Consider the following 56,566-nt stretch of genomic DNA (forward strand, 5'->3'; position numbering starts at 1 on the left):
TAATAAAACGTTCTGCATATGGCTTTAGGAATTTTGAAAACTACAAAAATAGATGTTTACTTACTTGGCATTTTAATGGTTAGTTTGGCATACCAAGTAAGGAAGAACCCAAAAAAAGATGGGTAGATTTTATTCCATCTGGTAATTATGCTAATTTTTATGCTGTGCTGAAAACTTTTTATGAAGATTTAAAAGCCGAGTGGATATTGCAAGGAAATTTAGCAGAAGACTTTAAAGATAAGGGCTGTAAGTTTGTGATAATTTTGGACAACGCTAGTTTTCATAAAAAAGCAGAGACTTTGCAGAAAATAGCGTCAGAGATGCCGAATCTAATCTACCGAGTTTTTGCCCAAGTATAGCCCTGACTATAACCTAGTTGAATTAGTATGGCATTCCGCTAAGGAATATGTTGCTAATAGATTATTTGAATCCATTGAAAAACTAGAATCACTGTTACATAAAATTTTAAATTAAGGAGAATTAATTATGAAATGGAACCGAAAGATCAAAAACAAAGGTAACGCGAGTTAATGCAGTTTAGATGTCGAACAGCTTAGCAGCAATTAGTAAACCAGTTTTTGAGATGTTTCGGATTAATTAAGTCAAGAGCCACAGCAATTATCGTATCAACCATTTTAGTGGTGGTTGGCGAAAACTGTCGCAATAAAGATTTAAGGTCAATGGCACTGAAAAAGTGAGCCAAAAAAAATCTGTAAGGCAAGATATACATAGATAATTGCCTTACAAACCAAAATATCTCTCTCCCGGCAATGCCAAATCGTGCGTGCATTCTCAAACAACAATTTTTGCAGAGCGTTGCCTCACCGGGCGGAAAAGCTGCTGCCAGATTCCTTAGTAGGTGAGCTTCTAGCGAATGAGAAGATCAGGTACTACCAAAGCATATACACACCCATAGTCACCCTGTGGGCGATGATATCCCAGGTACTCGATCCGACAAAAGTTTGAGTCAAGCCGTGAAGCGGATGAGTACGTGGCCCAGGGCGGCCGGAGTCAAGTCTCATTCTTCAGACACAGGGGCATACAGTAAAGCTCGTAAGCGACTACCCGAAAGACTTGTCCAACAGTTAGTACCCATAGTGGCAGAGGCACTAGAAAAGCAAGTTCCCATAGAACAACAATGGTGTGGACGACGGGTGCGGGTATTAGACGGCACAACTGTGTTGATGAGTGATACTGCTGCCAATCAAGCTGAGTATCCGCAACACAGCAATCAAAAAACTGGGTGTGGATTTCCCATCGCTAAAATAGTGGTACTCTTTTCATTACTAACTGGGGCTGTGGTAGCCGCTGGCATAGCTTCTTTGGCGACGAGTGAGATTGTGATGAGCCGTTTGATTTATGCAAATTTAGTCTCCGACGATGTGATATTGGCAGATCAAGCTTATGGTAATTATGTCGATTTAGTTTTAGTGAAACAGCAAGGAGCAGATGCTGTTTTGCGTAAAAATCATCTCCGTAAAAGTGACTTTAGACGGGGGAAAAAGTTGGGAATTGGCGACCGCAAAGTCGTCTGGAATAAGCCCCAACAGTGTCCCAACCACATGACTTATGAGGAATTCGAGGCCTTGCCGTCTAGTTTCATCGTTCGGGAAGTATGCTTACGAATTAAGCGCCGAGGCTTCCGAGCTGAGCGTATCATTATAGTGACAACATTAGTGGATGCCAAACGCTACACTGTTGAAAATTTTACTTCTTTATATGGGTTTCGTTGGTCGGCAGCCGAAGTCAATTTACCCTATCTCAAAACAACGTTAAAAATGGAGATGTTAACAGCTAAAACTCCGGTGATGGTGAGAAAATAAATCTGGACACACTTATTAGCTTACACTTTATTACGTACCATTATGTGGCAGGCTGTATCTTCGTCATAAAATACAGTTTTTCAACTCTCATTCCAATCAACCAGGCAGCAGTTTAATCTGTTATTGACGCTGTTGGCAACTACAGGAAAACGCCAACAGCGACAATGGCGTCAATTACTTTTGGAACAGGTGGCAACTAATTTACTCACGATTCGACCTGAGCGTTCTGAACCTAGAGTTTTGAAACGCAGGCCGAAACCATATCCTCGAATGCAGGAACCTCGTTCTGTCTTGAAAGCTAAACGGAGGGTGTGATTAAGCCTTTTTCAGTGCCATTGGATTTAAGGTAATTGCTCAACCCCCTTGACAAGAAGACGAGATAGACATTAGATAAAGGAATGGAAAAACTCCCCGACTTAAAGCAACTATCGAACGAGGCAAAAGAAGCCTTGATAGTAGAGCTATGGCAAGAAATCCAAAAACTTAGCGCAGCATTAGCCACATACGAACCAAAACCAGGCTCATCTCCCACCAAAACTAGCAAAAATTCCAGCACTCCACCGTCCTCATGATTCAAGCCGAACATTAAGCCGTCGAAAATTCAAGGAATAAAAAGACAAAGAAGCCTAGGAAGAGTCGGAGGGGGAAGAGAACTACATCCTCATCCCGACCAAACAATCATCGCCCAACTCAAAAATTGCCCCCAGTGTGGAGAGAAAGTCACCCCCGCCACCCAAAAATTGCAATCCGTCTACGAAAAAATCGAACTACCCCCAATTCGCCCCATCATCACCCGAATAGAACGTTATGGTGGTCAGTGTGCCTGCTGTCAAACCGAGTATGTTGCCCCTGTACCATTGGGAATGGAACCAGGTTCACCGTTTGGCAGTTCTATTCAAAGCTTAGTCACATATCTTCGTTACACTCATGCCATTAGCTACGAACGGCTATCGTCGATATTTGCATCCGTTTTTGGACTCAAGATTTCCGAAGGAGCAATCGCAAACCTGTTGGCAAAAGTCACGCACCAGTTTAGACGACCAAGTAAGTCAAATACTACAACGGTTGCGGCGGGCAAAATTAATTTGTTCAGATGAAACGAGTGCGAGAGTTAACGGACAGTGGGAGTGGGAGTGGGTGTTTCAGAACCAGGATGTTTGTTTACACGTCATCCGCCCGAGTCGAGGAACTGGAGTAATTAACGAAGTTCTAGGAGAAAATCGTCCTGATATCTGGGTGTCAGACTTATTTAGCGCTCAAAAAAATCACCCAGCACCACAATGGCAAGTGTGTTTGGCCCATCAACTGCGGGATTGCCAATATGCGATTGATGCTCTTGACAGAATTTTTGCCCCAGCGATGAAGAGGTTATTATTAAGGGCTTTTATCATCCATCGGCAACGGGAGAATATGGATGATACTAGACTCTTGAGATATCGAATAAATTTACAGGAAAGATTAACCAAAATTTTGGATTTAGCACCACAGCAGAAGGATGGTATACGGTTACGAAAACGTTACTGTGGGCTGATTGACAATTTATTTCTATTTCTGGAAGATGCGACAATTCCACCGACGAATAATAGTAGTGAACAGGCGATTCGGATGAGCGTGATATTTCGCCGTGTGACCAATGGCTTCCGTTCGGAATGGGGGCGCGATTTGTTTGCTGCCGTTCGTTCAGTTGTTAATACTGGCAAGCGTCAGGGTTTAACTGCTTATCAATCTATTCAACAAGCTCTCTCTACTGATGGCTCCCTTTTTTCCCCTAGTTGAGCAATTACGATTTAAGTTGCGACCACCATAATTCAATCGGATTAAAATCAGGAGAGTATGGGGACAAACATAAAATAGAAGCACCCACAGATTCAATCATCGATGTAATTGAATCTACTTTATCCGCGGGTAAATTATCCATCACTACTACTGCTCTCGACCACAATTGTGGCACTAAACATTGCTCAATAAATACCTCAAATGCTTTGCCCTCCATTGAGTTATCCATTGTCATGAGTGCCACTACTCGCTTCAAACTAATTGTACCAATTACTGTGACTTTTTTCCCGGGCGTAAAAAGGTTTAACCGCATAGGCTCTCGTTCCTCGTTGGAAGCATGAGTTCTGGTTAAACAAGCGTAATACTCCAGTCTCATCTAAAAAAACTAGATATTTTTGGTCGATATGCTTGACTTTTTCCCAATACTCTAACCTTAACTTCATGACTCTTTCTGTTCCGGCTTGGCTACTTCTCACTGTTTTTTTTACGATTTAATCCCAACTTTTGTAAGGCGTTACACATGGCTGTTCTACCCACCCAATTTCCGGTCTTCTGGGCAAATAACTCACACAATTCTAGTAAGGTTGCATCGGGATGTGCTGCCACTATTTCTCTCAAAGAAGCTGTGGAATTATTCAAATGACTGTATCTCGGTTTCCCACTCTCGTTTCGGCTGTAAATTCCCCTCTATTTTTTGTTGCTTGACCAGTTTTTGAACTAAGCTTTTACTGACGGAAAATATCGCTGCTGTTTTTCTGATCGACAGCTTCTGCTCGCTTATGGCTGCTACTATTTTTGGAAAGCAAATCTACTGAATATGCTTTCATTGGTGTATTTTTTTGATCTATTCTTATTGTACCTCATAACACCCGGAAGTGCTGTAGATGATTTTCCCTATCTCACCCAACAGGATATTTGGCCTGGTTTGAGTTTCGCAGCTAAACGGTAATTGGATCGAGAGCGTTATAGTTAAGTGAATAAGATACATAGGGTAAAAACCTGACAGTTTACGATCTAACTATTGCTAAAATTAGCCAACTGCCAGAGCCGCTTGTTCAAGAGGTGAATGATTTTATAGACTTTTTGCTCCTCAAATACAACAGTGAATTACCACAGCTTACTGCATCCGACTTTTCTGATTATTTAAAGAATTTAGAAGCCTACGAAGAAAAGTTAGCCCGTGGAGAGATTCAATGGTAGGATCTTCATCAGTAAATCCAACATATACAAGAGGAGATGTCGTGTTATGCGATTTGAATCCGGTAGTTGGTACGGAGCAAGCTGGTATAAGACCTGTTGTTATCTTACAGATCGATCGTGCTAATGCAGTAAGTCCTCATACTATTATGGCACCGTTTACTACAAAGATTCGTCGCGCTCTTTTACATTAAGAAAGGGGGCTCTATGTGATTTTTATTTATTAAAATGTTGGGCTTGCTGGATCAATGGGTAATAAAAAAGTCTCTTCGAGGTGCGCTCTTGTTGTGGGACTAAGATTACGACTGCTATTCAGACAATCAACTAATAACTTATTAGCATCATAATACTGCCGTAATTGAATTTTATATTCTTCGGTGAACTGCCAATTATGGCCGATATTGCGATATTTAATTGTTACCATTTTTAATTGCTCATACCACTTATAAAAATCATTTTCAAACCAATTATTGAATTTTTCCAATTTTTCTTTTTCTTCGTTGGCTTTCTTCTTCTCTTCTTTGCTTTTTTGATTATCAGGTATTTCATCATCAGATATTTCATCACTAGGTATTTCAGGTATCTCATCTTTGAGCTGTTCGAGCTTTTGCTGGAGATCCGGCTTAAGTTTAAGGACATCATCAAGGCTATAAAAACGGATATCTTTAGGTTTACCAGCATAAACCACAAAAAAATAAACTACACTATCTATATCCAGAGCATTATTACTTCCAAAATGAACAGTTTGCTCCAGAGCATAAGCGCACTTAAAAAGATGGGGCATACGCTCTCGCATAGTGTTAGAAAAGCGGTCTACTTCATGAGCAAAATACAAACTCCGAACGGTAGCTAGTTTGAAGGAAACTTGGTCTTGATTCTTGACTGACAAAGATTTTTCATTTAACCATGTGAAAAATTGTTGCATTTTTTCATCTTTAGTTATAATTCGATCAACTTGTTCTTTCATTAACCGCATTAATTCATCAGCAGACGGTAATATTTCCGCCGTTAATAAAAACACTTCTCGCCAGCGCTCTTCATTAATGTGTACCACTAATTTTTCTAAACACTGTGGTTCTAAACTATTAGCAAATCTCCAAGCGGTAAAATACTCCTGAAATGTGAGATGAGAAAAAGAGTAAATTCCTCTTGCGCGTTCTACAAGTAGCCCATCTTGCTCTGCAATAGACTTCAGCACTGCTTCACTATCTAACTGTACTTGCACCGGAGCGTTTTTTTCATCAGTTAATTTAGTAAGACCGTCGGCGATGATTTGCTTTATTATATCTCGCTCAAAAACTTTAATTTCATCGCCTCGCTCAAATGTAATGGCTGCTACGTGACTCAGCATTTGTTTTTTGTTCCGCACAGGCAACTTTCGATAAATTTCATCCCGTTTAATGTTCTTGGCTTCATCCCATCGGAAAAGCAGAATGTCTAATCCTTCTTCATAAAGCTTAGCTGAGGTAGAAGGAAAATTAGTTTTCTCTTGGAAAACTAAGCAGGCTAGATTGAGCAAGATAGGTGTGCCTGCTAGTTCTAGAATTGATTGATGTTCGGAAAGGTACAATTTTTTAATAAACTCAGCAGCTTGGCTTAAACCCTGCTCTATAGAGTTCCTGGCAACTGCTACAAACCATTTTTTAGCGAAGGCTTTTATTTGCTCACTCTTAAAATCGGCAACTTCGACCTCAGTAAATTTTAAACTAAATCGCCGATTGGCAAGCTGAGTAGCAATCCTACAACTTATAACAAATTTATTTCTAAAATAGTGTTTGGAAAAATAAGAGATTTCTGTCAAAACTGCATCAGCATTTTCTGGCTCTACCTCATCTAAACCATCTAGCAAAATAAAAAGTCTGCCGTTAAAAAGCAAGGTATTAATCTGCTCTTCCCAAACATCACAATTTAACAATTCGTCGAGGATGTAGTTGAAAAGGCTAAAATTACATTTATCCCGGGCAATCATAGCAAAATATTTCAGTTCTATAAAAATCGGTATAAGTTGAGATTGGAACCTACCTTGGTTGCACTGAATTGCTAAATGATTCAAAAAAGTGGTTTTACCTGACCCTTGTTTTCCCAGTACCATTAACTTCAAGTTATTTTCTGCTACCTCTATGCCCGGTACTTGTTCTTGTTGTGATTTATCTACATCAAGACGGTCAGACTTATCTATCGCTGAATTTAAAGCTCGAAAATCAGAAATAGTTTTCCGACTATTGCTAGGAAGCTTTTCTAGAACGTTGATATCAATGTAAATATTATCTATTTCAACTGCGCGTTCAACATCCAAAATGGGTAATTGTCCGCACTGATCTTGAATCTTAGCATTGTGATAGGGATGCGATCGCACCCTTTGCACCAAGACATCCGGGTGATCCTCTGAAGCATCTTCAAGCGAACCAAGTTTCCATTCTCGATCGACACTGGTGCTTGGGTTTGCGCTCTTCGGTTCCTCACCACCTACCCAAGTCTCATCATCATAGACTGATGGCTGCGATTCGTTAATCCTTTGAGAATTACCAGCACCTATCAACTCAGGCATTGACTTGGCAAACAGAGAAATTAACCCTGGTAGTTTGCGTTCTCTTTCATCTTGAATCTCAAAGCACCTATAAAGCTGTCTCAAATTCTGCTGTACAGCATCTGTGCTCCCATCACAAATATCACAGGCAATTTTTGCCTTACTCTCACCCGCTAACACTCTCAGGAGTACCTGCTGGCGCTTGGAAGGTAGTGTATCGAAAATCTTTCTGACAGTTTTGGCATCCATATTAGGCGTTTCTCATAAAAATGAGATTTTTCTCACTACCAATATATGAGATTCCTAGCTGTCATGCTTAAAAAGTCAAGCCACAGAGGAAATTTTGATTATGGCAAGCCTCAATAATCGACAATCACCCAACTTCCCCATTCAACTAGAACTATTTGTAATGCCTCAGAAAATAGATCCACTCAAACAAATGGAAGAAGCAATTCAAAGTATACTAGACCTAACATGGAAAACTGTGCTACTTCAGATATCACCACGCAGCACTAAAGAACTGATGCGACAGCACGGAAAACTGATGGCTCTCAATGATAGAGAAGCAAGAATTAAAGTTTCCTCAACACCACTTTTGCTAATGGCAATTCAAAAACTTCCCGATGTTGAATCAGCCTTCAGAAAAGCTTTTGGAACAACAATTAAAATCCATCTCGAAGTGTAAGTGATATCGTTTCCGGTGATAGCGTATTATTCAATGCTTTGCCCGCGTGCGGTGCGTGACAGTCAATAGTCCCACCGCCGCGAGTTAAAGTTTTCCCGCTGTCACACACCCTACGACTGATACCTTGCACAGAGTACGATCGCCCTCAATCAATCAATTCCGCTTCTTCAAAAATCTGCCGAGTCGTTAACTCCAAACCAGGCAGCAACTCATCCACAATCGGTGTATTATCCGTATAAACCTGACTCAAACCATCGGGGAAAAAACTTCTAATTAAAATAGCCTCTGGATCAATTACCCAAACTCGCGGAACGCCCGCCGCCAAATAATCTTTCGCCTTCTCTTCAAATTCCTGCCTCGTTTGACCAGGAGAGATAATCTCAATCACCAGTTCAGGAATTGCGGGACAAGCTTCATTTCGCCGCCAACTTTTCGGCAGACGTTCATAAGAAATGTACGTTAAATCGGGAACAGGTACCCAATCTTTATCCTGACGTTTTAACAAAATTGCCCATTCTGGAAGCACTCGCCCGCGTCCTTTACACCATACACGAATCAGGCGACACAAAGCTCCCTGTAAACTGGAATGAAAAAATTTTGGAGACAGTTTAGGAACTGCTTCACCATCTACAAACTCACAATATATATCTCCGTCGGGCAAAGCTAGAAATTCTGCTAAAGTGAGTTTGGTTCCGATGCCTACCATGACTCCGAGCCCTCTCGCTAATTAACTCAAATATCAATTATACAAAATTTCCCAACTTTCCTAGAAGTACGATCGCCCTTCTCCCTCTAGGCCAAAAGTGGAACAGCCGTCCCGCCTGTGAATTTCTGTGAATTTTTGCGCCTCAAAAATCAAAATCCCAATTCCCCAAAAAAAATAGCGGGGCCGAACATCCAGCCCGCCCCACCTTCTCCAAAAGCCCCAAAACCATTCACTTCAACCAGGCAGGATGAGCCATCAAAGCTGCAAAAGGCTGCACTCCTCGCAACTGATTTGACAGCGGCAAATGCCCTCTCGGCGCGCTCAAATCCCAGATAAACTCTTGCGGATACCGCGTCCAATTATTCCCCTTTTTCCAGCCAATTAGCGGCCACAACTTATCCCAATTCTTGCCCGAACTCAGCCAAATTTCCCGCTGCACCGAAAAGCCAAATTTGCCTTCGGAATGAACTTTCCACAGCGTATTAATTGTTTGCAAATCCGTTACGGGCAAACTCTCAACTTGGGTAAAATACAGCCACTTTCTCACAGAAGCTGTATCACCAGCCAATTCACAAAGCTTGTCTAAAGTCAAGCGATCGGCTTCTTGAAATTCCTGTAACGCCAATAATTGTTGCAGCGGAGTGTAATCAATGTTAGAGTCCGATCGCAGCGGCACAAGCCCAGTCGGAAAATTCGCTTGCAAAAACTCCCTCGCTCTCGGAGAATTAGCACTGTAAAGAATTTGGTAAGCCTTACCCATTACCGCAGTCGGTGCCTCTGACTTGCGCTCTAATAAAAATTCCATCAATACATCCCAACCGGAATCTGCTATTTGTTGTTGTAGCAGTTGCAGTTGAGCTTTTTCCGAACCCGACCTCAACTGAGAGCGGAGTTCGGCTGTATCTGCCGCCGAGTCTAGAGGAGAAGTAGAAATCGAGTCAGTCATGAGAAACTATCAGCTATCAGCTATCAGCTATCAGCGATTAGCTGAAGCCCTGGTTTTCCCCCATTGTACAATGGTACTGACTCCGATTCACTTCTCTGTCCTCGGATGCCTGCGCGCAACGCCGCCTGGTTTAGCCGATCGCTCCCACCCTCTTCGCCAATGGCAGCAATAGCAAATAAGTCTACCATCTGAATTTTACGATCGATGCCATGTCAAAGAGTTTTTCTTGAACCTAGTCGTCCACGATCGAAACCCATGCAGGGAAGGAAGGCGGAAAAAAGTTTATGTCATATTCCGAGTCTTCCCACTCTTTGACCCAAAGCGGCACGGCGCCGGGGCTAGGAGTTGCAGAAAAGGTGCGTTCTTTGACTTCGATCGAGTGAAATAGCTGTTTTAAAGTATCTCCCCGATCCAAAGCTTCGCTGAGGATGTCGTCCAACTCAGGATCGACCCGTTTGACACGGTTTTTCTCCTCCTCCAGCCACAGAAGTTTCAAAGACTTCAGATCCCTCGGACTGAGGATGCTCTTGTAGTACACGCGCTTAAGGGTAGCTACGGGTTCCAATGAACGTTCTATCCGGCGAATTTGCTGAACTCGCAGGTAGTGCCATTCCGCTAAACGCTTGCTTTCCGAAGGCGGGAGAGTACCCTTGCCCGCTGCGTGTTTGTAGTCGTATTTAATCAAACTGCAAGCCATATTGGCTAGCAGGTGAATCAACTGCTTTTCTTTGGGTGTCGCCTGACGCCGTTCCTGGGTTCTTGTCAATACGCGCTGTCTGCGGGTAGTTTCGAGAGTATTTTCCATTGGGTTTTTACGATATGAAATACGATTGTGCCAGATCCGAATCCCGAACATCCGAAGGTAAGGAAGTTGATAGGCGGGGAAACTCCACCGACAGACTCGCCTTACCTGTTTATTTTCCCATTCACCGTTCTCTGAAACTGACCCCCACCCCCGGGATTAGGTAGACTGATATTGGGATCGAGTTTTAACCGCCTCGATCTGAGGCGGTTGCGACAACAAACACCACCACAACCAAAACCCCAACCACAACCGCACAAGAGCTAACCACACAAGAGCGCCAATTATTTCCTGGCTTTACTTACCAGTTTTTACCTCTTCTTGGTCGCCATCCTCATCCGTTCCAGTGTAGTTAAAGTCAGGACGACTCTCCCAAGCCGTCAAACTGCTGGCTGATGTAGGTTGTGGGGCGAGCGCCGAAGCGCTGGCGCTGCCTGCCTGGAAAAAGCCGAAGCCAGCCGAGGCAATTACCCCTAATACTAAGATGCTGTTTTTCATGTTCGATGACCCTGATTTGCGTAGATTGGCACTTTCTGGCTAACCCGATCTATCAGAAATGGGTTGATGCAATAACCCACTTGTCTTCTGATAAATCTGCCTGCCATAATCAATTCAGACAGGCACACCCGCTTGCGATCGGAAACGCCGGAAGTGACGTGTTACTAACGTCCACGATCATCCACCAACCAGATTTTTTTGGGTAGTGGAGCGAAAGCCATCAGGGCGTCGATCCATCAGGGAGTTATGCCATCAGGGTGCTAATCCATCGGGTAGTTAAGCCATCAGGGCGCATCTTCTACAATTAGCCACCGACTTAACTTTTATAGTTGAGTGAGTGGTTAGCCTGGTACTGACAAAGCCTTTAAGAATTAAACTTTTTGTGGATGCATCCTGAAAAGTTTGTTCTTAGGAATCCCCGAACGCGAAAGATCGGGGAAAGTCAGCAGCATGGAATTCCATGCAATCTAAGTCAACTAAAAAAACGCAGATTAACGATATCTCCCACTCAAGCAGTCCTCAGCCAAACGCTGGGGTTTTTTATTGGCAGCCATTGCTCAGCCTTTTTCTCCGGCCTTCGGCAGGCGGATCTGAAGGCAGAAGGTTGACGGCGCTGTGGTTATGAGTTTCCCTGCCAACATCATACCATCGGGTGAAATTTAAAGTATTATTGTAAAAAAATGTGAAAAAAAGGGCGTTTTAGCGTTTTCTCACTCGATCGAGTGAAAATTATTTAATTATGTGAACGAGTGTAAAAAATCAAGTGGCGGGGTACGATTGGGCCGATCGTAGGATTTGGGGGGAACGCTTGCAAAGATACGGTAAAGATTGATAAGGAGAAAGCTGAGCTAGTAGACAATAGAGTAAAGAGGAACAAAAATTTTCCACGATAGCAAGCTGGCAATAATTCCACTTTGTAACCTTTCGATCGCACAGCAGAGGGGCGTAAAATCTTGATGAATTCCCAGATGACAGCAGAAGTCCACTCAACGTACCAATATCAAGTCGGAGGATATTTGCCTGCCGGTGCGCCCACCTATGTCCGGCGATCGGCCGACAGCGAACTCTACGCAGGACTCAAAGCCGGAGACTTCTGTTACGTGCTGAGTGCGCCGCAAATGGGAAAATCCAGCCTGCTAGTGCAAACGGCCAAAAGGTTGCAAGCCGAAGGTACAGTTTTTGCAGCCATCAACTTGAGAAGCATCAGCAGCCCAGATATCTCCCCCCAAAAGTGGTATGGCGGAATCATGTACCGCATGGCAAGCAGTTTACACATCACAAACAGGTTTGATGCCATCAAGTGGTGGAACGATCGCGAACTGCTGCCGCCGGTGCAGCGATTGGAGATATTTATCGAAAAAGTTTTGCTCAAGTCACTTCAGCAAAATCTGGTAATTTTCCTAGATGACATTGAAAGCATCAGCAGCCTAAATTTCAGTACCAGCGATTTTTTTGCTTTGATCCGGGCTTGTTACTCCAAGCGGGCAGAGCAACCGGAATACGATCGCCTGACTTTTGCTGTTATGGGAGTAGCAGCCCCCTCAGAATTGATCCGAGATCCAAGATGCAACCCTTTTAATATTGGACGGCAGATTCATTTAAGTCGATTCCAACTGCACGAAAGTTTGCCGCTAGCAAAAGGATTAGCCCTGAAAGCTTTTCGCCCCCAAAAAGTGCTCCAAGAAATATTAGCTTGGACGGGTGGCCAACCGTTTCTAACTCAAAAACTTTGCCAATTGGTACTTGAATACGGGCCTTTTATTGGCAGAAATTCCGAAGCTAAGCAGGTTGAAAAACTGGTCAAACACAGAATTATTAAAAATTGGGAAGAAGAAGACGAACCCCAACATTTGACCGCAATACGCGATCGCATTTTCCATAACCACTGCGACCTCACGCGGCTGTTAACGCTGTACCAGCAAGCTTTGCAACCGCCCCAGGCAACAAAATCCGGGGAATCGCAGGGAGTACCAGCAGATTACTCTCCCGAAAAAATCGAATTGCAACTGTCAGGACTGGTTGTGAAATCTCACGGTAAATTAATAGTTGCCAACCTAATTTATCAGTCAGTTTTTAATCAATTTTGGGTGGAAAAAGAGCTGGGAAAATTGGCTCCGTACCGCTTGGCGCTAGCAGCATGGCTGGCTTCAGACCGCGAAGATGAATCGCTGTTATTGACCGGGGAAAGTTTGCAGTCAGCTTTGGATTGGGCTGCGGACAAACAATTAAGCCAAGAACACTATTGGTTCTTGAATCCCGATCGAACTGTTCGGGAAAAACCGACAGTTGTTGTGGCACAAGTTGCAGACAGCAGCGTAGACACAGAAGCAGACAGCAGCATCCTCACCCCGCCCTCAGACAGTGTTCCAATTGGCAGCAACGAACAGAGATTGTACGATCACATCGTCTCCTGCGTGGAAACAGAATCCCCCGCACAGGTGATCGAGCGGTTCCGAAAGCTATTTATCGACGGCATGGGCTATCCCGATCGAGAGATTGAAGCAAGTTTGTACAGTATAGTCTCCGTCAAGCGATCGGATCAGGACTTTAAATATCTCCTCCACCGCTGCTGCTATATCCCGATCAACCGCTGGCAATTGCATTCCCAAAACCAATTCGCGATCGCCAAGTTGGTCGCTTTATTTAAGCAGAGTTCTCCCCGATTCGGGATGGAATTTTACATAGTCAAGCGCTTGCAAGAACAAATAAAATTATTTACTAAAAGTGACGAATTCCAGACCATAGAGCGCTTAGTAAAAGCCTTAGATAAAGAGGCGGAACAGCAGCAACAAGATACAGATTCTCCTTTGGGCGAATTGATCTGTCGGTATCCTTATTTGTACGGCTATTCTCTACTGAGCAAGGACAGCATTGAGGAAGACCAACAAACCATCCAAAAACTGGCATTTCAAAGACAGCGACAATTTGAAACACATTTGTCTAAATATTTGAATTATATGGTTGAGCCGAGAAATACAGAAATAGGAATTGTGCAGCGGGCGGCTAATCCCACACTTTTGAACGATGCAGAACTGCACTTAGCGGTGAGGGAATTTGCCGGAAAAGTAGCAGGCGATCGCAGCTACAAAGAAGCGGCTCAATTTTTCCTGAGAGATTCCAGACAAACTCCATCTTACGCTTCATTTAAAGTGGATTTATATGAATATTTAATATCGTCGATCGAACCAGAATACGGGGGGCGTCAATTTAATGACCGTTTGTACAAACAAATCAAAAATACATTGCGAGAAAATGACTCGGTGAAATTCAATAATCCATTGTTAGTTCGTACTTGCCACCAGTTGTTCAACTTCTTAGTAGTGGAAAATTCTCAACATCCCAGCCACTACGTTTTTTACGACTTGGTGTACAACCTCGGCGCCAGCAGGACAATGGGTTTACTGCTGAAACTTGTACTGCTTTCGGGCAAAGTCAAACCAGAGTTGGAAAAGCGATTTTCTATTTTGTTTAATCACTATGAAGGTAAAGCTTCTAATGAAATTATGTGGTTTGTCAAATCCTTGGAAAATTTTAATGTGGCTTTGGTTATGAATTTTGGTAAGACGGATTTGTCTTTGGTTAAACAGCAGCTTATTTTGACTTGAGAATAACAAAATCGCTCGAACTCGAACAGGGTTATATAATAGTATTAATTTAAAAAAATTCAGGATAAACAAATGAAAGCCTTTGAAGTCACAGGAACGATCGACGAAAAAGGTCAATTAATTCTCGATCGACCTTTAACGCTAGACACTCCGGGCCCCGTGCGAATTATCGTCATTCTTCCCGAACCTACAGATGAAGATGAAGACGACCCCAACGATACTCCAGTGGCCGAAGTGAAAGCTAGTCTCAAAAGGGCATTCCAGGAAGCTAAAACCCGACAGCGAATACCTCTTTCTCAAATGTGGGAGGGCATCGATCGATTTTAGATTTTAGATTTTAGATTTTAGATTTTAGAGGATCGCATGATTTATCAAGTAGAATCACCGTCGATCGTACTTTTGTTAACCATTTACTCAAAATCCGATCAAACTCACATCTTGCACTATTCTCAAGGACGGGCAAGATGCCCGTTCCACAAAGAGTAGATTTTCTTGTGGAACAGGCCGGAAAGCCTGTTCCTAAAAGGCTAATTGAGAATGGTGCAAGATGTCAGATCGAACAGATATCAGCCTCAACTCCATCTGTCGCATCATCGCCGAGTTTGACGAAAACGAATAGCGGTGTATTATAAACTCTATGATTAGCTATCTCAAAGGCACAGTAGCCGATATCGCCAAAGGCAGCAACCGCGTCATATTGACTCTGGAAGTCAATCAAATCGGCTATGAAATCCAAATTTTGCCCCGCGTGACCGGTCAATTGCCAGCATCCGGCGAAGTCGCCCAAATTTTTACCCACCAGCAAGTTAAGGAAGACCAAATCGTATTGTACGGTTTTGGCAGCGCGGCAGAACGCGATTTGTTTCGGCAGTTGACGAGTGTCAGTGGTGTCGGTGCTCAACTGGCGATCGCACTTCTCGATACTTTAGGATTGCAAGATTTAGTCCAGGCGATCGTCGGCGGTAACACCCGCATCCTCGCCAAAACTCCGGGCGTGGGTACAAAAACCGCAGAACGTCTCGCCCTGGAACTCAAAAGCAAACTCTCGGAATGGAGACAGCAAGCAGGTTTGACAACTTCAGTCGCCGCCGGAGTCCCCCCAGCTATTCAAGAAGAAGTCGAGATGATCCTGCTGGCGATGGGATACACTGCGGCTGAAGTCTTGCAAGCGCTGCAAACCCTCAGTCAAGACAGCACTTTGTCCGCCAAAGGTGATGCGGATGATTGGATACGTGAGGCGATCGCCTATTTGAGCCGATAGCAACTCTGGACACAGCAATGCCGTTTCCCTACTTGAAACAAGCTTCTGTTGATGTATACGAGACTTTGAGTCGATCGCAAGTCGCAATCCACTTTTCCCCGCAAGGGGATTGAAACTCTTTATAAATTATTGAATTTTAAAAACGGACTAACAATGTCGCAATGCACTTTTCCCCGCAAGGGGATTGCAACATGAAAATACAAGTAGTCTCTGACTTACATCAGTCGCAATTCACTTTTCCCCGCAAGGGGATTGAAACTCTTTAATTGAAGTGAAGGAAGGGGGCGTGGCTGATTATTGCGCGGGGCGCTTAAAGCTCACCACAAAGCTTCTCCCTCCGCTTTTGTCTTTGCCTCTTGGCAGCACGCAGTGTTGCCAACTCCAGCGGATTGGACCAGCGATTAAATAGGCGTCTCCTGCATGTTGTTCGAGTTCAAAGACGGGGCTATTGGCATCTTTGCGAAAGCCAATGACGCGGTTGTTGGAGAGGCTGATGGCGAGGATTCTCTCTCCATGTCGGTGGTTGTCGATGTGCCATTTGAACTGAGCGGAAAGGCTGCCGAACCAATCCGTGACGCGGTATTGATTGGGCATTTCATCGAAGAACCCACGGTCTTGTAAGGTCTTCCCCCAAGCGAGCATCCAGGGGCTTGGTGGCGGGGTCTCTTTGCCGGGGGCTCCGCGACGGATGGGCGCGTCGGCCTTTGGGGGTGTGGTTGGCTCGGGGGTGTTGTATCCGAAGTCTCCGTAGTAGCGAAAGAGTACATCGCCTGGGTTCTTGGTGTACTCGTCATTTGCCACAATGAGGTCTACCTCTTTTTGAGACAGTAAGTTGGGGAAGGTCTTTAGACCGGGTGGCTTTGCCATTTTGTTCCGGGGTTTTTCTTGTTGTGCGTTTGCTGTGTCGAGCGCGCAAGCGACCACCCACCACAGCGGCCAGAATTTTATTACGTTTGGTGGGTGCCATAAAAAGCATTTATGCAGGGTACTGGGCCTTTATCCACCAACCATTATAGAAATATCTTTCGACATTATTATAGGGGTCATCGCAACTCTCGGTGTTTGCCGGGGCCAGACAGAGAGAGTGCGCGCCGTTGCTGGCGCTAAAGAATGTGGTACTGTTGGCGATCGCTGGTTTCAAAGTCGCCATTCTCTTTTCCCCGCAAGGGGATTAAAACTCGCCATGCGAACTCTTGCAGCAAAAATTTCATCTCCCACCCTGCACCCTTGTTCATTGGCTGTGGTACAATTGCAGATTGTGACAATCGTACAAAAAAAACTAAAATCAATTCATGGCTCTTACACAACAGCGCAAACAAGAAATCATGGGCGACTTCCAAACCCATGAAACCGATACCGGTTCGGCAGATGTCCAAGTCGCGATGCTGACCGATCGCATCACAAAACTCAGCGCCCACCTGAAAATCAACCAAAAAGACTTCGCCTCCCGGCGCGGTTTGATGATGATGATCAGCCGCCGCAAGCGCCTGCTGGCATACATCCAAAGGGAAAATGTCGATCGCTACAAAGCATTGATTGCCCGTCTAGGCATTCGCGGCTAAACACTAAAGCCAAAATTTGCGACAATATTCTTTAATCTTGGGCAAACACCAAGACTTATTGAAAAATGTTCGAGATTTCAGGTTAGAGATAAAATATGTCCTCCGAACCACCCCGCAAGCGCTTGCCCTTTGAACCGGCAACAAATCGTAAAAAAACGCCTAAAAAGCCCCCAGAACCCCAAGCAAGCTTAGCCTTAGAGTCGGATTCTGCCGACAAGCAGCCGAAAGCTAACAAAACCGGAAAAGAGTCGCAATCCATCCCAGAAGTAGTCAGCCAACGCATGATATCCCGCATAGCGGTATTCTGTGGCATACCTACCCTATTGGGAATTTGCACATTTTTTGTGAGTTATTTCGTAGTCAGCAAGGGCTTGTTTGATTTGCCCAACACAGCAGTATTGCTGGTAAGCATGGGCTGTTTTGGTCTAGGCGTTCTGGGATTAAGCTACGGAGTCCTCTCAGCTTCCTGGGATGAAGAAATTTCAGGAAGCACTCTGGGGTGGGAAGAATTTAATACCAATTTTGGACGGATGCGAGAAGCGTGGCGCGCCGCGAAGCCAAAAAGTTAGTCATTAGTCATTAGTCATTAGTCATTAGCTAAAAACTAAGCTGTTAATCATTAGCGAGTTTGTATTTGGGGAGGGAACAAGAACCCGCCCCACAACAATGCTAAAAATACTGATATAAATAGATTCTCGATCGCCATTGCATCTATTTTTCTCAGTGCATCAGAGTCATCATCCGTTTCTAGCCCAACTAAAAAGGCAAAAAAAATATGATTATTGTAATGAAAGCCGGCACTCCAGAAGCCGAGATCGATCGACTAGACGAAGACCTCCGCACTAACTGGGGTTTGATACCAGAAAAAATAGTCGGCCGTTACAAAGTTGTTATGGGTTTGGTAGGAGACACCGCCGAGCTCGAACCGATGCAACTGCGCGAAATGAGCACCTGGATTGAGGAAGTGCTGCGCGTGGAAAAACCCTACAAACGCGCTTCTCTGGAGTACCGCCAAGGAGAAGCCAGTTCCGTAGCGGTTGCTACTCCTTTAGGAACTGTAATGATCGGCTTGCATCACCCGATCGCGATCGTAGCAGGTCCTTGCTCGGTCGAAAACGAAGAAATGATTGTCGAAACAGCAATGCGCGTCAAAGCTGCTGGAGCTCATTTTCTCCGTGGTGGCGCGTACAAACCGAGAACTTCCCCCTACGCTTTCCAAGGCCACGGCGAGAGTGCTTTGGGATTGCTAGCTGCGGCGCGGGAAGCTAGCGGTTTGGGAATTATCACAGAAGTTATGGATGCGGCGGACTTAAGTGCGATCGCAGAAGTAGCGGACGTGATCCAAGTCGGCGCGAGAAATATGCAGAATTTCTCACTGTTGAAGAAAGTCGGAGCTCAAGACAAACCAATTTTGCTGAAGCGCGGCATCTCGGCCACCATTGAAGAATGGTTGATGGCTGCTGAGTATATCATGGCTTCTGGCAATCCGAACGTGATTTTGTGCGAGCGCGGAATTCGCGGGTATGACAGGCAATATACGCGCAATACCCTCGATTTGTCGGCGGTTCCAGTGTTGCGGACTCTGACTCACTTACCGATTATGGTTGACCCCAGTCACGGCACCGGTTGGGCGCAGTTTGTACCCTCGATGGCGTTTGCTTCGATCGCCTCTGGTACTGATTCGCTGATGATTGAAGTGCACCCGAATCCGAAAAAAGCTTTGTCTGACGGGCCGCAATCTTTAACACCGGATCAGTTCGACAAGTTGATGGAAGAATTGGCGGTGATTGGTAAAGTCATGAACCGTTGGCCACAACCGGTGCCAGTTTTGGCATAGAAATCGCAGTCATAAGTAGGTTATTGCAAAAAAAACCATAGTATTCACAAGGTACTATGGTTTTTTTGCGCTTACCCGTTACTCATTGAATTAGCCAGCACTTTGATTTAAAATAGCCTCAATTTGATTTTGTACCTGTTCGAGTTCTCGACGTTTGTCAGCCAGCCAAACTTTTTGGGCTTCGCATTCTGCTCGCTCTCGATCGCGCTTTTCCTGCTGTTCTAATAAATTCTCCCACAGCGACATTGCTTGCACGATCGCACCGCTAGCTGCTTCATTTCGCTCGTCAAATACTGCTTTAATTCTTTCTTTTATCTTCTCAAGAATCGACTCCTTAGATTCCTTAAATTTCTGCAACCCTAACTTACAAACTTTTTGCTTGATCTGAGAGTGAATTCCATCTACATCTAGCATCCCCAGCCCAAACGATCCACCTGATGCAGCAGCTAACCCTGCTAAAATAACTGGAATGATACCAACTCCTGCAAACGCCAGCAATGCAGCCGCGACGGCTCCACCAATACCTAAACCACCCAAAAAACCTCCAGGACCTCCAATATCTGAGTTGATTGATGAAGCGATATCTAGTCCATCGATACCAATTCCACCCAGATTTCTTGCGGCGAAGTTATTGAATTGAGTAACAAGGCTAGTGCTAAGTTGCAGATCCAACTGTTGAAAATCTTGTCGAATTGCAGAAATCTCTTCATTAATTTTGCTGTCTAAAATTGCTATTTTTTGTGTCAATATAAACTGCAATTTTTTGGCGCTCCAGTCATCAATCTCTTGTGTTAGTTCCTTCACAAATTGATTGGCATAATCTTGGATCAAGTGGTTTTGGCTCAAAATCTGATTGTGCTCTGAAGTCCATTCCTTACTTTTGGTAGCCATGCGATCGTCCAATCCTTCTTGCCACTCATGAAAAGACCGATCGACTTCCTTAGAAGATTGTTTTCTCAGTTCTCCTGCTAATAGTCTAATCTTAACATCGCGGCCGCTTGCTTCCGCCATCTGTTCAAATATTTTCTGTTTATCTCCTTGAGAAACTGTCAAATTTCCTTCTAACATTTCCCTATATTGACTCAATTTATCGCAGCCAGTATTAATAATTTGCTTAATTCCGGCTGCGGATTGGTTAAGTGCGATCGCGCCCCGTTTTTCTATCAAAAACTGTTCGAGAGATTTGGTGAAATCCTGAAAAGATTTCACATACTCATTTTCCGTCCCATCCAAAATAGCATTAAGTGCTGATTTAGCCGAAATAAAATGAATCCGGTTTTTACCAGCAATAATTGGTTTTTCCCCATAAACAATTGTTTCTACCGTTTCTTTTACATCCTGGCGATCCTCTTCACTCTCCAGCCAATCGAAAAAACTCACTGCAATAAAAATGTTTCTTGCACCTTCATTCTCTTCACCATAATTCAATTCTTTTTTTAAGTACAAAAGCAGTTCTTGTTCTGTCTTTGTTAAAACAGTGTTAGCCTGAGTCAAAAAAATAACTGCATCAGCCGTTTTCAGAACTTGCTGAGTCGCCACTGTGCGTTCCGCTTGTTCGTTCAATCCGGGAGTATCAATAATTTCTACGCCATTGCTGCACAACTCTAATTCGGGATGCTCAAAAACGATTTCTGCGATTTCTGATGTGGCTTTTTCATCTGCAATAGAACCAGAAGCTGCCTTTCTAGAAATAGAAGCTTTCTTTTGATATTCTTCCGGCGAAATCTCTTCCTTATCTCCATTTTTGTAATAACAAACAACCCTGCGCTTCGATCCATATTTCAAAATAGTCACCGTACCGCTACAAGGAGTAGCCCGCACTGGTTGAATCTTCTCGCCCACCAAAGCATTTAGTAAGGTTGATTTGCCTTTACTAAACTCGCCGACGACAACCACGCGAAACCGCTGAGATTGCAATTTGCGAGATATTTTTGTTACTTCTGCTGTTAAAGTAGGAGATAGCACGTTGCGATCGCTTCCATCTTGCAGAGTTAAATATAGTTTTCCACAAACAGCATCCAGTTGTTGTCGGTACAGTTGAAATTTTTTCAACTCCTGATAGGACGAAACTGACTGATTTTGATTTATTTTGTGTTTCGGTTTTGCTGGTAAATGTCCGATAATGTGACTGGCAGCACGGACAAACATAGAATCGAGAGATTGAAATTGTGCTGGAGCGAGTAACCTGTGCACTTCTGCTAAAGCTGCTGTATCTGCGATCGCTTGATTGCTAAAACTCGCTTCTAAAACTGCCAAGTATCGAGAGTCAATTTCCAGTGTGTTACCGATAAGTATTAAATACTCTTTTTCGCTATCGTCCATTGTCCCATCTGCTGCCGACATCTGATAGCCAAAACTAATTAGCAGCAGTTTGTCCTCCTCAGAAAAACACGCTGTCAGCGCCAACAACTCCTGCATTTTTTTGTAAACTTGCTGTTCCCGCACGCCCTTAACCATCGGCACTACCAATGGGCCAAAACTGCTGTTAGGGGGAATAAGTTCCGTCAAAGTTGCCCGCAATCGCTGCGTTTCCTCAGCACTTACCGTACCGTCAGCATGAATGACTCCCAGCAACACCGTCACCAGCCCCCCCAGAAAAAGCACAGGCGGAGTAATATCTTCTTTTCGGAGTTTTTGCCCTGTCAGCAGCGAAACAAGCTCAATTGTTTGGGGACTAATTAACGAATTATTCATTGGCAGCGCCTAATAATATTTCTTTTATTAAATGGATCATAATAGATCAGTTGTTGTGTTGGTTTCTACCAGGGTAAAAATTTATGATGAACTTTGTATTTCCCGCAGCGGTACAGGCTGCGATCGAGGCTGGCAAGTATGTACAAGTTTTTACATCTGCCGGAGTGCCGATCGGCATGGCGAGGGATGCAGCGACGGGACAGTTTGTGGCTCATGCGGTTGGCGCGATCGTCAACAATAGCCCGCTAGCGCCCTTAGTGTTGCCCGTGCAGCTTGTCATGAGTGGCTTGCAGATGTACCAAAACTATAAGGGCGTTGAAGCCGTCAAAGCTGATTTGGAGGTGCAGAGGCAGCAAATTCACATGGGCTTTCAAGCCGTCCAAGCCAGTATGGGAGTGCTGCAAGCGACAACAGCCGTCATTGGTGTGGGAACTTTCGCCGGGGTAGCCTTATCAGCGGTCAATTTGCACCAGACATTGAAACTAAAAAAAGCGGTAGAGAGGCTGGAAGTTAAAGTAGAAAATGGTTTCATCAATTTAGAACAACTGTTGAAAGGCCAAGGCGCGGAAATTAAGCAATTAATTTCCGAAGTGGCTGCAGATATAAAATTTGAGAACCATCGCCTAGTCTTAGTGCGGGCTTACGGGTTATTTAATCAAGCAATTCAACGAATGCGATCGGCTTTGCAAATTCAAGACATTAACCGTCGCAATGCTGAAATTGACGCAGCGCGGGGGATGTTGTTTGAAGCTTTAGCAGACTACAGAAATCCGCATTTATTAGAAGAAACTTGTGCGGCGGGACAGTTGCGGCGGTTAGAGTGCAGTTGGGCGATCGAGCAAAGTATTATCGGCACGTATCAGGTGCAAAATGAATTTGGTGCTGCGGGCGATCGGCTCGCTCAACTGCAAGAAGAAATCCGTCAAGATGGCTTAAGAATAATTGATGCTTGTGACTCTGATGACGAGCTTGATTTCCTCTTCCCTGAAATCACCCGGATTCACAATCACGATTTAGTTTTATTGGACACTTGGCAAAATCAGATTGAATGGATAAAATATTTACCAGAAAGTGAATTAAAACAGTTACAAAGTGCTGATTTGAGTAAGTCCAAGTTAGCTGTTAGTGGAGAACCAAATTTATCCACAACAGCTTTAGCTATACCGGATGAACAGTTATTTTATGAAAATTTGAGACCTAAGTCTCATTTTTATTCTCTTCGCACTCAACTCGAATTAATGCTCGATCCGCAGCAGCGTCAAGAGTACGAAGATTATATTATTGAGCAAGGGAATATAGCGGGTCATAAAAGTTTAGTATCGTCGAACTTGGAAAAAGCCTCGGATTTGGCTGTTGCTAATCTTTTTTACTATTTCAGAGTCCGAGATGAATCGGAAGAATCGGAATAATCAGACCTAATTTGTAATTTGCTTTAAGTTTATCCCTGTTTTGATTATCCATCAATTACTATCGAGAACTCAAAGACATCCATTTAGTTGCTTCATATCCCCTTGCGGCTGCACTTGCTTGTGCAAACTAATTTTATCGCCCACTTCATACCCCGAATAAAAACCCGCCGCGCTGCTGACTTGAGAACCACTTCTGGTTTTAACTTTAGCCCCTCGGCCGTCTAGATAATCCGCGATCGCCTGTTGATTTTTCTCAAACATCGATCGCACTACAATCCCTGGAGTCGCCGCCACATCCCCGGAACCCGGAATCCCCGACTCTTCCATCTCCTGTTTTTGTTCCAACAATCTTTGTCTCAACCTTGTCGCGCATCCAACCCGAAAAGCATTCAGATACGCCAACCCCCTGCCGTTTCCTTTGCGGTATTTAGCTCTTTTTTCAATCGCCGAACTCAAATACTCGTACAGATGTTTGCAAACAATCAGGTTTGTAGAAGTTCCCACCAAAAACATACTGCCATTATAAGTGTTTCGCATGGCAGTGCAACCGTTAGCGTCGGCAATTCCCGAAAGCAGCATCATTTTCCAAGTGACAAATTTCGATGTTGTTTCAACAGAGTTTTCGTCAATCTCTTCTTGGTGATTTGGCCCTAAATCCGCGAGGCTGAGATTGTACTGTGCCAGTAAAAGGGAAGCTTTTTCGGCCGCAGCAGTCGATTCGTTTTCATTGGATGAGGTGGCGAGGGCTAAAAGCTTTTTGATTCTTTCGACAATACTTGTGTCTGCCATTTTTCAATTGGTTTTAGGTTGAGAGTAAGCGGTGGCAAGGATTTGGGTGAATTCCCATTTTAGTATAGCTGGGAATGTGCGATATTTTTTGAGGAGGATTTTTTTGAACCGCAGAGGGCGCAGAGGGCGCAGAGAGAGAGAAATAAAGAGGTTCGCAACTGGGGCGCGGATTGGTTACTATTCGAGGACTTCGAGGACTGATTTGGGCAGCAATTTATCTTTAAACCAGACTACTTTTGCTGGCACATCATTTACGTTTACCCCGGCTTTTTCTAAATTCAGCCGTTCGGAAATAGCTAAAATCAAGTTATCGCATTCTGACTTCTGTACTTGGGCAAATTTCTTTTGCAAATACTCCGGCCGCCAATAGCCAACTATTTCTAATAAAAATACTCGCCCGTCGGGATGCACTAACCGAAAGTCGGGAATCATCACGCTACCTGGAATCGGAATTAAATCAACTTCTCGCTCTAGTTGCCACTCGGTTTTTGTGGAATTCCATCTTTCAGCAAATGCGGCTTCTAACATACTATCATAAGGCTTGCCAGGGGGATAGTGGCTGACTAAACCGCAGTCGGAATTTAGGGTGAATTTACCTGTTTTCAAAACGCCGCTAAAAGGGTCTTTTGTGTGCAGTGTCGAGTGCATACTCCATTTGGTGACGTGCAGCAGTGCGGGCAGCATTTTCGCCAGGGCTAAGCCGTAGCGGGTGCTGGGTTTGAATAAGCTTGTAGGGCCGTCTATTGTCAGTGTAAAACCGTGGTCTGCATCGCCTTCGATGTAAGTCATTAATTGAAATAGTTTCAGATAGCGAAATAAGAGTTTGTATTCTCCTGGATCGTTGCGGTGGGCGGTTAATTGGACTTGACTTGCTCGGTAAAATATGCCTTGAACTTGAGAAAGATTGTATTTGTGAAGCAAGTTTTCGGGTGTTGGTGGATTAAACTCAGTGAGGATTTTGTTTTCGTTTAAATCGGCGTATAAACCTGTAGTGATTTCGCTGGGTAAAACTTCTCTGTTTAACTCTTGGCTGAGTTCACTTGCTACTTTTTCCAGGGTTAATTGGGTGGATTGAGGGCTGGGAGTCTCACGCGCGGACAAAGCAAAAACCCGCTGTCTCAACTCTGAGGGTTCTAGGGGACTGATGACTTCCAAGGTGCAGAAACCGCTTTTCAGCAGGTGCGCTAATCCCCGTTTCAGCCGATAATCCGGGCTGTCGCCTTCTAATTCTAGCAAGCGTCCGTCGAGTTCGCCTTGGGTTTTGCCGATCGACTCTTGGAAGCAGTTGATCATTTCCGTAGCTGCTTCTAAGTTTTTAGCATCTATCTTGAGGCGTAGCGGGACGATTGATTCCCCATTTTGGCGGTGACTTAATAAATCAGTGGGTAGCATTTGTTAATAGTTTTTTATTTTTAACGAACCGCGAAGGCGCGAAGAACGCGAAGGGAAGAGAGAGAAAGAAAGAGAGTGTTTAGAAATAGTTTAGGCTTGCTACCAGGGAATTTCATCATTGTCTTCTCCCCATTTTGCGGGTGATTCTGCTGCTTTTTTGGTTGTCTCCCGGTTGACTCCGTAAATGGGTGTCGGTTTGACAATTTCTAATTTCTGATATTCTGGCTGTGGCGGTTCAATTGGTGTTTTTGCTTGCGGTTTGTAAGGCTGCATTCCTCCTCGGCGGCGCTGGGAAGTTCTTTCTTCGCTGGTGTCTTCGGTGACGACTTCGTAGAGAATTGCTAGTTTATTTGCATCGCTGCTTTTGCGGAGAACTCGGCCCAATCGCTGGATGTATTCGCGTTCGCTGCCCGTACCTGAAAGTATAATAGCAATTCTGGCGTCGGGTACGTCCACTCCTTCGTTGAGGACGTGGGAGGCGACAAGGGTTTTGTATTCGCCACTGCGAAATTTATCGAGGATTTCGTGGCGTTCTTTGACTGGGGTTTGGTGGGTAATTGTGGGAATAAGAAATTCTTGGGAAATTCGGTAAACTGTGGCGTTGTCACCGGTGAAAATTAGGGTACGCTGGGGAGAGTGTTCTGCTAGTATTTGAGCTAAAACTCGCAGTTTTCCTTCGGTACAAAGGGCGATTTCTTTGGCTTGGCGGTGGGCAATCATGGCGCGCCTTCCCAAGGGCGATCGCGCGCTTGCCATGATAAACTGTTTCCAACCTTCGAGGCTGGATATTCTGATGTTAGACTGTTTTAAGAAGTCGTTGCGAATGTTGATTAATTCGGCGTAGCGGTTGGTTTCTTCTGTTGACAGTTTTACCATAATTTGAACTATTTTATGGTCGGCTAAAGCATCGCCTGCCAAATCTTCGGGTCTTTTACTAAAGACTGTCGGGCCGATGAGAAAATGCAAATCGCTGTGGCGGCCATCTGTGCGATCCGGTGTAGCTGTCAGTCCGAGTTTAAAAGGCGCGATCGCATATTCGGAAATTACTCGATAAAAGTCCGTTGGCAAATGGTGGCATTCGTCAAAAACCAGCAAACCGTATTTATTGCCCAAGGTTTCTGCATGAATACTTGCACTGTCGTAGGTTGCCACTAAAATTGGCGTTTTGTCCCGCGAACCTCCGCCCAACAATCCGATTTCGATGTCGGGAAAAGCTGCTTTTAAATTAGCGTACCACTGGTGCATTAAATCGAGAGTTGGTACTACAATTAATGTACTGCGACCAGTGACTTGCATGGCTAATTGTGCCAGATAAGTTTTGCCGGAAGCAGTGGGGAGGACGACTACTCCTTGGCTTCCTGCTTCCTGCCAAGCTACGAGGGCCTGTTCTTGATGTGGGTAAGGCTGCATTTCCACGCTGGGTACGAGTTCGAGTAGTTCGTATGCCCTAGCTTCGTCGGTGAAGTGAATGCACTCGGCTTGGAGGCATTCTACCAGGGGGCGGTAGTGAATGGCTCGAATGCGGTATTTTTCCACGCGATCGTCCCATGTCGCAAAGTCCACCCAGTCTCTGCCTTTGGGCGGCGGGTGCAGCAATAGAGTTCCGCGATCGAATGTTAAGGTAGGTATCCGTGGCATTTGTTTAAAGACCCGCTGAGTGCAAGCCTGTTAAATTATAAGCGATCGATAAAATATATTGACAGCAGACTCTCTATCAGCTATTATTTAATCACATCTATTAAACCCTAATGTATTTTAATCTAAAATAGGGTTAACTTAAAATTAAATAGTAATCGTTTCACGATTTGTAAAAGTCAATATTTCTTTATTTCCTCGTTCTATACACCATCAGGGTTTCCTATACAAAAAATCTCGTACACAAATCAAATAGGATTACCCTAGCATTTTTTGTAGCCGACCAAATTGCCCCAATGTCAAAAAGGTCAAAAAAAGGTAGTAGGTACTTTAGTCATTGCTTCTGAATTGGCAAAAAAACGTAGGTACTGACTACACAATGCTTGGTATTGACTAGATATTTTCCCCACGGCTTCGAGTTCAATTATGAGCGGAATAATATGTTTGATTTTGTAGAATACAAAAAAAAATTTTTACAAGCGACTAAAAACTGGAATAACGAGAAGTGGAATAATTTTGATGACAATCCATTCCTGCTTTCGGCCCCAATGCTTCAAGATTGTCACGTTAAGAATTGTCGCTTTGTTGAAAGTCGATTAAAGATATTGGAATATCTGCCGAAAGATAGTGTGGTGGCTGAGGTGGGAACTCAATACGGGCGCTTTGCGGAAAAAATTATTGCTATTGCCAAGCCCAAAAAGCTGCATTTGATCGATTATAATTTTGAGTTATTCAAAGCAGAAATCAGCACCAAACAAAAAAGTCTAGTTCAAGAAGGGATAGAAAATGGAACGGTAGAGCTTCATGAAGGGGATTCTTCGACAATTTTAAGGAGCTTTCCTGACGAGTATTTTGACTGGATATATATCGATGCCGACCACGAATATCAAGGTGTATGCAAAGATATTCAGCAAGGTAACACAAAAGTTAAAGCCAAAGGAATGATGGTTTTTAACGATTACACGAATTGGTCGGTATGCGAGGTGATGCCTTACGGTGTGGCGAAAGCAGTCAATGAGTTTTGTATTGCGAATAACTGGGAAATCGTATTTTTTGCCTTTCAGTCCCTAGGCTATCACGATGTTGCAATTAGGAAAAATACTGGGGAAACGGCACTGCAAATTACGTTGGACGAAGCCAATTCCGAATTGCAGAATTACCAATATCAAATTCAACAGCTACAGTTACAGTTGGAACAAGCTAAAAAAACGATCGACTTGATGGAAAACGATCGATTTGGGAAATTGCGATCGATCTGGCGGAAAATCCAACAAAAATTATAGCCCCGCCGGATTGCCAAATCTAAAATCTACAAGAGTATTGTCCCGCTGGGGATGGTTTTTAGGTTAGATTCGATTTACGTATGCCTGAGATTAGAGGTTATAGATGGAAATAGGCGTCCCCAAGGAAATCAAGGATTTAGAGTTTCGAGTCGGGCTTAGCCCCACAAGTGTCCGGGCTTGTTCCGACAGAGGCCACACAGTTTTTGTAGAAACGAATGCTGGTGCTGGGGCCGGTTTCGCGGACGAGGACTACGTTCAAGCAGGGGCTAAGATTGTCTTAAAGGCTTCAGATGTCTGGAATCGCGAACTAATTGTTAAAGTTAAAGAACCCTTATCTGCTGAGTACCCGCTGATTCAAAAAGAGCAGTTGCTGTTTACATATTTGCACTTGGCAGCCGATCGCACATTAACTGAGCATTTAATCAATAGCGGAGTCCAGGCCATCGCCTACGAAACCGTCGAACTCCCGGACAGAAAATTGCCACTGCTGACGCCGATGAGTATTATTGCAGGGCGTTTGGCCGTGCAGTTCGGAGCTCGATTTCTGGAACGACAGCAAGGTGGTCGGGGCGTACTTTTGGGCGGCGTACCAGGGGTAAGACCGGGTAAAGTTGTGATTTTGGGCGGCGGCATCGTCGGCACAGAAGCAGCCAGAATTGCTTTAGGAATGGGCGCGAGAGTGCAGATTTTAGACGTAAATGTCGATCGCTTAGCCTACTTGGAAACTCTGTTCGGTTCCCGAGTAGAATACCTCTACAGCAGTCCTTTGCAAATTGAAGCAGTTGTTCCCGATGCTGATTTGTTAATCGGTGCGGTTTTGGTCTTAGGTAAAAAAGCTCCGGTGCTGGTTTCTCGCGAATTTGTTGCGAAGATGCACCCCGGTTCTGTAATAGTTGACGTAGCCGTTGACCAAGGTGGCTGCGTGGAAACTTTGCGGGTAACTTCTCACACAAATCCTACTTATGTTGAGGAAGGAGTTGTGCATTATGGCGTGCCCAATATGCCCGGTGCCGTTCCTTGGACAGCGACTCAAGCTTTGAATAACAGCACTTTGCCTTATGTTTTGCAGTTGGCAAATCACGGGATTAAAGCTTTGGAAATGAATCCGAGTTTGGCTAAGGGATTGAACGTGCAGAATCACCGATTGGTGCATCCGGCCGTGTGCGAGGTTTTCCCCGATTTGGCCGATTAGATTCCCACTTTTTTTAAAGTAAGCTATCCCGCATCTAAATTGTATTTGAGCGCGGGCGGGACGCCCACTCCACAAGCAACTTGATGTGTTGTGGAATGGGCATCTTGCCCGTTCCTAAAAAGGGCGCAAGATGTGAGTTACTACGAACCTTGTTGTAAAATTAGGGTTGATAGATTTGCCGGATTTCATCGAGATTGTTGGCTGCTGGCATATAAGATGCGATCGCCTGCAAAATACCAACATCAGAAATTCCCGCAATCTCCTCAAGCAACAGCAATCCTTCGTCTGGGAATTTCAGTCTTAAACCGAGTTCGATCATCTGGATAAATGCTTGTTTAGTGCGGGCCTGTTCCTCCAGTAACTGAGCATCTTTTTGAGATAACTGAGCATCTTTTTGAGATAACTGAGCATCTTTTTGAGATAACTGAGCATCTTTTTGTGCCGCCAGTTCGTCGCCCGTAGGAATGGGTTCGCCACTAGCATAGCACCAGCGCAACCAAGTACCACCGACATTTTCAAATTCACCTTGCCACAGAGTTAGTCCCAAACCGACGTCGGGAAACCAAGCATCACTTTTCGGCACGTAAGATTGATTCTGCAATTCAAAGACTCGCAGCGTACTCCCTTTCAACTCGCGTAGCGGATCGTACACTACATAATACGGGATTCGCATTCGAGCGTAATCTATTAACTTGCTGCCCAATTCGTTCCCCGGAGTTGGGGAAACAATTTCGATCGCAATTTCGGGAGGTTTGCCAAATTCCCAAAATAAATACGATCGCACTTGTTTTTCCCACCAATCCTCAGCACCAGTAATATTGATACTGAGAAACACATCCGGGGCGATTCCAGGTAGACGCACGCTGCTGAACAAACCGACATTTGCAGCCGCAATGAAGGGAACCGTAATACCTGTCTCGCCACCGCTATATAAAACCGTTGTCAGCAGCCGCTGCTGTTTTTCGTTGATGAAGCTGTCCAAAGGAGTATCGTCTTCTAAAACTAAGTTGCTAATATCTGGCAACTGACTCGGATGGAGGCTTAATGGCTCAGACATAGGTAGCCGAGGTGAGAAATATCTGCCAAATCAATGGTAACAGAATGTGCATCGGGCATCGGGCATCGGGCATCGGGCATCGGGCAATTTTTGATTTTTGATTTTAAATTGATTAGTAATTTTCCTCTCAAATCCTAATTGGGCATTAAGAATTGGTAAACCCCTATTTCACGAGTCTTGAGAACCGCTATTTTACTCGCAGCCCAGAAAAAAAATAAATTCCCCAAAACACTTGACAAACTGGCTAACTTATGGCAAAGTATTAATTCGTGACCGATGCGGAACTGGCGGAATTGGTAGACGCGCATGATTCAGGTTCATGTGGTGCAAGCCTTCCGGGTTCAAGTCCCGGGTTCCGCATTCCCAAGGCAGAAGGAAGTTTGGGGTTAACCCGATACAGGCAATAACCCCATTCGCTCTGCTGAATTAAACAATGCTGACCTAAAAAATGTGATACAAGCCTCTCCCTTCTAGGGGGAATTTCGGTTGGGAATCTCTCAAGCAATGTTTGTGAATAAACAGCACCGCATTTATTCACGTTGCCTCTACAATGGTTTTATGTTAAATCTAACCTACGAGTACAAGCTCATTCCTACCGATACGCAACGCCAGACTTTCGACCAGTGGCTCAATATTTGTCGCAAGGTCTACAACTTTGGATTGCGAGAACGAAAAGATTGGGTTAATTCTCGTAAGTGTGATATCAACTCGTGCAGCATTAAGCAGGAATACATTATCCCGGATGATGCACCGCGTCCAACCTTTGCCCGTCAATGCAAATCATTGGCCCAAGCAAAGAAGTTAATTCCTGAGTTGAAACTGCCTCACACCCATGTCTTGCAGCAGGCGTTGCGCCAATTAGAGGCAGCGTTTGTGGGGATGTGGGAACGAGGACACGGTTTTCCTAGATTTAAAAAGCGGATGCGCTCATTTGTGTTCCCTCAATTGAATCTAGAATCCGTTAAACAGTTTGATGGTGCCGATTGGGTCAACCTGCCCAAGATTGGCCCCGTAAAAATGCACCTGTCACGTCCAATCCCTCAAGGGTTTGATGTCAAGCAAATTCGCGTTGTTAAGAGGGCTTCTGGTTACTATGCCATGCTCAGTTTGCAATGTGATGTCGCAGTGCCTCAAGCCTCACCTTCAGGGCATGGATTAGGGATTGATTTAGGGTTAAAACATTTTTTGGCAACTTCTGATGGTGAATTGATTGATAGACCTCGATTCTTTGTGGATGGACAACGCAAGCTGAAATTGCTGCAACGTCAACTCAAGCGCAAGAAAAAAGGCTCTAGAAAGTTTCGTCAAATTCAACACCAAATAGCTAAACACCACGAATACATCTCGAACAGTCGCTCTTACTTTCATTTCAAGACCGCACATCATTTATGTAACTGGGCCCAAACAATATTTGCTGAGGACTTGAACCTCAAAGCAATGTCAGCCGGAATGATGAGTAAGCACACGCTTGATGCAGGGTTTGGTCAGTTCCTGAATATCTTGGGTCATGTTTGCTTTAAGCGAGGTGCATACTTTGCAAAAGTAGACCCCAACGGAACAAGTCAAACCTGCCCCTTATGTCAAACTCATACAGGCAAAAAAGAACTATCCGAACGGGTACATAGATGTCCAACCTGTGGCTATGAAACGAATCGAGATGTGGCAGCCGCGCAAGTGGTGTTGCAGCGTGGATATACAGCGGTTGGGCAAATCGCAGTGAATTTTGGGGAGGGCAAGCTACATGAGTAGTCCCAATGAACCAACAATCCTCGTGCCTTCGGGCCGAGGAGTTGTCAAAAGTATTCAAAACCCCCTAGTTAAAGAAATTCGCAAGCTGCACAGCTCGAAGGGACGCAGGGAACAACAATTATTTTTACTCGAAGGGACGCACTTACTCGAAGAAGCTTGCGCTGCCAAATACCCGCTAGCAACGGTTTGCTGCACTCCCGAATGGCTGGATCAGCACGGGGAACTTTGGCAGCAAGTTGGTAATTTAGCCGATCGCACAGAATTAGTAAGTGCAAAAGTGTTAGAGTCGATCGCCACTACAGTCCAACCCGACGGCATTGTTGCCACCGCACCCCGCACCGCAACAGAGCCCGCAAAATTGTCAACTTTAGGAATAGCCTTAGAAACAATCCAAGATCCCGGCAACTTGGGGGCGATCATCCGCACGGCTGCGGCTGCTAATGCCGACGGTTTGCTGCTGAGCGCAGACAGCGCCGATTTAGACCATCCCAAAGTGCTGCGCGCCTCGGCTGGAGCTTGGTTTAAGCTGCCAATGGCAGTCAGTCCAGATTTAACCGCCGAAGTCTCCGGGTATAAAAATCGAGGAATGCAAATTTTAGCAACCGTCGCCGGGGCCAGTTTAAGTTATTGGGAAGTAGATTTGCGAGTGCCGACTCTGATAGTTTTGGGGAACGAAGGCTCTGGTTTGTCGGAAGAATTGAGGAGTTTGGCCGATCGACAAATCCACATTCCCCTGAGTCGCGGCGTAGAATCTTTAAATGTGTCGATCGCCGCAGCCCTCATCTTGTACGAAGCTCAACGGCAAAGAAGTCATTAGTCATTAGTCATTAGTCATTAGTCATTATCTGTTGGGGCGGGTTCATCAATATCTGTAACTTCATATTCAGGGTATTGAAAAGCTGTTGGGCATTTAAATTGTATTTTTTGTATTTTTTACTTGCACTGTGCCAAAAGGATCAAATCCCCTCCCATCTCCCCCTCTCCCCCTCTCCCCATCTCCCCATCTCCCCCCTCTCCCCCTCTCCCCCTCTGAGATTTGGCCGATTTTGTTTAATATGATGCAACTGTAAAGCCAGGAAAGCGGGTACTCTCGTACCAACAGTTCAGGCTGGCATGAAATAAATATGAAGAAGTGTAGCCAACTGCTCTCACAAATGTTAAGATTCTTAACATAACGTAGTATTGTGCACCCCCCAATCAAAACCTAACCTGAGATGGTGCTGACTGGGAGTAGTAGCTAGCTACCATAAAATTAAGCCTCTTTAAATGGAAGGAAAGCGCAAGTCCCCGCCCGCTTTCCTTCCCAGCTAAAGCTAGGGGTTTGCGGCTACCGCAAACCTTTAGAGGCACAGATCCTCAGCGGGAAAAGCTCATGAAAACTCTTAAGTCCTCAGATACAGATTCTGTTCGCGCTTACTTGCGGGAAATCGGCCGCGTTCCCTTGTTGACCCATGAGCAAGAAATACTCTACGGGAAACAGGTACAGCGCTCAACCGCACTGCATCAGGAGAAAGATATTTTAGCCGAAGAGTTAGGCCGCGACCCGACGGCGGCTGAATGGGCACAGGCAGTAGGGCTGTCTGAGGCACAGTTGCAGCGGACGATCGAGCAGGGGGAAAGGGCAAAGCGCCAAATGGTGGAAGCGAATCTCCGCCTGGTAGTCTCTGTTGCCAAGAAATATATCAAGCGCAACGTAGATTTACTGGATCTAATTCAGGAAGGCACGATCGGGATGCAGCGGGGAGTAGAAAAATTTGACCCGACTAAGGGCTATAGATTTTCTACTTATGCTTATTGGTGGATTCGTCAGGCAATTACTCGGGCCATCGCCGAAAAAGGCCGCACCATCCGCTTACCGATCCATATCACCGAAAAGCTCAACAAAATTAAAAAAGCTCAGCGCCAACTTGCTCAACAGCTCGGTCGCGCGGCCACGGCTGCTGAATTGGCATCAGAGCTAGAATTGACTCCCAAACAGATTCGCGAATATCTCGATCGCGCGCGCCTGCCACTTTCCCTGGACTTGCGCGTGGGAGACAATCAAGATACAGAGTTGGGCGATTTGTTGGAAGATACGGGTACTACGCCAGAAGATTTTGCCCTGCAATCTTCCCTGCGGACTGACTTAGACCACCTGATGGCGGAACTGACTCAGCAACAGCGAGAAGTGCTCGCCTTGCGGTTCGGTTTAGAAGACGGGCAAACCCTAACTTTGGCAAAAATAGGCGATCGTCTCAACATCAGTCGGGAACGAGTGCGGCAAATAGAACGGGAAGCTTTGACCAAACTCCGCAAGCGCAAGCAAGATATCAACGATTATCTAGCCAGCTAGGTAGATTGGGGATTGGCGATCGGGTCTCCCCCACTTGCAATCCCCAATCTAAAATCGTAAAAACCGCCGCTTTTAATTCGGTTGTGCCCACTTGGTTGCTATGACTGTCCTGCTACATTAGTAATTACTTAGTAATAAAGATCAGCAGCCATCAGATAAGGGTTATTTAATTTAACCGCCCGCGTCTAACATAACAAGCTGTCTCTGAAACGGAGGTACTCGTGAGCAACTCATCTAATAAATCCCCAGAATTCTTTGAAGAAGACGGAGAAAATGCCAACTTATTATGGCAATACGTGCAGTCAATGGCTCCCGACACAGTTTCTCAGTTGTCTAAGCCGACTTCTCACGAAGTGTTTCAAGTAATGGAGCGAAATATTGTTGGACTATTGGGGAATTTGCCTTCGGAACACTTCGGGGTGACAGTCACTACCAGTCGCGAACATTTGGGTAGATTGCTCGCCTCAGCTATGATTAGCGGTTATTTTCTCAAAAATGCCGAACAGCGAATGACTTTTGAAAAGTCCATACAAGCCAGTGAGAGACATGGCTCGGACGATTAGTAGATTCTTAACATTTAAGTGATCCAAGTGTCAAGCCCCCCCTCGCAAGATGGGGGCTTAATATTTTAGATTTTAGATTTTAGATTTTAGATTTTAGAGGGTTGATTTTAGATTAAATAATTGAATAATTATTGATATTATTCTTACATTCCCAATTCCAAATTCCCAATTCCAAATTCCCCATTCCTAATTAATATGTCTGTTTCTCCTGTTGCCCACAAAGTTATCGGCGTTGCTGCAATCTGGAACGATCGCCAACAAATTCTGATTGACAAGCGCCGACAACATGGACTGCACGGGGGTTTCTGGGAGTTTCCGGGCGGAAAAATAGAGCCTGGGGAAACAATCGAAGCTTGCATAAAACGGGAAATTATGGAGGAGTTGGGGATTGTCGTAGAAGTTGGCGATCGCTTGATTACAATTGACCACGACTACACTAAATTTACAGTTAGACTATACGTGCACCACTGCCGCCACGTCAGCGGGGAACCGCAAACGATCGAATGCGAGGAAATTCGCTGGGTGACACTAGAGGAAATTGACCAATTTACTTTTCCCAAGGCAAACGCACAGATTATTGATGCACTGCGGAAAAGTTGAGCTGTAATATCAAACTCGGTTGCAACTGTCAACTGTCAACTGTCAACTATTTTTGGACGGGCAGAGTAAAGTGAAAACAACTGCCTCTACCGGGTACGGAGTCTACCCAAATTTGACCATAGTGGGCGCGGATGATGCCTTGACACAGAGACAGTCCAATGCCGTAACCGTCTGTTGATTTATCTCGCTGCAAGCGAAAGCTGTCTTCAAAAATGCTCGCGCAATCTTCTTCAGGAATTCCCGGCCCGCTGTTGCAAATGCTGACTTGAACTTTGTAAGCGGTGCGGTGGAGAATTGAAAGATTAACAGTTCCTTGGTCTGGCGTGTACTTGCTGGCGTTGTCAAGCAGGTTGACTATGACTTGTTTGATGCGATCGGGATCGGCATAAACCAAGGGCAAATCTGCGGGAATGTCTGTTTCTAAGTTCAGACTTTTCGCCTGAAATTTGTCTTGAAATTGCCCTATTACATCTTGACAAATCGCCCCCAGTTCGATTTTTTTTGGTTCAATGTGGAGTTGAGCATTTGTACCCCGGGCTGCTTGCAGGATATCTGTAATCATCCGATCGACAATTCGGATTTGGTGGCGGGCTTGTTTCATCAAATGAGCCGCCAGACTCGGTGTCAAACGCGACTTTTCCCCCTCTTTCACCTTCTGACTTGACTCCAAAGTCTCCAAAGCCAAAGATGCAGCCGTCAAGGGATTTCGCAAGTCGTGAGCTAGCATCGCAATAATCCGGTCTTTCAACTGCAACTGCTCTTGCAGGTGTTCTTTTTCCTGTTTGAGGCGAAAAACTTCATCAGAAAGCTGCACAAGTTCGGCCGCGCAAGCAACGGAATAGATGGGTTTTGGGTTAGTCAGGCTTTCAGCAAGTGCTGGGGCTGACTGCTGCTGAGCTGCGTATTCTTCTACAGAACGCTTCCAGCGGGGCCACCAGTGTTCGAGTTGGGCGATTAAATTGCTGCCGGCGAGAGTTTGTCGTGGCTCGGGATGAATTTTGAGCAGCGAGGGAGTGGCTACAAGTTTAAAGTGTTCGGCTAAATCGGGCTGTTCTCCTACATCGATGATTTGAAGCTCAAAGTCGCACTCTGCCTTCAAATCCTTTAGGGACTTGCGGATGTGTCTGGTCTGTTCCCTGGAAGAGGAACGCTTGTCTACAAACAGCAAAAGCTGTAAAAGCGGTGCAGAATTGGCCGGCTGTTCGGGAGAACAGTCAGTGCCGCTGGTGGCTGGTGTTGGATGGACGCTGTTGAGCTTTTCGATCGGGTGAAAATAATTGAGCATTGCCGAGCCGAGTTATTTCACTTCTACTTTAATTTAATACTTACTTTAGATTTATGCTATTGTCCGATAATTTAATTACAAGCGGGCAGATGATATTTTTGAGATGGAAGAAAAATGAGTCGCTGCGGGTGGTGGTTCAAGTGGCGGCCGCCTTTTTTGTGCTGTGCCTGTTGCTGACGCTGCACCGCTACTACAGCTTTTACGCTACTTACGACCAAGGCATTTTCAATCAACTTTTTTGGAACGGCACTCGGGGTCACTTGTTTGAGAGTTCCCTCTCTTCGGCTTTGTCCACTAATGTGGTTCACCAAAATCAGCTCCCGGAAGTATCTTATTATCGGTTGGGGCAGCATTTCACCCCGGCCCTAATGCTGTGGCTGCCAATTTACTCGCTGTTTCCCTCGCCCGTCACTTTGACTGTGTTGCAGGTGGCTTTAATTACGGTGGCGGGAGGAGTGCTCTATGCTCTCGCCAGACACTATCTGGAACCGAGGTTGTCGGCGACAATTGTTGTGAGCTATTACTGCGCTAACGCGGTCATCGGCCCGACTATGGGCAATTTTCACGATATTTGTCAAATGCCACTGTATGTCTTTAGCTTGCTGCTGGCTATGGAGAAGCGCTGGTGGCCCTTGTTTGGGATTCTGGCCACTTTAATTTTGGCTGTGCGAGAAGATGGGGGAGTTGTTTTATTTGGCGTTGGAGTTTACCTGATTTTGAGTCGGCGCTACCCTCGGACTGGTTTAGCCGTCTGCATACTCAGTTTTGGTTATATGATCGTCCTGACCAATCTGATTATGCCTTTGTTTTCTGCTGACATATCCCAGCGGTTTATGATGGAGCGCTTCGGCCAATATGCCGATGGAGATGAAGCTTCGACTCTAGAAATTATTTGGGGAATGGTGAGCAATCCCGGACGGTTGGTGGCTCAATTATTTACGCCGTTTTTTGGTAAGATTAGATACCTCCTGGGCCAGTGGTTGCCATTAGCTTTGGTTCCTGCTTTCGCACCTGCGTCTTGGATGATAGCTGGATTTCCGCTGCTGAAGCTATTTTTAGCGAAAGGAGAGTCGGTGCTGGCGATTAATATTCGCTATGCGATGACTGTGGTTCCAGGGCTTTTTTATGGGGCAATTCTGTGGTGGGCCCAGCGTCAAAAGGAAGAAGATAGAATGGTGAGAGAGGAAAGAATGTTTTTGCGTTTTCCTTCTGCTTTATTTCCTCTGCCTTCTTCTTCAAAGTTTCGCCGCTTTTGGGCGTTTTGCATCTGTTTGTCGCTATTTTTTACCTTCACTTCTAACCCAAATCGGACTTTTTCTTGGATTTTGCCCGATGCGATCGAGCCTTGGGTGCAGGTTCCTCTCGTCAGACAATGGCAGCACGTTTTGCAAGTGCGGCCGCTATTGGCTCAAATTCCTGCTGATGCTAGCGTGGCAGCAACGAATACTATTGTGCCGATTTTGTCAAGCAGGCGGGAAATTCTCAGGTTTCCGATGTTGGAACTCCGCAATGATGCGGGGCAGGCAGTGAAGATGCAATATGTAATTGCCGATCTCTGGCAGTTGCAGCAGTATCAGGCTGCGTTTCGCACGGAACGGGGACAGTTGCGGGAGATCGTACCGGCGATCGATCGAATGTCCAAATCTGGAGAGTACGGAATTGTTGGCTTTGAAGACGGCGCGATTTTGATGCGTCAGGGTGCTGTTTCTAATTCTGCATCGGCTGCTGCTTGGACCCGTTTTCGCGGCGAATTGGAGCCGATTTTGAACAAACGGTAAGCCGGTAGCCACGATCGCCATTGCTGCCCTCAGTGGCTCAAATCTTGAGGAAACCTGTTTTTTTCAGGTAATGGCGATCGAGCAATTTCCTGCAAAAACCCGGTTTCTGCATGATTTTCCGTCCTTGTGGCTGCCAAAAGTCAGGCATTAGCCATAAACTTGCAATCTACTAACATTTGAGGCTGATAATCATACAATCAATCTGTTAATCATAAACATTAAGTTATATAAATTATTTGGAGGGAGAAAGATGAAAATTTTGGTATTGGCATGGGAGTTTCCTCCCAGAATCGTAGGGGGTATCGCCCGCCACGTATCAGAACTATATCCAGAATTGGTGAAGCTGGGGCACGAAATTCACTTAATTACAGTAGAGTTCGGCCACGCGCCGATGTACGAAGTGGTGGAAGGAATACGTGTGCATCGGGTGGTGGTGGGGCACGCCAGGGACTTTTTTCACTGGGTGGCGAACCTCAACCAAAGCATGGGCCACCAAGGCGGGAAACTGATGCTTGAGGAAGGCCCCTTTGATATCATCCACGCTCATGATTGGTTAGTGGGAGATGCGGCGATCGCCCTCAAGCATACCTTTAAAGTACCGCTAATTGCCACCATCCACGCCACCGAATACGGGCGCTTCAACGGCATCCACAATGAAGGGCAGCGCTACATTAACGCCAAGGAAAACGACCTCGCTTACAACGCTTGGCGAGTAATTGTTTGCAGTGATTATATGCGGCGGGAAGCCGAACGGGTACTATCGACTCCGTGGAACAAAATAGAGGTAATTTACAACGGAATCAGGTCGGAGAAAAAGCCCCGCTGGCACGAATTTGACGCGATGGATTTCCGCCGCAGGTTTGCTGCTGATGATGAGAAAATTGTCTATTATGTAGGAAGAATTAGCTATGAAAAAGGTATTGGTGTATTTTTGAATGCTGCACCTAAAGTAATTTGGGAAATGGGGGGTAAAGCGAAAATTGTAATTGTTGGCGGCGGCAATACAGACCATCTAAAACATTTAGCTTGGCATTTAGGAATTTGGAATAAGTGTTATTTTACTGGGTTCATGTTTGAGGAACATCTCGACAAATTCCAGACGGTGGCTGACTGCGCGGTTTTTCCCAGTCTTTACGAACCTTTTGGGATTGTAGCGTTAGAAAGCTTTGCTGCAAGAGTGCCTGTGGTCGTTTCGGATGCGGGCGGACTTCCAGAGGTGGTGCTGCACACTAAAACTGGCGTTGTTACTGAGGCAAACAATCGGGATTCTTTGGCCTGGGGAATTTTGGAGGTTCTCAAAAATCCGGGTTACGCGCAGTGGTTGGTTGACAATGCTTATCAAGATTTGGAACGCAGGTTTAGTTGGCCGAAGTTGGCGATAGAAACCCAGTGGGTTTATGAACGGGTGGTGGAGGAAAGGGCTGAGGTTGATTGGTAAGAATGTTGACTGTTGACTGTTGACTGTTGACTGTTGACTGTTGACTGTTCACGGTTGACTGTGAGTAGAATATCAAGTTTTTTTGGTGCAAATCTTAAGGATTTGTAACACAATGATAGAGACACTCGAACTTACTTTGAGTGTACTCGGAAGATTTAAAGGGAATTAGCATCTTGAATATTTTTAGGGAAATAGATCCCCAACCCAGACGCAGCTTACTGATTTTATTCACCGCAGGCCTGCTATTCTGGTCGAGTTTGGCTTCGCTACTGCCAACTTTGCCGTTGTACGTTCAATTTGTGGGTGGCACAAAACAGCAAATTGGCTTTGTGATGGGTGCATTTGCGATCGGACTTTTGCTATCGAGGCCGCAATTGGGCAAAATAGCCGACAGCAGGGGGCGAAAACAAGTTTTGCTTCTAGGCGCGTCAGTCGCTGCGATCGCCCCTTGGGGCTACCTGTTAGCTCAATCTATCCCCTTACTGTTACTTATTCGCGTTTTTCACGGCATTAGTATCGCCGCTTTTACTACAGCTTACAGCGCTTTGGTAACAGATTTGTCGCCACCAGGAAAGCGGGGCGAATTAATCGGTAACATGAGCTTGGTGAATCCTATTGGTTTAGCAGTTGGGCCGGCTATTGGCGGATTTGTGCAAGCTTGGGTTGGTTATACTCCTTTGTTTGCGATGTCGGCGGCTTTCGCTGCAACGGCTGTATTTTTTACCTGCCAAATTGCGGAACCTAATTTGGCAGATTTAACAAAATCGGGATCGCTATCTGAGGACAAAAATAGCCAAAAATACTGGGAAATGCTCTGGAATCCGAGAGTGAGGATTCCGGCTTTAGTGTTATTGGTGGTTGGTTTAGTATTTGGAACTTTGAGCACTTTTATGCCTTTGTTTATCCAAGAAACTAAAGCTAATTTGAATCCGGGATTATTTTATTCTACGGCGGCTATCGCCAGTTTCGGTATAAGGTTGGTCACGGGACGGGCTTCGGACAAATACGGTCGCGGCTTGTTTATTTCTGGTGGCTTAATCTGTTATGCCGTATCTATGTTATTGTTGTATTTTGCTAACAACAGCAGTGCTTTTTTAATAGCAGCTTTGGTTGAAGGTTGCGCTGGCGGTACGGTTTTGCCGATGATGGTAACGCTGATGTCGGACAGGTGCGAACCTCATGAAAGGGGCCGCTTGTTTTCGCTTTGTATTGGCGGATTTGATTTGGGCATTGCAATTGCTGGCCCGACTTTAGGGTTTGTGGCTGAACAAGTTGGCTACAGAAATATGTTTGGTTTTGCGGCTGGACTCGCTGGCTTGGCTTTGCTGATTTTTATTACTCAGTCTAGCAAGGGCTTGTCTAATTCCATGAAATTTGCGATCGGTCGAGGCAAAGATGTTTATGCTTTGAATCGATGATATTACAGAAGCAAGAAGGAAGAGGCAATCGTGGGACTTACCAAAAAACCCGGTTTCTCCCAAAAATCGTGAATCTATGCGACAGATATTGAGGCAGAAACCGGGTTTTTGTTCCCGCGCAGCATTCTGACAAACAGGCAAGATGCCTGTTCCACAAAGAGTGAGTTTTCTGTAAAAGGTACACATTAAAAAAGTTCTGAGTTTTAAATCGTGAGTTGAATTAATTTCTTAATTCAAAACTCAAAACTCAGAACTCAGAACTCACAGCTTATAACGTTTGTAAATGGGCTTGGAGGGATTCGAACCCCCGACCTCATGGTTCGTAGCCATGCACTCTATCCAACTAAGCTACAAGCCCCTGTTGAGTTAAGATTTAATCTAAAATTGATTAAGTTCTTTTCTCACAGAATCTAACAGTAACATCATTACCAAAATAATGCAAGACCTTTCGCAAACTTTTTCTAAATTGCCCGATCGCACACAGCTCACTCACCTCGACAGCAGCGGGGAAGCCCAAATGGTGGACGTTTCAGCGAAGGTGCCCACTGTGCGGCAAGCTGTGGCGGCTGCCAGGGTGCGGATGCTGCCGGAGACGTTTGCGGCGATTGAAGCGGGGAATGCGCCGAAAGGTGATGTGTTGGGCACTGCAAGGCTGGCTGGAATTATGGCGGCGAAACAGACTGCACATTTGATTCCTCTGTGCCACCCTCTGCCGCTGAGTAGCGTGGAGGTGCAGGTGATGCCGGATGCTGGGTTGCCGGGGTATCAAATTCGGGCGACGGTGAAAATTAAGGCGGAAACAGGGGTGGAAATGGAGGCGCTGACGGCGGTTTCGGTGGCGGCGCTGACTTTGTACGATATGGCGAAAGGATTGGAAAAGTCGATCGCCATTGAGTCGATTCGCCTGGTGAGTAAAAGTGGCGGCAAGTCTGGAGACTATGAAAATGTAGAGGCATAAGTTTCCTGCCGAAAGAGGGATGCAGCATTCAAAAAGCTGCACTTATGATTAAAATAGGCACAGAACTACTAATATCAAGTGAAAAACTATGCCTCCTCGTTGGCCCCGCAAACCCGATCGCAATGATCCAGAGTACCGCCGTTTAGATGACCGGATGAATTTTGCTATCCACGTCGGTCTTTTTTCTGCTACCAATTCAGGTTTGTGGTTTGTTCACAATTTGCAAAAGGCTGATTGGCCTTGGGCAATTTCGGTAACGGGTGGATGGGCTCTAGTAGTTTTGGCCCACGCGATTTACCATTTTGCGATCGCCGATTATTCGCCCCTCACCAAAGATTCTGGCTGAAGGCAGTTGTCGGCGATTTGTTAAGTCTTTTGATTGATAACAAATAACTTTCGGCTTTTTTGATATGGCTAATACTACACAGGCGATCGAATCCTTAGCAGCCGAAATCGGCGAAAATGTCTACATTGACATTGCGAAGTGGCATTTGTATCTCAATGATGCCCACCTGCATACAGTTGTTGCCCAACAACTTTATTCAATGCTGGAAGATGGGAAGTTAGATGCTGACAAAGTTGGACAAGTTTTGCAAGGAATTCCTGTCAAGTTGGGCGGCGGCAAGCGGGAAGTGCCACTGGCAGATTTAATTCCGATGCAGTGTCAAGTTCAGTTGATGGATGTGCTTGAGGAATTTCAGCGGAAGATGTAGTAAAGGGCGGGTTTTGTACGCAGATTGTGGGCGTTGTGCCTGGTAGTTCGCCCTTAACCCGCCCCGCCAATTTCGGAGATTTATTTGCGAAAACGCCCCCGAATGCGATCGACAAACATATCAACTTCCGGCAACTTCATCAGACTGACAAAAACGGCAAAAACTCCTAACCCTACAAAACTTGACACACTCAACTGCACTAATTGAATTACCAAACCTTCAGTACCCAAAACTCTTTGACAGGCTTGCAGAGTAGCCAAGGTAACGAAAGCAGTTACAGAACTGCCAGAAGTTAACCCCAGAAGAGGCAAACTCCACTGCCCCCAAGGCAGGCCACCCAGCTTTTTATCTAATAAGTACAAAAGCATAACCATCGAAGTAAGATTCACTCCCACCGTCGCCAAAACTAATCCGGGCGCGCCAAAGGCTCCTACTAACAAATAATCCAAAAGACCGTTTAAAAAGATATTGATAATACTGATGCGAAAAGGCGTTTCTCCGTCTCCCAAAGCGTAAAATACCCGTACCACAACGTCGCGTCCCAAATACACAAACATTCCAATACTGTAAGCCATCAATATCGGCGTGACAAACTCCGATGCTGACCGATCAAAAGCATAGCGTTCGTAAACCACGCGGACGATCGGCCCGGCAAGTGTTACCATTAAAGCGCTCAGTGGCAGCATCGTAAGGGCAGTCAAAACTAAAGATTGACGAATTCGATCTTTTAATTCCGGCCAATCTTTTGGTTCGGTGAGGCGAGAAAATATCGGCAAAAATGGCACTAAAATTACATTAGAAATGATGCCTAAAGGAGTCATAACTAACAAGCCGCTGTAACCCATCGCAGAGGCAGCTTGAGGGATGTAGGATGCGAAAAATAGGTCAGTATAAACATTAATTTGCAGCATTCCTGATGATAAGGTCGCAGGAACCATCACCTTAATTACTTCTTGCACTCCGGGGCGTTTAAAATTAAACCGCAAGCGCAATGTTCCCAAGCCCGCGCGCCACTGCGCCACCAGTTGCACCAACCACTGCAAAACTGCGCCCGCTAAAGTTCCCCAAGCTAACACTAAGCCACCAATTAGTGCGTATTCCGGCTGAATAATTTTGTCTCCGAGTTGCAGTGCGAGAACCCCCAAACCGCCGACAAGTGCAACGCTAGAAAATAAAGGGCTAATCGAAGGCAACCAGTACATATCGGCAGCGTTGAGAGTGCCGAAACCAATGCCGATTAAGCCTGAAAGTAATGCCATCGGCGCCATAATCCGAAATTGCTGGACGGCAATTGCTTTGATTTGTAAACCTTCTGCTGTTCTATTTAATCCCGGTGCCACCAAATCGATCGCCGGATCTGCAAAAATAATTAAAGCGATCGTCACCAACAGCAACAAGCCCCCGACTAAGGTGGTGATAGTCTCGACTAAGGGCGCTGCTTCTTTTTTATCCCGGCGGGCTAAAACACTGACGATGGCGCTGTGAAATGGCCCGTTAATCCCTCCCAGCAAAATAAATAAGAAACCAGGGATGACGTAGGCGTAGTTGTAGGCATCGACGGCGACACCGACTCCAAAGGCTGCGGCGATCGCAATTTGGCGCACCAATCCAAAGACTTTGCTAATTAGAGTGGCGAGTGCGACAATGCCGGCAATCCCTGCGAGGGAACGAGAGGGCTTCTGTAATTGGGACACAAATGGTTACAAACGCTAATGCTAAAAGGATTCACTTATTTTAATCGCGAATCGGGAGAATGATAACATGAATTCCGAAAACTTCTATTCCCAATTACCTTTACTGGACAATTTTATCAAGATTACCGATCTGGGTAATTTTGTTGACGTACCTGATGATTGGTACATTGTTGTCACAGATATTCGCGGTTCTACAAAAGCGATTGAAGCTGGAAAATACAAAGAAGTTAACTTATTGGGGGCTTGTTCAATCGTTGCTGTTTTGAATATCGCCGGCAAAACTGAGATTCCGTTTGTCTTTGGTGGCGACGGCGCTTCTCTTTTAATGGGGCCATCGCTTTTACCCGCTGCTAAGATTGCTTTGCTGGCCACTCAACAAATGGCTAAGACTCAATTTGACATGGATTTGCGAGTTGGGGCCGTCCCGGTTCAAGTTGTGGCAGCTAATTATCCGGTTAAAATAGCTAAGTTTAAAGTTTCAGAAAATTACAGCCAAGCTGTTTTTAGTGGCGGCGGCTTAACTCGTGCTACTGAACTTATTAAAGATCCGGCGTCTGGTAATATTTACAGTATTAAAAATAATGGCATTTCTGCAACAGCAGATTTTTCGGGATTGGAATGCCGGTGGCAGGATATTCCCAGCAAGTATGGGGAAATAGTAACGCTGCTGGTAATGGTGCGAGAAGATTTTTGCCAGCAAAGTCATCAATTATATAGAAAAATTATCAAAAAAATTAACTACATTTACGGCAAGGAAAATTGTTTAAATCCTATCGACCGTAAAAATCTTAAATTGACATTGAATAGCGCAAAGCTGATTAAAGAAACTCTAATTAGGGCGAGCAATGCTAGTTGGTTAGACCGCCAGATGTATTTATCAAAAATACAGTTAGAGACGGCGCTTGGTTCGCTGCTAATGAATTTGAAGGTTAAGACAGAAGAGTTAGATTGGGGAGTTTATAAAGATATTGCGATCGCAGCTACGGATTACCGCAAATTTGATGATATGTTGAGAATGGTAATTTCTGGCAATGAGTGGCGGCGAAAAAAATTGACGGGGTACTTGGAAAGGAATTACCGAGAAGGCAAGCTGGTTTACGGTTTGCACGTTTCTGACAGAGCGTTGATGACTTGTTTGGTGTTTGAACGCAACGGTCGCCAAGTACATTTTATAGACGGTGCTGATGGTGGTTATGCTTTAGCGGCGAAGGATATGAAACAAAGAATGAATGAATAAGTAAGCTTAGCTAAACTACAAACCGTCGTTTCATGCTATGATGCCTCACTCTACAATCTAAAATCTAAAATCTAAAATCGAATGACTGACTTAATTTACAAATATCCCCCTCTTTTACCCGGCATTTTAATCAAGCGGTACAAGCGATTTTTTGCCGAAATTGAACTAGATTCGGGAGAAATAATCACCGCGCACTGTCCGAATACGGGCCCGATGACTGGTGTTTACATTCCGGGCAATCCAGTGCTAGTATCTCCCAGCGACAATCCTAAACGCAAGTTAGCTTATACTTGGGAATTAATTAAAGTTTGCGACACTGTGCCAACTTGGGTGGGAGTTAATACTGGGCTGCCAAATCGAGTAGTTAAATTAGCTTTGGAATTGAAATTGTTTCCAGAGTTGGGCAATTACAGTTTAATTCAACCGGAGGTTGTTTACGGCACTGATAAAAAAAGTAGAGTGGATTTTTGGCTGACTGGTGAGGAAAAACCGATTTTTCTGGAAGTGAAAAATACAACTTGGGTAAAAGAGGAGTTGGCTTTATTTCCCGATACAGTGACGGAGAGGGGACAGAAACATTTGAGAGAATTGATAGAGGTGGTGCGGCAGGGTTCGAGGGCTGTAATGCTGTATTTTATTAATCGCGGGGATTGTACAGATTTTGCTCCGGGGGATAGTGCCGATAGCCTTTACGGAGAATTGTTCAGACAGGCTATAAGTGAAGGTGTAGAGGTTTTGCCTTGTCGGTTTGACGTGACACCAGAAGGTGTTCGGTATTTGGGATTGGCGAAGCTAAATCTTTATAGCCTTTAATCCTAGTGAAAAAGTGGGAGTTTATAAGTCTACTAATACTGCAATAAACTTTCCTTGACCTTTCATTAAAACTAATAGTTCGCTCGCGCTTGACTAAATAAGTTTTTGGCGGATGAACAATAACTTCACAATCAGGCGTACTCCCACTTTGAGGAGAAGACGCTCATATTCATAATAAATTTCCTCTCAACATCAGGCGATATTTCGTACAATACACTATGTAGCATCTAATAAAAAAGAGCGATCGCACTATGGGAATGACTCTGACCGAAAAAATATTAGCCAAAGCATCAGGGCGCACTAAAGTCGAGCCCGGAGAAAATATCTGGGTAGAAACAGACGTATTGATGACCCACGATGTCTGCGGGCCCGGCACCATCGGCGTTTTCAAACGCGAATTCGGTGAGAATGCGAAAGTCTGGAACCCAGACAAAATCGTCCTCATTCCCGACCACTACATTTTCACCAACGACGAACGCGCTAACCGCAACGTCGATATTCTCCGCGATTTTGCCGCCGAACAAGGGATAAAATACTTTTACGACATCACGGATCGATCGGACTTCAAAGCAAATCCCGACTACAAAGGAGTTTGCCACATCGCCTTAGCACAAGAAGGCCACACGCGGCCGGGCGAAGTGCTGTTCGGCACAGATTCCCACACCTGCAATGCCGGCGCTTTCGGACAATTTGCCACCGGTATCGGCAATACAGACGCGGCTTTTATCATGGGAACCGGCAAACTGTTAATCAAAGTTCCCGCTACCATGCGCTTTGTACTCAACGGCGAACTGCCGGATTATTTGTTAGCAAAAGACCTAATTTTGCAGATTATTGGTGATATTAGCGTTGCCGGTGCTAACTACCGGACAATGGAATTTGCGGGTGATACAGTTGAGCGTTTGACGATGGAAGAACGGATGACGCTGTGCAATATGGTGATTGAAGCTGGCGGCAAAAACGGCACGGTTGCGCCGGACAAAACTACGTTTGATTACGTTACTTCGCGGACTGATAAAGCCTTCGATTCATTTTACAGCGATGGGGATGCTAAATTTTATAGCGATCGCACCTACGATGTCACCCAATTAGAACCAGTCGTCGCCAAACCGCACTCTCCCGACAACCGCGACTTAGCGCGCAACTGTCGCGATGTCAAGATCGATCGAGTTTACATCGGTTCCTGCACTGGCGGCAAAACCTCCGACTTTCTAAATGCCGCCCGCATTTTGAAAGGAAATCAAGTCAAAGTTCCGACTTATTTAGTACCAGCAACTCAGAAAGTTTACGAAGATTTGTTTGTCACAAAATACGAAGGTCAAACGCTTTCGGAAATCTTCTTAGCTGCCGGCTGCATCGAACCCGCAGCGCCTTCTTGCGCCGCTTGTTTGGGCGGCCCGAAAGATACTTTTGGGCGGATGAACGAACCAGAAATTTGTGTATCTACAACTAACCGGAATTTCCCCGGCCGCATGGGGAATAAAGAAGCGCAAGTTTATCTAGCTTCGCCTTACACGGCGGCCGCGTCTGCGCTGACTGGGTATGTCACAGATCCGCGCGAATTCCTGTGTTAGATAGTTGCTTTTACCACTTGTAGGGTGCGTCCGACTTTCACTCTAGAATTTATCGAGGGTTTCGGATAGGACGCACCTTATATTATGTTCGATCGATTAGTCTCGATCGGGGCGGGGCGGGTTTATTGTATTGTCGATTCTAGGCGATTATTGTCGCCCAAGCCGCCCCTACAAGACATGGAATTAGATCGTAACCGATCGATTTATCTTAAATTAAATGAACAAGCTAGGTGAGATTTGAAAATAATCGCCGAGTGCCTTAGCTTGTGCTTTGCTAATGGATCGCTTGCCGTTGACAACTTCAGATACTACGCCGCTAGATCCGATGATACCTACCAAGTTTGCTTGGCGGGTGCCGCTGGATTCCATGATATGTTGCAAAATCTCATGAGGTTCGGATTTGTCTATCGGATAGTTTTCTGTCTCGTAAACTTCTATCAAAGTGACTAACAACTTGTATAAAACTTTCTCCTCTGGAGTGAGGTTTTTAGCAAATGTTAGCCTTTCTGCAACTGCCAGGAGGCGATCGTATTCTTCCTCAGTTTCGATCGCCTTGGGAGCAATTTCTGCGAGCAAGTTGCTGTAAGTCGTTTGGTCAAAAGTAAGGGTCATTTTTCCATTTTTCTTTGTCGTATTCAGAGTGGGTTAGGAAATATTTGTAGAAAACTGTTTGGTTCTCATAGTTAATCCCAACAATCAGGCGATAGTCGTTGCCTTTGATATTAAAGACGGTAAAGTTTCCTACTGCTTCGGCATCCCGATAAATTTTGCGAACATCCTCCAAATTCTGCCATTCCGCTTTGTTGACAGTTTCTTTCCAAATCTCAATTTGGTTTTTGACATCCGGGTATTTAGCAGCATCATTACGGAGGTTGCGGAGCGAAATTAGGTGCATTTGTTTTGAGTTTTTTGGTGGTTTTGTATTGCATCTCTTTCCCTTCCCTAACGGGGCTTATTTCATCACTTTATACAGGACTTACTCACAGATTTTATCTATAGAGCTATCGCTGTCCACCAGAACTCTACAGGTGATGTCAAAGTTCAGTTATGCAGCGTTATACCAAATCCGGGTTAGGCATCCCCTTTATTGTCATTGCGAGGGAAGCAAAGCAATCGCAGAGACGCAAGCGATTGCTTCGCTTCCCTCGCAATGACCAGGAATTTCTTGATGATACCCGCCACGTGATTTATCCGTGGAATCAATCGAAAATCGAAAATCGAAAATCCTCAAGCCCCCGCATTTATCCGTGGGGTCAATCGAAAATCTAAAATCTAAAATCTAAAATCGATTGACGGAATATTTATAACAGGGGTGGTAAACTCGGATTTGGTATAAGTCCTGCTTGTATACTTATACTCTCATTTTGAGAGGAAAGTGTCAAGGGTCGATCGGGTAAACATTTTTTAAGCCGTGTAGGTGAGTTGTGTTTGTGCAGTACGCACTGTGCACCCTACTTGAATTGACAGGAGATTCACTTTGAAAACACTATTTTTGGCTTGGCAAAGCCCGGACAGCGGTTCTTGGTTTCCGATTGGTCGATTGACATTTAACGGTAAAGAATACCAGTTCAATTATACAAATGGTGTTCTAGAAGCTAAACTTAAGTGCGGGTTTCAACCTTTGCCATCTTTCCCGGATTTCAATAATGTTTACACTTCACAGAAACTGTTTGCGTTGTTTTCTAATCGAGTGATGGCGCGATCGCGCCCTGAGTACCCTGAATTTGTGCAGTGGTTGAATATCCCTGAACACGAACATGACCCAATTGCTTTATTGGCGCGCAGCGGAGGCAAACGGGCAACTGATAAATTTGAGGTGTTCCCTTGTCCCGAACCAGATGAAAATGGACGTTACTGTATCCATTTTTTTGCAGATGGACTGCGATACCTTTCAAAGTCGGCAATTGAACGGATTCATCGGCTTCAAGTGGGCGAACTTTTGTATTTAGCGCACGAATTTAAAAATCCGCGCCCTTCCCGTCTGCTTCTGTGTACTAAAGATCACTGGATTGTCGGCTATTGTCAGCGCTATCTGGTGGATGATATTTTTGAAATTATTTCGCAGCATCCTGAATTGGTTCGCGTAGAAGTCGATCGCCTCAATCAACCCCCAACGCCGCTACAGTTCCGCTTGCTGTGCAAGATGACTGCCGATTGCCAGCAAGGCTTTCGCCCCTTCCAAGGCCCGATGTACCAGCCTGTTAGCAGTGATGTTGTAGCTGCAAGTGCGATCGGATAATCAGCAACAATAAGTAAAATTACGATCGCATAATTAGGGAAGAAGTCAAGTTAATTATTCTCAATTGCATACAGAAAATTGCACAATTTAGACGAATAATTGGCTCAGGGTTGACATTTTTTACATAATAGACTATGTTTGAGCTAATTTATCAATTACAAATTTCGCATTCTCAGTTAAGCCCATACAATTTGTGAAAATTAGAGCTACACATTGCTAATGATTTCGATTAGTATTGTTGCGCTGACTGAAAAAAATTAGAGTTCTATTTTTTATACTTAGAACTCATATTGATGTGAAATTGACCGAATCTAAAATTCAGCTCATTTTGAATATGAACAAAAAAATAAAGATTGGGGTGGCTGAAGCTTTTGGTACTTTTGTGTTGGTATTAGGTGGATGTGGCAGTGCGGTTTTAGCTGGAGACAAAATCGGCTTCTTGGGAGTTTCGATCGCCTTTGGTCTATCCCTCTTAATCATGGTTTATACGATCGGCCCTATCTCTGGATGCCACATTAATCCGGCGGTAAGCATCGGTTTAGTAGTTGCCAAACTGATCGATGCTGTTTTGCTTCCTTATTATATAGGAGGTCAGATTGTAGGGGGAATTTTAGGCGGTCTTGTTTTGTACTTGATAGCATCAGGAAAACCGGGTTTTGATGCGGCTGCTTCTGGATTTGCGTCTAACGGTTTTGCAGAACATTCTCCCACTGGTTACGGACTTTTGGCAGCAGCTTTGACGGAAGTTGTACTGACTGCTTTTCTGTTATTTACAATCATGGGTACTACCCATCCCAAATATCCCGTCGGTTTGGGCGGAATTCCGATCGGCTTGATGCTGGTGTTGATTCACTTAGTCGGAATTCCCATAACCAATACTTCAGTTAACCCAGCTAGAAGTATCGGTGTCGCACTTTTTCAAGGCGGATGGGCAATCCAACAGTTATGGGCGTTTATTGTATTCCCTGTGATGGGTGGAATTATCGGCGTTTTGGCTTATAATTTCATTAAACCCACTATGGAAGAAATTTAAGCGAAAATCATAAATAAACCGGGTTTATTGAATTTTTTAGGGTGGTAGAATTCATCCGGCAACTTAAGAAACCCGGTTTGTCGATCGCACAACTTGATAAAATTGCAAGTATATTGCAAGTATTCGGTAAATAGGTGCCATGATTACGATCGTGATGGGAGTCTCAGGTTCTGGCAAAACTACTGTTGGCAAGTTGCTGGCGCAATCTCTCAATTGGGATTTCAGCGATGCCGACGATTTTCACCCATCCGCTAATATCGATAAAATGAGTCGGGGCATTCCTTTAGAAGATGCGGATCGCCTTCCTTGGCTATTACAATTGCAAGCTGCAATAGACAGGTGGCTGTTAGAAAATAAAAATGTGGTTTTGGCTTGTTCTGCTTTAAAAACATCTTACCGCGAACTGCTCTACCGAGACCAAAAGCGCATGAAGATAGTTTATCTAAAATGTTCTTTTCAGCTATTAGCCACAAGGTTAAAAACTCGCGAAAATCACTACATGAAAGCAGACTTGCTGTTAAGTCAGTTAGACAGTCTCGAAGAACCAGAAGATGCAATTATCATAGATGCTTCGCAGCCGCTAGAGTTAATCGTGCGCCAAATTAAAAATCATCTGATGTGCGGTTAATTGCCCACAATAAAACCTATATAGCAATCCTAAATGAGTACAAAATGAAGGGGTAGTGCCCCCGTGCCTACCCCGACCTCATGGGGGCAACCACGGGGGGTTTGCCCCTACAAGAATTACACAAATGATTTAGGATTGCTATCATACTAAATCGGGCTTAAATACCAGTTTATTTCTTACTCCCTCTTAACTAGGGCGAGAGTTTGTAGAGTAGCGATTTCAAACGCCGAGTCTTACCTAGGGTTTTTAACGCGGATTTAGTATAACAGTTATTTTTTTCCTAGTAACCGGGTTTCTGAAGCAAATTTAGCCCCCTCTCCGTTTTGGGGGGAGAGGTTTTGCCTGCTAATTTTTGTACAAATACAAGAAAGCTTCTACTTCAGCGGCGGTTGGTTGAGCTTTAATTGCCCCGGGTTTCATCGCGGTCATCGCACCTACCGCGCTCGCATAAGTTACAATTTTTTGGGTTATTTCTGGCTCTGCTAAATTCTTAATTCCATGCTTGCACAACTGGCGTACAAAACCAGCCACAAATGCGTCGCCGGCACCTGTTGTATCCTCAACATCTACTGCAAAGGCGGGGATTTTTCCTTCATTTTCCGAGATACAATAGGCGCAACCTTTCTCGCCCGCAGTCACCAAAACGCCTTCTACGGAATCGAGGCGGTAGGTAATAGCTCCAGGGTCGGTAGTGTCAAACAACCATTCGGCTTCTTCCTCAGATAACTTGACAAAATCAACTTTTTTTAATATTTTTCTAATGTGCGCTTTTGCTTCGTCTGGATTTGGCCAAAACACGGGACGCCAATTGATGTCCAGTATAATTTTAACGTCGTAGTGTTCTGCTAGCTCGATCGCTCGGGCGATCGCCTCTCGACTTTCAGGATAAGCTAATTCTAAAGTGCCTAGCACTAAATATTCGGCATTTTCAAACAGCACTTCGGGTAGTTGTGCAGCCAGGAGGCGGGTGTCTGCAAAATCCGCAGTATCGAATGCGCCAAAACCTGCAAAAGATCGATCGCCCGCTTGATTCCGCAAGACATAAACTTGCCGCGTCGGCGCACTTGGATGTCGCTGCACTCCAGCAATATCAACCCCTACTTCTTGCAATACCTGCACTAGGGAATTCCCCAATTCATCCCCACCTACAGCACCGATAAATCCCGCCGCCGTCCCCAATTTAACCAAAGCACAGGCAACATTAGCAGGAGCACCGCCGGGATATGCCGTCCAAGATTCTACCTCTTCGAGAGACACTCCTAGTTGGTCTGCCAAACAATCAAATAAAACTTCACCCAGACACAGAACGCGAGGATAAGTCATATCAATTTTAGATTTTACATTTTAGATTTTAGACCAGCAGTAGACAGGCCAATAATTATTTTTAACCCATCCCAGAAAAATTGCAAGCTATTTTTTAATGGCTGCTCCTATAGTATCAGACCTACTGATACTGGCAGTTACTCGCTCAAGGCACAAGTGCAGTGCGGGCGTATCAGTTGTTTTACGTGCGAACATCTGCAGGTTGGGCCTGGATGTCAGATGCGCCCCGGTAAAGGGATCATCCGTCACCCGACGCGCCATCCGCGCAATTGGCGGGGCGTCTTGCTGTCTCGGCGCTGGGTTTGCACTTTTTGCGATTGTGCAAGCGAGTTGGTGCTTCGGACCCGAAAGAGTAGCACAGCAAATTTAATTTTCTCTTCATACTCGATCCCTCATCCTCTAGAATTGTAGATAGGTAAATATGCAGACATAGGAAAAATTTATGAGTGGGATTGTCTCTGGGACCCCTGTCACCCTGTCGGACAGAGAATTGCAAGTGGTAGAGTTAGTAGCAGCGGGATTGACTAATGAGAAAATTGCCGAAAAGTTAGAGATTAGCAAGCGTACAGTTGACAACCACATTAGCAATATCTTGAACAAGACGCGCGCTGACAATCGAGTTACGCTTGTACGCTGGGCGTTGCAGTGGGGAAAGGTATGTTTGGACAATATTAACTGCTGTCCTCTACCGCGGCCGATCGATAAAGAAGTATCTTAAGTAGGGGTTCTGGTTGGGGACAGGCAAAGAAATGATGCAAACGGCACAAGAAAAACAACTCCGCTATCACATTCAATCCCCTGGATTGCCGCTGGCGGTGTATCGCGAAGTGGCGACCCATTTGCGTCAAGTTGAAGGGGTGCAAACCGGTTTAATCCCGCAGGAGTCGCAGCGGTTTGATTACAGTGACAGCCAAATTGGGGGTTTGTGGATACAGTATCCTGAAGCGTTCGATTTGGCAGGTCGCGAGCGGGTCGATCGCATTTTGGCTTATTATGGCGATCGTTACGGAGCTTGGGAATCATTAGTTATTGGTTAATCCTTCGATGATTCGGCGATTGAAATCGCTACTACACAAACGAAGTCCGCCTACGCGGACTAAGAAATAAAGACTGACTAACAAAATGAGTGCAATTAAAACTTTAACGGGAACGCGAGATATTTTGCCCGATGAAATTCGATATTGGCAAAATGTCGAAGAAGTGGCTAGAACAATTTTGAAAAAAGCGGCTTATCGGGAAATTCGGACGCCGATATTTGAACAGACATCTTTATTTGAACGCGGCATCGGCGAAGCTACCGATGTTGTAGGCAAAGAAATGTACACTTTTAAGGATAAGGGCGATAGATCGATTACTTTGCGTCCAGAAGGCACAGCCGGAGTAGTGCGAGCTTTTATTCAAAATGGTTTAGAAGCTCAAGGTGGATTGCAGCGTCTTTGGTACGCAGGGCCGATGTTTCGCTACGAACGTCCTCAGCAGGGACGGATGCGGCAATTTCACCAAATTGGCGTAGAAGTTTTGGGAACTGCCGATCCTCGTGCGGATGTCGAGGTAATTGCGATCGCCTGCGACATCCTGCAAACCCTCGGTTTAAAAAATTTGCGCCTCGATATTAATTCCGTCGGAAATAAGCAAGACAGACAAAATTACAGACAAGCTTTGATAGATTTTTTTACACCGCACAAAGACGAATTAGACGCGGATTCTCAAGATCGACTGACTCGCAATCCGCTGCGGATATTGGACAGCAAAAATCAGCAGACTCAAGAAATTGTAGCTGGTGCGCCTAGCATTTTAGAATATTTGGGAGAGGAATCGCGATATCACTTCGAGCAAGTGCAGCTTATGCTCACAAATTTAGGAATTAGCTATCAGTTAAATCCCAGATTAGTGCGCGGTTTAGATTACTATACCTACACCGCATTTGAAATTATCTCCGACGATTTGGGAGCGCAAGCAACAGTTTGCGGAGGCGGCCGCTACGACGGTTTAGTAAAAGAATTGGGCGGCCCAGATACGGCGGCAGTCGGTTGGGCAATGGGTATCGAAAGGTTGATTATCCTGCTGCAAAAGTTGCAACCTTTGCCCGTGCCGAAGTTAGATTTCTATTTGGTATCCAGGGGCGAAAGAGCAGAACAGCAATCGGTATTGTTAGCTCAAAAATTGCGAAGTGCCGGGTTTAGTGTAGAGATAGATTTGAGCGCTAGTGCTTTCGGGAAACAGTTTAAAAGAGCCGACAGAAGCGGTGCAGTTGCGTGTTTAGTTTTGGGAGATGCGGAAGCTGAAAACGAGACGGTACAATTGAAGTGGTTGGCGAGTGGTGAACAAAGCGCGATCGGGCAATCGGAACTACTAGCAATGACAAACGAGCTACAGCAGAAGATCATAGCTGCATATTAAGTCCGGCAGGGAATGAATTCCCTGGCGGACTATCGGCTTAAGTCGTTACTAATTGGCTCTGCCCGGTAACGCATATCCAGAGGCTCTGCCTCGTCATTAAGCCATTAACATTAAT

At 45.1% G+C, this 56,566-nt stretch carries 56 protein-coding genes, 2 tRNA genes and 1 pseudogene; 39 read left to right on the forward strand and 20 right to left on the reverse strand.

Going from position 1 to position 56,566, the window contains the following annotated elements; genetic code table 11:
- Window positions 1–164: 164 nt before the first annotated feature.
- From QUB06_RS34735 to QUB06_RS20475, 5 genes and pseudogenes are all read left to right on the forward strand, one after another.
- Complete coding sequence (locus tag QUB06_RS34735) at window positions 165–359, forward strand: hypothetical protein (RefSeq protein ID WP_445251406.1); 195 nt, start codon at window positions 165–167, stop codon at window positions 357–359.
- On the forward strand, window positions 346–474 hold the full coding sequence (locus tag QUB06_RS34740) for a transposase (RefSeq protein WP_445251407.1): 129 nt from the start codon (window positions 346–348) through the stop codon (window positions 472–474). Before QUB06_RS34735 ends, QUB06_RS34740 begins: the two co-directional genes overlap by 14 nt.
- 296 nt (window positions 475–770) lie before the next feature.
- Window positions 771–2,138, forward strand: a pseudogene (locus tag QUB06_RS20465) (IS4 family transposase).
- A gap of 83 nt (window positions 2,139–2,221) precedes the next feature.
- The gene (locus QUB06_RS20470; RefSeq protein WP_333290669.1) at window positions 2,222–2,395 is read left to right on the forward strand and encodes a DUF6444 domain-containing protein; all 174 of its coding nucleotides are present in this window, start codon (window positions 2,222–2,224) and stop codon (window positions 2,393–2,395) included.
- A 355-nt stretch (window positions 2,396–2,750) separates the two neighbouring features.
- Window positions 2,751–3,599, forward strand: coding sequence for an IS66 family transposase (locus tag QUB06_RS20475; protein WP_333436811.1), 849 nt, complete (start codon window positions 2,751–2,753; stop codon window positions 3,597–3,599).
- Between the two features lie 4 nt (window positions 3,600–3,603).
- On the opposite strand, the gene QUB06_RS20480 is transcribed toward QUB06_RS20475, so the two are convergent.
- Window positions 3,604–3,912, reverse strand: a complete 309-nt coding sequence (locus QUB06_RS20480; protein ID WP_333436812.1) for a transposase — start codon at window positions 3,910–3,912, stop codon at window positions 3,604–3,606.
- 716 nt (window positions 3,913–4,628) lie between these two features.
- Here QUB06_RS20480 and QUB06_RS20485 point away from each other — a divergent pair.
- Entirely contained in the window at window positions 4,629–4,799 is a 171-nt protein-coding gene (locus QUB06_RS20485) for a DUF2281 domain-containing protein (protein ID WP_333436852.1), read from the forward strand.
- Window positions 4,793–4,990, forward strand: a complete 198-nt coding sequence (locus QUB06_RS20490; protein WP_333436813.1) for a type II toxin-antitoxin system PemK/MazF family toxin — start codon at window positions 4,793–4,795, stop codon at window positions 4,988–4,990. The genes QUB06_RS20485 and QUB06_RS20490 overlap by 7 nt, the downstream gene beginning before the upstream one ends.
- A gap of 29 nt (window positions 4,991–5,019) precedes the next feature.
- Here the strand turns inward: QUB06_RS20490 and QUB06_RS20495 are convergent, their stop codons facing one another.
- A complete protein-coding gene (locus QUB06_RS20495; protein ID WP_333436814.1) occupies window positions 5,020–7,572 on the reverse strand; it encodes an NACHT domain-containing NTPase in 2,553 nt (850 codons plus the stop codon).
- A gap of 100 nt (window positions 7,573–7,672) precedes the next feature.
- Here QUB06_RS20495 and QUB06_RS20500 point away from each other — a divergent pair, with 100 nt between their 5' ends.
- On the forward strand, window positions 7,673–8,008 hold the full coding sequence (locus QUB06_RS20500) for a hypothetical protein (RefSeq protein ID WP_333436815.1): 336 nt from the start codon (window positions 7,673–7,675) through the stop codon (window positions 8,006–8,008).
- Window positions 8,009–8,153: 145 nt separating this feature from the next.
- On the opposite strand, the gene QUB06_RS20505 is transcribed toward QUB06_RS20500, so the two are convergent.
- Both QUB06_RS20505 and QUB06_RS20510 read right to left on the reverse strand, forming a co-directional pair.
- Window positions 8,154–8,714 carry a Uma2 family endonuclease gene (locus tag QUB06_RS20505; protein WP_333436816.1) on the reverse strand — a complete coding sequence of 187 codons (561 nt, stop codon included), beginning with the start codon at window positions 8,712–8,714 and terminating at the stop codon, window positions 8,154–8,156.
- Window positions 8,715–8,943: 229 nt separating this feature from the next.
- Window positions 8,944–9,660, reverse strand: a complete 717-nt coding sequence (locus QUB06_RS20510; RefSeq protein ID WP_333436817.1) for a GUN4 N-terminal ARM-like repeat domain-containing protein — start codon at window positions 9,658–9,660, stop codon at window positions 8,944–8,946.
- On the opposite strand from QUB06_RS20510, the gene QUB06_RS20515 reads away from it, so the two are divergent.
- Window positions 9,659–9,832 (forward strand): hypothetical protein, encoded by a 174-nt coding sequence (locus QUB06_RS20515; protein ID WP_333353364.1) that lies wholly within the window; start codon window positions 9,659–9,661, stop codon window positions 9,830–9,832. The genes QUB06_RS20510 and QUB06_RS20515 overlap by 2 nt on opposite strands.
- Before the next feature lie 60 nt (window positions 9,833–9,892).
- Here the strand turns inward: QUB06_RS20515 and QUB06_RS20520 are convergent, their stop codons facing one another.
- A complete protein-coding gene (locus QUB06_RS20520) occupies window positions 9,893–10,465 on the reverse strand; it encodes a hypothetical protein (protein ID WP_333436818.1) in 573 nt (190 codons plus the stop codon).
- Window positions 10,466–10,759: 294 nt separating this feature from the next.
- Complete coding sequence (locus QUB06_RS20525) at window positions 10,760–10,960, reverse strand: hypothetical protein (RefSeq protein ID WP_333436819.1); 201 nt, start codon at window positions 10,958–10,960, stop codon at window positions 10,760–10,762.
- A 956-nt stretch (window positions 10,961–11,916) separates the two neighbouring features.
- Between QUB06_RS20525 and QUB06_RS20530 the strand changes: the two genes are divergently transcribed.
- The 3 genes from QUB06_RS20530 (at window position 11,917) to ruvA (ending at window position 15,826) form a co-directional block, all read left to right on the forward strand.
- On the forward strand, window positions 11,917–14,565 hold the full coding sequence (locus QUB06_RS20530) for an AAA-like domain-containing protein (RefSeq protein WP_333436854.1): 2,649 nt from the start codon (window positions 11,917–11,919) through the stop codon (window positions 14,563–14,565).
- 72 nt (window positions 14,566–14,637) lie between these two features.
- Entirely contained in the window at window positions 14,638–14,892 is a 255-nt protein-coding gene (locus QUB06_RS20535) for a type II toxin-antitoxin system RelN family antitoxin (RefSeq protein WP_333436820.1), read from the forward strand.
- 310 nt (window positions 14,893–15,202) lie between these two features.
- On the forward strand, window positions 15,203–15,826 hold the full coding sequence (ruvA, locus tag QUB06_RS20540) for a Holliday junction branch migration protein RuvA (RefSeq protein WP_190742029.1): 624 nt from the start codon (window positions 15,203–15,205) through the stop codon (window positions 15,824–15,826).
- A 294-nt stretch (window positions 15,827–16,120) separates the two neighbouring features.
- Here the strand turns inward: ruvA and QUB06_RS20545 are convergent, their stop codons facing one another.
- Together QUB06_RS20545 and QUB06_RS20550 are read right to left on the reverse strand one after the other, a co-directional pair.
- Window positions 16,121–16,693, reverse strand: coding sequence for a hypothetical protein (locus QUB06_RS20545; RefSeq protein ID WP_333436821.1), 573 nt, complete (start codon window positions 16,691–16,693; stop codon window positions 16,121–16,123).
- 236 nt (window positions 16,694–16,929) lie between these two features.
- Window positions 16,930–17,061 carry a hypothetical protein gene (locus QUB06_RS20550; protein WP_333436822.1) on the reverse strand — a complete coding sequence of 44 codons (132 nt, stop codon included), beginning with the start codon at window positions 17,059–17,061 and terminating at the stop codon, window positions 16,930–16,932.
- Window positions 17,062–17,118: 57 nt separating this feature from the next.
- Between QUB06_RS20550 and rpsO the strand changes: the two genes are divergently transcribed.
- The 3 genes from rpsO (at window position 17,119) to aroF (ending at window position 19,225) form a co-directional block, all read left to right on the forward strand.
- Window positions 17,119–17,388 carry a 30S ribosomal protein S15 gene (gene rpsO, locus QUB06_RS20555; protein WP_190661928.1) on the forward strand — a complete coding sequence of 90 codons (270 nt, stop codon included), beginning with the start codon at window positions 17,119–17,121 and terminating at the stop codon, window positions 17,386–17,388.
- Window positions 17,389–17,483: 95 nt separating this feature from the next.
- Window positions 17,484–17,957 carry a PAM68 family protein gene (locus tag QUB06_RS20560; RefSeq protein WP_333436823.1) on the forward strand — a complete coding sequence of 158 codons (474 nt, stop codon included), beginning with the start codon at window positions 17,484–17,486 and terminating at the stop codon, window positions 17,955–17,957.
- A 206-nt stretch (window positions 17,958–18,163) separates the two neighbouring features.
- Window positions 18,164–19,225 (forward strand): 3-deoxy-7-phosphoheptulonate synthase, encoded by a 1,062-nt coding sequence (gene aroF / locus QUB06_RS20565; RefSeq protein ID WP_333436824.1) that lies wholly within the window; start codon window positions 18,164–18,166, stop codon window positions 19,223–19,225.
- A 90-nt stretch (window positions 19,226–19,315) separates the two neighbouring features.
- Here aroF and QUB06_RS20570 read toward each other — a convergent pair whose 3' ends face one another.
- A complete protein-coding gene (locus QUB06_RS20570) occupies window positions 19,316–21,919 on the reverse strand; it encodes a dynamin family protein (RefSeq protein WP_333436825.1) in 2,604 nt (867 codons plus the stop codon).
- Window positions 21,920–22,002: 83 nt separating this feature from the next.
- Between QUB06_RS20570 and QUB06_RS20575 the strand changes: the two genes are divergently transcribed.
- A complete protein-coding gene (locus tag QUB06_RS20575; RefSeq protein WP_333436826.1) occupies window positions 22,003–23,328 on the forward strand; it encodes a hypothetical protein in 1,326 nt (441 codons plus the stop codon).
- A gap of 69 nt (window positions 23,329–23,397) precedes the next feature.
- Here the strand turns inward: QUB06_RS20575 and QUB06_RS20580 are convergent, their stop codons facing one another.
- The 3 genes from QUB06_RS20580 to QUB06_RS20590 all read right to left on the reverse strand — a co-directional run bounded on the left by QUB06_RS20580 (window position 23,398) and on the right by QUB06_RS20590 (window position 27,147).
- Complete coding sequence (locus QUB06_RS20580) at window positions 23,398–24,117, reverse strand: DUF2786 domain-containing protein (RefSeq protein ID WP_333436827.1); 720 nt, start codon at window positions 24,115–24,117, stop codon at window positions 23,398–23,400.
- A 177-nt stretch (window positions 24,118–24,294) separates the two neighbouring features.
- Complete coding sequence (locus QUB06_RS20585; protein ID WP_333436828.1) at window positions 24,295–25,509, reverse strand: DUF790 family protein; 1,215 nt, start codon at window positions 25,507–25,509, stop codon at window positions 24,295–24,297.
- A 99-nt stretch (window positions 25,510–25,608) separates the two neighbouring features.
- Entirely contained in the window at window positions 25,609–27,147 is a 1,539-nt protein-coding gene (locus QUB06_RS20590; RefSeq protein ID WP_333436829.1) for a DEAD/DEAH box helicase family protein, read from the reverse strand.
- Window positions 27,148–27,584: 437 nt separating this feature from the next.
- Here QUB06_RS20590 and QUB06_RS20595 point away from each other — a divergent pair, with 437 nt between their 5' ends.
- Both QUB06_RS20595 and ald read left to right on the forward strand, forming a co-directional pair.
- The gene (locus QUB06_RS20595; RefSeq protein ID WP_333436830.1) at window positions 27,585–28,427 is read left to right on the forward strand and encodes a class I SAM-dependent methyltransferase; all 843 of its coding nucleotides are present in this window, start codon (window positions 27,585–27,587) and stop codon (window positions 28,425–28,427) included.
- A gap of 103 nt (window positions 28,428–28,530) precedes the next feature.
- Window positions 28,531–29,619, forward strand: coding sequence for an alanine dehydrogenase (ald, locus tag QUB06_RS20600; protein WP_333436831.1), 1,089 nt, complete (start codon window positions 28,531–28,533; stop codon window positions 29,617–29,619).
- Between the two features lie 160 nt (window positions 29,620–29,779).
- Here ald and QUB06_RS20605 read toward each other — a convergent pair whose 3' ends face one another.
- Both QUB06_RS20605 and QUB06_RS20610 read right to left on the reverse strand, forming a co-directional pair.
- Window positions 29,780–30,676: a Uma2 family endonuclease gene (locus QUB06_RS20605; RefSeq protein ID WP_333436832.1), complete on the reverse strand. Its 897-nt coding sequence runs from the start codon at window positions 30,674–30,676 to the stop codon at window positions 29,780–29,782.
- Window positions 30,677–30,810: 134 nt separating this feature from the next.
- A complete protein-coding gene (locus QUB06_RS20610; RefSeq protein WP_333436833.1) occupies window positions 30,811–30,984 on the reverse strand; it encodes a hypothetical protein in 174 nt (57 codons plus the stop codon).
- Between QUB06_RS20610 and QUB06_RS20615 the strand changes: the two genes are divergently transcribed.
- The 6 genes from QUB06_RS20615 to mutT all read left to right on the forward strand — a co-directional run bounded on the left by QUB06_RS20615 (window position 30,955) and on the right by mutT (window position 35,920).
- Window positions 30,955–31,036 (forward strand) — tRNA-Leu (locus QUB06_RS20615). The genes QUB06_RS20610 and QUB06_RS20615 overlap by 30 nt on opposite strands.
- A 198-nt stretch (window positions 31,037–31,234) precedes the next feature.
- A complete protein-coding gene (locus QUB06_RS20620) occupies window positions 31,235–32,425 on the forward strand; it encodes a transposase (protein ID WP_333436855.1) in 1,191 nt (396 codons plus the stop codon).
- Entirely contained in the window at window positions 32,418–33,242 is an 825-nt protein-coding gene (locus QUB06_RS20625) for an RNA methyltransferase (RefSeq protein ID WP_333436834.1), read from the forward strand. Before QUB06_RS20620 ends, QUB06_RS20625 begins: the two co-directional genes overlap by 8 nt.
- Before the next feature lie 555 nt (window positions 33,243–33,797).
- Entirely contained in the window at window positions 33,798–34,757 is a 960-nt protein-coding gene (locus QUB06_RS20630) for an RNA polymerase sigma factor, RpoD/SigA family (protein ID WP_006633882.1), read from the forward strand.
- Between the two features lie 221 nt (window positions 34,758–34,978).
- Entirely contained in the window at window positions 34,979–35,320 is a 342-nt protein-coding gene (locus QUB06_RS20635) for a DUF760 domain-containing protein (protein ID WP_172187001.1), read from the forward strand.
- A gap of 195 nt (window positions 35,321–35,515) precedes the next feature.
- On the forward strand, window positions 35,516–35,920 hold the full coding sequence (gene mutT / locus QUB06_RS20640) for an 8-oxo-dGTP diphosphatase MutT (protein ID WP_333436835.1): 405 nt from the start codon (window positions 35,516–35,518) through the stop codon (window positions 35,918–35,920).
- Between the two features lie 46 nt (window positions 35,921–35,966).
- Here mutT and QUB06_RS20645 read toward each other — a convergent pair whose 3' ends face one another.
- Window positions 35,967–37,205: a histidine kinase gene (locus tag QUB06_RS20645; RefSeq protein ID WP_333436836.1), complete on the reverse strand. Its 1,239-nt coding sequence runs from the start codon at window positions 37,203–37,205 to the stop codon at window positions 35,967–35,969.
- A gap of 53 nt (window positions 37,206–37,258) precedes the next feature.
- Between QUB06_RS20645 and QUB06_RS20650 the strand changes: the two genes are divergently transcribed.
- The 3 genes from QUB06_RS20650 (at window position 37,259) to QUB06_RS20660 (ending at window position 41,839) form a co-directional block, all read left to right on the forward strand.
- A complete protein-coding gene (locus QUB06_RS20650) occupies window positions 37,259–38,983 on the forward strand; it encodes a DUF2079 domain-containing protein (RefSeq protein ID WP_445251408.1) in 1,725 nt (574 codons plus the stop codon).
- 250 nt (window positions 38,984–39,233) lie between these two features.
- Window positions 39,234–40,421, forward strand: coding sequence for a glycosyltransferase family 4 protein (locus tag QUB06_RS20655; protein WP_333285798.1), 1,188 nt, complete (start codon window positions 39,234–39,236; stop codon window positions 40,419–40,421).
- Window positions 40,422–40,594: 173 nt separating this feature from the next.
- Entirely contained in the window at window positions 40,595–41,839 is a 1,245-nt protein-coding gene (locus QUB06_RS20660; RefSeq protein WP_333436838.1) for an MFS transporter, read from the forward strand.
- A gap of 284 nt (window positions 41,840–42,123) precedes the next feature.
- Here the strand turns inward: QUB06_RS20660 and QUB06_RS20665 are convergent.
- Window positions 42,124–42,197, reverse strand: a tRNA-Arg gene (locus tag QUB06_RS20665).
- A gap of 78 nt (window positions 42,198–42,275) precedes the next feature.
- On the opposite strand from QUB06_RS20665, the gene moaC reads away from it, so the two are divergent.
- From moaC to QUB06_RS20680, 3 genes are all read left to right on the forward strand, one after another.
- A complete protein-coding gene (gene moaC, locus QUB06_RS20670) occupies window positions 42,276–42,797 on the forward strand; it encodes a cyclic pyranopterin monophosphate synthase MoaC (protein WP_333436839.1) in 522 nt (173 codons plus the stop codon).
- A gap of 88 nt (window positions 42,798–42,885) precedes the next feature.
- The gene (locus QUB06_RS20675; protein WP_006633890.1) at window positions 42,886–43,143 is read left to right on the forward strand and encodes a 2TM domain-containing protein; all 258 of its coding nucleotides are present in this window, start codon (window positions 42,886–42,888) and stop codon (window positions 43,141–43,143) included.
- A gap of 64 nt (window positions 43,144–43,207) precedes the next feature.
- Window positions 43,208–43,510: a DUF3181 family protein gene (locus QUB06_RS20680; protein WP_333240221.1), complete on the forward strand. Its 303-nt coding sequence runs from the start codon at window positions 43,208–43,210 to the stop codon at window positions 43,508–43,510.
- Window positions 43,511–43,590: 80 nt separating this feature from the next.
- Here the strand turns inward: QUB06_RS20680 and murJ are convergent, their stop codons facing one another.
- The gene (murJ, locus tag QUB06_RS20685; protein WP_333436840.1) at window positions 43,591–45,204 is read right to left on the reverse strand and encodes a murein biosynthesis integral membrane protein MurJ; all 1,614 of its coding nucleotides are present in this window, start codon (window positions 45,202–45,204) and stop codon (window positions 43,591–43,593) included.
- Between the two features lie 67 nt (window positions 45,205–45,271).
- On the opposite strand from murJ, the gene QUB06_RS20690 reads away from it, so the two are divergent.
- The 3 genes from QUB06_RS20690 (at window position 45,272) to QUB06_RS20700 (ending at window position 48,828) form a co-directional block, all read left to right on the forward strand.
- Complete coding sequence (locus QUB06_RS20690; RefSeq protein ID WP_333436841.1) at window positions 45,272–46,441, forward strand: DUF3095 domain-containing protein; 1,170 nt, start codon at window positions 45,272–45,274, stop codon at window positions 46,439–46,441.
- Window positions 46,442–46,522: 81 nt separating this feature from the next.
- Window positions 46,523–47,254 carry a DNA/RNA nuclease SfsA gene (sfsA, locus tag QUB06_RS20695; RefSeq protein WP_333436842.1) on the forward strand — a complete coding sequence of 244 codons (732 nt, stop codon included), beginning with the start codon at window positions 46,523–46,525 and terminating at the stop codon, window positions 47,252–47,254.
- 251 nt (window positions 47,255–47,505) lie between these two features.
- Window positions 47,506–48,828 carry a 3-isopropylmalate dehydratase large subunit gene (locus tag QUB06_RS20700; protein WP_333436843.1) on the forward strand — a complete coding sequence of 441 codons (1,323 nt, stop codon included), beginning with the start codon at window positions 47,506–47,508 and terminating at the stop codon, window positions 48,826–48,828.
- A gap of 213 nt (window positions 48,829–49,041) precedes the next feature.
- Here the strand turns inward: QUB06_RS20700 and QUB06_RS20705 are convergent, their stop codons facing one another.
- Together QUB06_RS20705 and QUB06_RS20710 are read right to left on the reverse strand one after the other, a co-directional pair.
- A complete protein-coding gene (locus QUB06_RS20705) occupies window positions 49,042–49,440 on the reverse strand; it encodes a transcriptional regulator (protein ID WP_333436844.1) in 399 nt (132 codons plus the stop codon).
- Window positions 49,424–49,723 carry a type II toxin-antitoxin system HigB family toxin gene (locus tag QUB06_RS20710; RefSeq protein WP_333367349.1) on the reverse strand — a complete coding sequence of 100 codons (300 nt, stop codon included), beginning with the start codon at window positions 49,721–49,723 and terminating at the stop codon, window positions 49,424–49,426. Before QUB06_RS20710 ends, QUB06_RS20705 begins: the two co-directional genes overlap by 17 nt.
- Before the next feature lie 582 nt (window positions 49,724–50,305).
- Between QUB06_RS20710 and QUB06_RS20715 the strand changes: the two genes are divergently transcribed.
- The 3 genes from QUB06_RS20715 (at window position 50,306) to QUB06_RS20725 (ending at window position 52,728) form a co-directional block, all read left to right on the forward strand.
- Window positions 50,306–51,067, forward strand: a complete 762-nt coding sequence (locus QUB06_RS20715) for a DNA-binding protein (RefSeq protein WP_333145336.1) — start codon at window positions 50,306–50,308, stop codon at window positions 51,065–51,067.
- A 334-nt stretch (window positions 51,068–51,401) separates the two neighbouring features.
- Complete coding sequence (aqpZ, locus tag QUB06_RS20720; RefSeq protein ID WP_333436845.1) at window positions 51,402–52,100, forward strand: aquaporin Z; 699 nt, start codon at window positions 51,402–51,404, stop codon at window positions 52,098–52,100.
- Between the two features lie 139 nt (window positions 52,101–52,239).
- A complete protein-coding gene (locus QUB06_RS20725) occupies window positions 52,240–52,728 on the forward strand; it encodes a gluconokinase (RefSeq protein WP_333436846.1) in 489 nt (162 codons plus the stop codon).
- 345 nt (window positions 52,729–53,073) lie between these two features.
- On the opposite strand, the gene QUB06_RS20730 is transcribed toward QUB06_RS20725, so the two are convergent.
- Window positions 53,074–54,051, reverse strand: a complete 978-nt coding sequence (locus tag QUB06_RS20730) for a carbohydrate kinase (RefSeq protein WP_333436847.1) — start codon at window positions 54,049–54,051, stop codon at window positions 53,074–53,076.
- Between the two features lie 442 nt (window positions 54,052–54,493).
- On the opposite strand from QUB06_RS20730, the gene QUB06_RS20735 reads away from it, so the two are divergent.
- From QUB06_RS20735 to hisS, 3 genes are all read left to right on the forward strand, one after another.
- Window positions 54,494–54,769 (forward strand): photosynthetic electron transport-dependent transcriptional regulator PedR, encoded by a 276-nt coding sequence (locus QUB06_RS20735; RefSeq protein ID WP_006633901.1) that lies wholly within the window; start codon window positions 54,494–54,496, stop codon window positions 54,767–54,769.
- Between the two features lie 34 nt (window positions 54,770–54,803).
- On the forward strand, window positions 54,804–55,088 hold the full coding sequence (locus QUB06_RS20740; RefSeq protein WP_333436856.1) for a hypothetical protein: 285 nt from the start codon (window positions 54,804–54,806) through the stop codon (window positions 55,086–55,088).
- Window positions 55,089–55,173: 85 nt separating this feature from the next.
- Window positions 55,174–56,451, forward strand: coding sequence for a histidine--tRNA ligase (gene hisS, locus QUB06_RS20745; protein ID WP_333436848.1), 1,278 nt, complete (start codon window positions 55,174–55,176; stop codon window positions 56,449–56,451).
- Window positions 56,452–56,566 lie beyond the last annotated feature (115 nt).

The organism is Microcoleus sp. D2_18a_D3 (assembly GCF_036702455.1).
GTDB lineage: Bacteria > Cyanobacteriota > Cyanobacteriia > Cyanobacteriales > Microcoleaceae > Microcoleus.

Excerpts from the sequence above, each read along its gene's own strand:
- QUB06_RS20470 (WP_333290669.1), top strand. The coding sequence starts at position 2,222 with ATGGAAAAACTCCCCGACTTAAAGCAACTATCGAACGAGGCAAAAGAA.
- QUB06_RS20475 (WP_333436811.1), top strand. The coding sequence starts at position 2,751 with ATGCCATTAGCTACGAACGGCTATCGTCGATATTTGCATCCGTTTTTG.
- QUB06_RS20480 (WP_333436812.1), bottom strand. The coding sequence starts at position 3,912 with ATGCGGTTAAACCTTTTTACGCCCGGGAAAAAAGTCACAGTAATTGGT.
- QUB06_RS20490 (WP_333436813.1), top strand. The coding sequence starts at position 4,793 with ATGGTAGGATCTTCATCAGTAAATCCAACATATACAAGAGGAGATGTC.
- QUB06_RS20495 (WP_333436814.1), bottom strand. The coding sequence starts at position 7,572 with ATGGATGCCAAAACTGTCAGAAAGATTTTCGATACACTACCTTCCAAG.
- QUB06_RS20500 (WP_333436815.1), top strand. The coding sequence starts at position 7,673 with ATGGCAAGCCTCAATAATCGACAATCACCCAACTTCCCCATTCAACTA.
- QUB06_RS20505 (WP_333436816.1), bottom strand. The coding sequence starts at position 8,714 with ATGGTAGGCATCGGAACCAAACTCACTTTAGCAGAATTTCTAGCTTTG.
- QUB06_RS20515 (WP_333353364.1), top strand. The coding sequence starts at position 9,659 with ATGAGAAACTATCAGCTATCAGCTATCAGCTATCAGCGATTAGCTGAA.
- QUB06_RS20510 (WP_333436817.1), bottom strand. The coding sequence starts at position 9,660 with ATGACTGACTCGATTTCTACTTCTCCTCTAGACTCGGCGGCAGATACA.
- QUB06_RS20520 (WP_333436818.1), bottom strand. The coding sequence starts at position 10,465 with ATGGAAAATACTCTCGAAACTACCCGCAGACAGCGCGTATTGACAAGA.
- QUB06_RS20525 (WP_333436819.1), bottom strand. The coding sequence starts at position 10,960 with ATGAAAAACAGCATCTTAGTATTAGGGGTAATTGCCTCGGCTGGCTTC.
- QUB06_RS20530 (WP_333436854.1), top strand. The coding sequence starts at position 11,917 with ATGAATTCCCAGATGACAGCAGAAGTCCACTCAACGTACCAATATCAA.
- QUB06_RS20535 (WP_333436820.1), top strand. The coding sequence starts at position 14,638 with ATGAAAGCCTTTGAAGTCACAGGAACGATCGACGAAAAAGGTCAATTA.
- ruvA (WP_190742029.1), top strand. The coding sequence starts at position 15,203 with ATGATTAGCTATCTCAAAGGCACAGTAGCCGATATCGCCAAAGGCAGC.
- QUB06_RS20545 (WP_333436821.1), bottom strand. The coding sequence starts at position 16,693 with ATGGCAAAGCCACCCGGTCTAAAGACCTTCCCCAACTTACTGTCTCAA.
- QUB06_RS20550 (WP_333436822.1), bottom strand. The coding sequence starts at position 17,061 with ATGAACAAGGGTGCAGGGTGGGAGATGAAATTTTTGCTGCAAGAGTTC.
- rpsO (WP_190661928.1), top strand. The coding sequence starts at position 17,119 with ATGGCTCTTACACAACAGCGCAAACAAGAAATCATGGGCGACTTCCAA.
- QUB06_RS20560 (WP_333436823.1), top strand. The coding sequence starts at position 17,484 with ATGTCCTCCGAACCACCCCGCAAGCGCTTGCCCTTTGAACCGGCAACA.
- aroF (WP_333436824.1), top strand. The coding sequence starts at position 18,164 with ATGATTATTGTAATGAAAGCCGGCACTCCAGAAGCCGAGATCGATCGA.
- QUB06_RS20570 (WP_333436825.1), bottom strand. The coding sequence starts at position 21,919 with ATGAATAATTCGTTAATTAGTCCCCAAACAATTGAGCTTGTTTCGCTG.
- QUB06_RS20575 (WP_333436826.1), top strand. The coding sequence starts at position 22,003 with ATGATGAACTTTGTATTTCCCGCAGCGGTACAGGCTGCGATCGAGGCT.
- QUB06_RS20580 (WP_333436827.1), bottom strand. The coding sequence starts at position 24,117 with ATGGCAGACACAAGTATTGTCGAAAGAATCAAAAAGCTTTTAGCCCTC.
- QUB06_RS20585 (WP_333436828.1), bottom strand. The coding sequence starts at position 25,509 with ATGCTACCCACTGATTTATTAAGTCACCGCCAAAATGGGGAATCAATC.
- QUB06_RS20590 (WP_333436829.1), bottom strand. The coding sequence starts at position 27,147 with ATGCCACGGATACCTACCTTAACATTCGATCGCGGAACTCTATTGCTG.
- QUB06_RS20595 (WP_333436830.1), top strand. The coding sequence starts at position 27,585 with ATGTTTGATTTTGTAGAATACAAAAAAAAATTTTTACAAGCGACTAAA.
- ald (WP_333436831.1), top strand. The coding sequence starts at position 28,531 with ATGGAAATAGGCGTCCCCAAGGAAATCAAGGATTTAGAGTTTCGAGTC.
- QUB06_RS20605 (WP_333436832.1), bottom strand. The coding sequence starts at position 30,676 with ATGTCTGAGCCATTAAGCCTCCATCCGAGTCAGTTGCCAGATATTAGC.
- QUB06_RS20610 (WP_333436833.1), bottom strand. The coding sequence starts at position 30,984 with ATGCGCGTCTACCAATTCCGCCAGTTCCGCATCGGTCACGAATTAATA.
- QUB06_RS20620 (WP_333436855.1), top strand. The coding sequence starts at position 31,235 with ATGTTAAATCTAACCTACGAGTACAAGCTCATTCCTACCGATACGCAA.
- QUB06_RS20625 (WP_333436834.1), top strand. The coding sequence starts at position 32,418 with ATGAGTAGTCCCAATGAACCAACAATCCTCGTGCCTTCGGGCCGAGGA.
- QUB06_RS20630 (WP_006633882.1), top strand. The coding sequence starts at position 33,798 with ATGAAAACTCTTAAGTCCTCAGATACAGATTCTGTTCGCGCTTACTTG.
- mutT (WP_333436835.1), top strand. The coding sequence starts at position 35,516 with ATGTCTGTTTCTCCTGTTGCCCACAAAGTTATCGGCGTTGCTGCAATC.
- QUB06_RS20645 (WP_333436836.1), bottom strand. The coding sequence starts at position 37,205 with ATGCTCAATTATTTTCACCCGATCGAAAAGCTCAACAGCGTCCATCCA.
- QUB06_RS20650 (WP_445251408.1), top strand. The coding sequence starts at position 37,259 with ATGCTATTGTCCGATAATTTAATTACAAGCGGGCAGATGATATTTTTG.
- QUB06_RS20655 (WP_333285798.1), top strand. The coding sequence starts at position 39,234 with ATGAAAATTTTGGTATTGGCATGGGAGTTTCCTCCCAGAATCGTAGGG.
- moaC (WP_333436839.1), top strand. The coding sequence starts at position 42,276 with ATGCAAGACCTTTCGCAAACTTTTTCTAAATTGCCCGATCGCACACAG.
- QUB06_RS20675 (WP_006633890.1), top strand. The coding sequence starts at position 42,886 with ATGCCTCCTCGTTGGCCCCGCAAACCCGATCGCAATGATCCAGAGTAC.
- QUB06_RS20680 (WP_333240221.1), top strand. The coding sequence starts at position 43,208 with ATGGCTAATACTACACAGGCGATCGAATCCTTAGCAGCCGAAATCGGC.
- QUB06_RS20690 (WP_333436841.1), top strand. The coding sequence starts at position 45,272 with ATGAATTCCGAAAACTTCTATTCCCAATTACCTTTACTGGACAATTTT.
- sfsA (WP_333436842.1), top strand. The coding sequence starts at position 46,523 with ATGACTGACTTAATTTACAAATATCCCCCTCTTTTACCCGGCATTTTA.
- QUB06_RS20700 (WP_333436843.1), top strand. The coding sequence starts at position 47,506 with ATGGGAATGACTCTGACCGAAAAAATATTAGCCAAAGCATCAGGGCGC.
- QUB06_RS20705 (WP_333436844.1), bottom strand. The coding sequence starts at position 49,440 with ATGACCCTTACTTTTGACCAAACGACTTACAGCAACTTGCTCGCAGAA.
- QUB06_RS20710 (WP_333367349.1), bottom strand. The coding sequence starts at position 49,723 with ATGCACCTAATTTCGCTCCGCAACCTCCGTAATGATGCTGCTAAATAC.
- aqpZ (WP_333436845.1), top strand. The coding sequence starts at position 51,402 with ATGAACAAAAAAATAAAGATTGGGGTGGCTGAAGCTTTTGGTACTTTT.
- QUB06_RS20725 (WP_333436846.1), top strand. The coding sequence starts at position 52,240 with ATGATTACGATCGTGATGGGAGTCTCAGGTTCTGGCAAAACTACTGTT.
- QUB06_RS20730 (WP_333436847.1), bottom strand. The coding sequence starts at position 54,051 with ATGACTTATCCTCGCGTTCTGTGTCTGGGTGAAGTTTTATTTGATTGT.
- QUB06_RS20735 (WP_006633901.1), top strand. The coding sequence starts at position 54,494 with ATGAGTGGGATTGTCTCTGGGACCCCTGTCACCCTGTCGGACAGAGAA.
- QUB06_RS20740 (WP_333436856.1), top strand. The coding sequence starts at position 54,804 with ATGCAAACGGCACAAGAAAAACAACTCCGCTATCACATTCAATCCCCT.
- hisS (WP_333436848.1), top strand. The coding sequence starts at position 55,174 with ATGAGTGCAATTAAAACTTTAACGGGAACGCGAGATATTTTGCCCGAT.